The organism is [Acidovorax] ebreus TPSY (assembly GCF_000022305.1).
In the GTDB taxonomy this organism is placed as follows: Bacteria; Pseudomonadota; Gammaproteobacteria; order Burkholderiales; family Burkholderiaceae_C; genus Diaphorobacter; species Diaphorobacter nitroreducens.
This window is the reverse complement of the sequence record NC_011992.1, coordinates 1,938,810-1,995,576: the sequence shown is the minus strand read 5'-3', so window position 1 is coordinate 1,995,576 and position 56,767 is coordinate 1,938,810. Positions and strand designations below refer to the sequence as shown.

Annotated in this window: 48 protein-coding genes and 2 pseudogenes (2 of these 50 only partly in view); 19 read left to right on the top strand and 31 right to left on the bottom strand. The window is 65.9% G+C overall.

What is annotated here, in order from left to right; genetic code table 11:
• From DTPSY_RS09410 to eda, 3 genes are all read left to right on the top strand, one after another.
• A protein-coding gene (locus DTPSY_RS09410) for a TRAP transporter substrate-binding protein (RefSeq protein ID WP_015913395.1) crosses the window boundary here: on the top strand, positions 1-477 show its 3' portion. 534 nt of this gene lie to the left of the window's left edge; the window shows 477 of its 1,011 coding nt (coding positions 535-1,011); its start codon lies off the left edge, out of view; its stop codon occupies positions 475-477.
• 156 nt (positions 478-633) lie between these two features.
• Positions 634-2,451 carry a phosphogluconate dehydratase gene (gene edd, locus DTPSY_RS09405; RefSeq protein ID WP_015913394.1) on the top strand — a complete coding sequence of 606 codons (1,818 nt, stop codon included), beginning with the start codon at positions 634-636 and terminating at the stop codon, positions 2,449-2,451.
• A complete protein-coding gene (eda, locus tag DTPSY_RS09400; protein ID WP_015913393.1) occupies positions 2,442-3,089 on the top strand; it encodes a bifunctional 4-hydroxy-2-oxoglutarate aldolase/2-dehydro-3-deoxy-phosphogluconate aldolase in 648 nt (215 codons plus the stop codon). The genes edd and eda overlap by 10 nt, the downstream gene beginning before the upstream one ends.
• Positions 3,090-3,158: 69 nt before the next feature.
• Here the strand turns inward: eda and gloA are convergent, their stop codons facing one another.
• From gloA to DTPSY_RS09350, 11 genes and pseudogenes are all read right to left on the bottom strand, one after another.
• Positions 3,159-3,575, bottom strand: a complete 417-nt coding sequence (gloA, locus tag DTPSY_RS09395; RefSeq protein WP_011805290.1) for a lactoylglutathione lyase — start codon at positions 3,573-3,575, stop codon at positions 3,159-3,161.
• Between the two features lie 62 nt (positions 3,576-3,637).
• Complete coding sequence (locus tag DTPSY_RS09390) at positions 3,638-4,429, bottom strand: SDR family NAD(P)-dependent oxidoreductase (RefSeq protein ID WP_015913392.1); 792 nt, start codon at positions 4,427-4,429, stop codon at positions 3,638-3,640.
• A 143-nt stretch (positions 4,430-4,572) separates the two neighbouring features.
• Positions 4,573-5,313, bottom strand: a complete 741-nt coding sequence (locus DTPSY_RS18775) for a VC1465 family Xer recombination activation factor (protein ID WP_015913391.1) — start codon at positions 5,311-5,313, stop codon at positions 4,573-4,575.
• A gap of 440 nt (positions 5,314-5,753) precedes the next feature.
• A complete protein-coding gene (locus tag DTPSY_RS09380; protein WP_015913389.1) occupies positions 5,754-6,092 on the bottom strand; it encodes a hypothetical protein in 339 nt (112 codons plus the stop codon).
• Between the two features lie 186 nt (positions 6,093-6,278).
• Positions 6,279-6,782 (bottom strand): hypothetical protein, encoded by a 504-nt coding sequence (locus tag DTPSY_RS09375; RefSeq protein WP_041838843.1) that lies wholly within the window; start codon positions 6,780-6,782, stop codon positions 6,279-6,281.
• 279 nt (positions 6,783-7,061) lie between these two features.
• Positions 7,062-7,184 (bottom strand): annotated as a pseudogene (locus DTPSY_RS18400) (IS3 family transposase); the annotation flags it as partial.
• Positions 7,162-7,371 carry a transcriptional regulator gene (locus tag DTPSY_RS18395; protein WP_015913387.1) on the bottom strand — a complete coding sequence of 70 codons (210 nt, stop codon included), beginning with the start codon at positions 7,369-7,371 and terminating at the stop codon, positions 7,162-7,164. The pseudogene DTPSY_RS18400 and the gene DTPSY_RS18395, both read right to left, overlap by 23 nt.
• Positions 7,372-7,808: 437 nt before the next feature.
• Positions 7,809-10,376 carry a type I restriction endonuclease subunit R gene (locus tag DTPSY_RS09360; RefSeq protein ID WP_015913386.1) on the bottom strand — a complete coding sequence of 856 codons (2,568 nt, stop codon included), beginning with the start codon at positions 10,374-10,376 and terminating at the stop codon, positions 7,809-7,811.
• Positions 10,377-10,430: 54 nt separating this feature from the next.
• Complete coding sequence (locus DTPSY_RS09355; RefSeq protein WP_015913385.1) at positions 10,431-11,726, bottom strand: McrC family protein; 1,296 nt, start codon at positions 11,724-11,726, stop codon at positions 10,431-10,433.
• Between the two features lie 133 nt (positions 11,727-11,859).
• Positions 11,860-12,264 (bottom strand): DUF8426 domain-containing protein, encoded by a 405-nt coding sequence (locus DTPSY_RS18830; RefSeq protein ID WP_491066608.1) that lies wholly within the window; start codon positions 12,262-12,264, stop codon positions 11,860-11,862.
• 126 nt (positions 12,265-12,390) lie between these two features.
• Positions 12,391-12,579, bottom strand: a pseudogene (locus DTPSY_RS09350) (IS3 family transposase); the annotation flags it as partial.
• A 137-nt stretch (positions 12,580-12,716) separates the two neighbouring features.
• Between DTPSY_RS09350 and DTPSY_RS09345 the strand changes: the two are divergent.
• The 5 genes from DTPSY_RS09345 to DTPSY_RS18550 all read left to right on the top strand — a co-directional run bounded on the left by DTPSY_RS09345 (position 12,717) and on the right by DTPSY_RS18550 (position 17,689).
• Positions 12,717-13,292 carry a hypothetical protein gene (locus DTPSY_RS09345; protein ID WP_041838841.1) on the top strand — a complete coding sequence of 192 codons (576 nt, stop codon included), beginning with the start codon at positions 12,717-12,719 and terminating at the stop codon, positions 13,290-13,292.
• A complete protein-coding gene (locus tag DTPSY_RS09340; protein ID WP_015913382.1) occupies positions 13,289-14,596 on the top strand; it encodes a TnsB C-terminal domain-containing protein in 1,308 nt (435 codons plus the stop codon). Before DTPSY_RS09345 ends, DTPSY_RS09340 begins: the two co-directional genes overlap by 4 nt.
• The gene (locus tag DTPSY_RS09335; RefSeq protein ID WP_041838839.1) at positions 14,580-15,578 is read left to right on the top strand and encodes a TniB family NTP-binding protein; all 999 of its coding nucleotides are present in this window, start codon (positions 14,580-14,582) and stop codon (positions 15,576-15,578) included. Before DTPSY_RS09340 ends, DTPSY_RS09335 begins: the two co-directional genes overlap by 17 nt.
• The gene (locus DTPSY_RS18055) at positions 15,575-17,089 is read left to right on the top strand and encodes a TniQ family protein (RefSeq protein ID WP_015913380.1); all 1,515 of its coding nucleotides are present in this window, start codon (positions 15,575-15,577) and stop codon (positions 17,087-17,089) included. The genes DTPSY_RS09335 and DTPSY_RS18055 overlap by 4 nt, the downstream gene beginning before the upstream one ends.
• Positions 17,090-17,329: 240 nt before the next feature.
• Positions 17,330-17,689 carry a hypothetical protein gene (locus DTPSY_RS18550; protein ID WP_238526520.1) on the top strand — a complete coding sequence of 120 codons (360 nt, stop codon included), beginning with the start codon at positions 17,330-17,332 and terminating at the stop codon, positions 17,687-17,689.
• Positions 17,690-18,106: 417 nt separating this feature from the next.
• On the opposite strand, the gene bioB is transcribed toward DTPSY_RS18550, so the two are convergent.
• The 7 genes from bioB to scpA form a co-directional block, all read right to left on the bottom strand.
• Positions 18,107-19,159: a biotin synthase BioB gene (gene bioB / locus DTPSY_RS09315; RefSeq protein WP_015913378.1), complete on the bottom strand. Its 1,053-nt coding sequence runs from the start codon at positions 19,157-19,159 to the stop codon at positions 18,107-18,109.
• A gap of 365 nt (positions 19,160-19,524) precedes the next feature.
• Positions 19,525-19,986 carry a VOC family protein gene (locus tag DTPSY_RS09310; RefSeq protein WP_015913377.1) on the bottom strand — a complete coding sequence of 154 codons (462 nt, stop codon included), beginning with the start codon at positions 19,984-19,986 and terminating at the stop codon, positions 19,525-19,527.
• Positions 19,987-20,045: 59 nt separating this feature from the next.
• Positions 20,046-22,094 (bottom strand): acetyl-CoA carboxylase biotin carboxylase subunit, encoded by a 2,049-nt coding sequence (locus tag DTPSY_RS09305; RefSeq protein ID WP_015913376.1) that lies wholly within the window; start codon positions 22,092-22,094, stop codon positions 20,046-20,048.
• Between the two features lie 22 nt (positions 22,095-22,116).
• Positions 22,117-22,557: a PH domain-containing protein gene (locus DTPSY_RS09300; protein ID WP_015913375.1), complete on the bottom strand. Its 441-nt coding sequence runs from the start codon at positions 22,555-22,557 to the stop codon at positions 22,117-22,119.
• A gap of 16 nt (positions 22,558-22,573) precedes the next feature.
• Entirely contained in the window at positions 22,574-24,106 is a 1,533-nt protein-coding gene (locus tag DTPSY_RS09295; RefSeq protein ID WP_015913374.1) for an acyl-CoA carboxylase subunit beta, read from the bottom strand.
• A gap of 25 nt (positions 24,107-24,131) precedes the next feature.
• A complete protein-coding gene (gene meaB / locus DTPSY_RS09290; RefSeq protein WP_015913373.1) occupies positions 24,132-25,160 on the bottom strand; it encodes a methylmalonyl Co-A mutase-associated GTPase MeaB in 1,029 nt (342 codons plus the stop codon).
• Complete coding sequence (gene scpA / locus DTPSY_RS09285; protein WP_015913372.1) at positions 25,157-27,319, bottom strand: methylmalonyl-CoA mutase; 2,163 nt, start codon at positions 27,317-27,319, stop codon at positions 25,157-25,159. The genes meaB and scpA overlap by 4 nt, the downstream gene beginning before the upstream one ends.
• A gap of 124 nt (positions 27,320-27,443) precedes the next feature.
• Here scpA and DTPSY_RS09280 point away from each other — a divergent pair, with 124 nt between their 5' ends.
• Both DTPSY_RS09280 and DTPSY_RS09275 read left to right on the top strand, forming a co-directional pair.
• The gene (locus DTPSY_RS09280; protein WP_015913371.1) at positions 27,444-28,079 is read left to right on the top strand and encodes a GntR family transcriptional regulator; all 636 of its coding nucleotides are present in this window, start codon (positions 27,444-27,446) and stop codon (positions 28,077-28,079) included.
• A 168-nt stretch (positions 28,080-28,247) separates the two neighbouring features.
• Positions 28,248-30,077: an AMP-dependent synthetase/ligase gene (locus DTPSY_RS09275; protein WP_015913370.1), complete on the top strand. Its 1,830-nt coding sequence runs from the start codon at positions 28,248-28,250 to the stop codon at positions 30,075-30,077.
• Here the strand turns inward: DTPSY_RS09275 and DTPSY_RS09270 are convergent, their stop codons facing one another.
• Positions 30,078-31,247 (bottom strand): saccharopine dehydrogenase family protein, encoded by a 1,170-nt coding sequence (locus DTPSY_RS09270; RefSeq protein WP_015913369.1) that lies wholly within the window; start codon positions 31,245-31,247, stop codon positions 30,078-30,080.
• A gap of 143 nt (positions 31,248-31,390) precedes the next feature.
• On the opposite strand from DTPSY_RS09270, the gene DTPSY_RS09265 reads away from it, so the two are divergent.
• Complete coding sequence (locus tag DTPSY_RS09265; RefSeq protein ID WP_015913368.1) at positions 31,391-31,837, top strand: Lrp/AsnC family transcriptional regulator; 447 nt, start codon at positions 31,391-31,393, stop codon at positions 31,835-31,837.
• 64 nt (positions 31,838-31,901) lie between these two features.
• Here the strand turns inward: DTPSY_RS09265 and chrA are convergent, their stop codons facing one another.
• The 6 genes from chrA to msrA form a co-directional block, all read right to left on the bottom strand.
• Complete coding sequence (chrA, locus tag DTPSY_RS09260; protein ID WP_015913367.1) at positions 31,902-33,125, bottom strand: chromate efflux transporter; 1,224 nt, start codon at positions 33,123-33,125, stop codon at positions 31,902-31,904.
• A 137-nt stretch (positions 33,126-33,262) separates the two neighbouring features.
• Complete coding sequence (locus DTPSY_RS09255) at positions 33,263-34,135, bottom strand: hypothetical protein (protein WP_015913366.1); 873 nt, start codon at positions 34,133-34,135, stop codon at positions 33,263-33,265.
• Between the two features lie 413 nt (positions 34,136-34,548).
• Complete coding sequence (locus DTPSY_RS09250) at positions 34,549-36,630, bottom strand: TonB-dependent receptor domain-containing protein (RefSeq protein WP_015913365.1); 2,082 nt, start codon at positions 36,628-36,630, stop codon at positions 34,549-34,551.
• A 174-nt stretch (positions 36,631-36,804) separates the two neighbouring features.
• Positions 36,805-37,209, bottom strand: coding sequence for a hypothetical protein (locus tag DTPSY_RS09245; protein ID WP_015913364.1), 405 nt, complete (start codon positions 37,207-37,209; stop codon positions 36,805-36,807).
• A 25-nt stretch (positions 37,210-37,234) separates the two neighbouring features.
• A complete protein-coding gene (locus DTPSY_RS09240; protein ID WP_015913363.1) occupies positions 37,235-37,474 on the bottom strand; it encodes a hypothetical protein in 240 nt (79 codons plus the stop codon).
• A gap of 153 nt (positions 37,475-37,627) precedes the next feature.
• The gene (msrA, locus tag DTPSY_RS09235; protein ID WP_015913362.1) at positions 37,628-38,173 is read right to left on the bottom strand and encodes a peptide-methionine (S)-S-oxide reductase MsrA; all 546 of its coding nucleotides are present in this window, start codon (positions 38,171-38,173) and stop codon (positions 37,628-37,630) included.
• 130 nt (positions 38,174-38,303) lie between these two features.
• Between msrA and DTPSY_RS09230 the strand changes: the two genes are divergently transcribed.
• From DTPSY_RS09230 to DTPSY_RS09215, 4 genes are all read left to right on the top strand, one after another.
• Positions 38,304-38,969, top strand: a complete 666-nt coding sequence (locus DTPSY_RS09230; RefSeq protein ID WP_015913361.1) for a TetR/AcrR family transcriptional regulator — start codon at positions 38,304-38,306, stop codon at positions 38,967-38,969.
• 47 nt (positions 38,970-39,016) lie between these two features.
• On the top strand, positions 39,017-39,727 hold the full coding sequence (locus DTPSY_RS09225) for a protein-L-isoaspartate O-methyltransferase family protein (RefSeq protein ID WP_011805271.1): 711 nt from the start codon (positions 39,017-39,019) through the stop codon (positions 39,725-39,727).
• Between the two features lie 31 nt (positions 39,728-39,758).
• The gene (locus DTPSY_RS09220; RefSeq protein WP_011805270.1) at positions 39,759-40,097 is read left to right on the top strand and encodes a rhodanese-like domain-containing protein; all 339 of its coding nucleotides are present in this window, start codon (positions 39,759-39,761) and stop codon (positions 40,095-40,097) included.
• 70 nt (positions 40,098-40,167) lie between these two features.
• Positions 40,168-41,511 carry a TolC family outer membrane protein gene (locus DTPSY_RS09215; protein ID WP_015913360.1) on the top strand — a complete coding sequence of 448 codons (1,344 nt, stop codon included), beginning with the start codon at positions 40,168-40,170 and terminating at the stop codon, positions 41,509-41,511.
• A gap of 83 nt (positions 41,512-41,594) precedes the next feature.
• Here DTPSY_RS09215 and DTPSY_RS09210 read toward each other — a convergent pair whose 3' ends face one another.
• The 5 genes from DTPSY_RS09210 to DTPSY_RS09190 form a co-directional block, all read right to left on the bottom strand.
• Positions 41,595-42,176, bottom strand: coding sequence for a dihydrofolate reductase family protein (locus tag DTPSY_RS09210; RefSeq protein WP_015913359.1), 582 nt, complete (start codon positions 42,174-42,176; stop codon positions 41,595-41,597).
• Between the two features lie 44 nt (positions 42,177-42,220).
• Complete coding sequence (locus DTPSY_RS09205; RefSeq protein ID WP_015913358.1) at positions 42,221-42,574, bottom strand: DUF3147 family protein; 354 nt, start codon at positions 42,572-42,574, stop codon at positions 42,221-42,223.
• Between the two features lie 6 nt (positions 42,575-42,580).
• Complete coding sequence (locus tag DTPSY_RS09200; protein ID WP_015913357.1) at positions 42,581-45,286, bottom strand: bifunctional acetate--CoA ligase family protein/GNAT family N-acetyltransferase; 2,706 nt, start codon at positions 45,284-45,286, stop codon at positions 42,581-42,583.
• Positions 45,287-45,411: 125 nt separating this feature from the next.
• Entirely contained in the window at positions 45,412-46,773 is a 1,362-nt protein-coding gene (locus DTPSY_RS09195) for a 3-deoxy-D-manno-octulosonic acid transferase (RefSeq protein ID WP_015913356.1), read from the bottom strand.
• Between the two features lie 16 nt (positions 46,774-46,789).
• Positions 46,790-48,178, bottom strand: coding sequence for a phosphomannomutase/phosphoglucomutase (locus DTPSY_RS09190; RefSeq protein ID WP_015913355.1), 1,389 nt, complete (start codon positions 48,176-48,178; stop codon positions 46,790-46,792).
• Between the two features lie 196 nt (positions 48,179-48,374).
• Between DTPSY_RS09190 and DTPSY_RS09185 the strand changes: the two genes are divergently transcribed.
• From DTPSY_RS09185 to DTPSY_RS09170, 4 genes are all read left to right on the top strand, one after another.
• A complete protein-coding gene (locus DTPSY_RS09185; RefSeq protein ID WP_015913354.1) occupies positions 48,375-49,928 on the top strand; it encodes a DNA-3-methyladenine glycosylase 2 family protein in 1,554 nt (517 codons plus the stop codon).
• 60 nt (positions 49,929-49,988) lie between these two features.
• Positions 49,989-50,537 carry a methylated-DNA--[protein]-cysteine S-methyltransferase gene (locus DTPSY_RS09180; protein ID WP_015913353.1) on the top strand — a complete coding sequence of 183 codons (549 nt, stop codon included), beginning with the start codon at positions 49,989-49,991 and terminating at the stop codon, positions 50,535-50,537.
• Complete coding sequence (locus DTPSY_RS09175; RefSeq protein ID WP_015913352.1) at positions 50,534-51,472, top strand: DMT family transporter; 939 nt, start codon at positions 50,534-50,536, stop codon at positions 51,470-51,472. The genes DTPSY_RS09180 and DTPSY_RS09175 overlap by 4 nt, the downstream gene beginning before the upstream one ends.
• A gap of 225 nt (positions 51,473-51,697) precedes the next feature.
• Positions 51,698-55,582: a sensor domain-containing protein gene (locus tag DTPSY_RS09170; RefSeq protein WP_015913351.1), complete on the top strand. Its 3,885-nt coding sequence runs from the start codon at positions 51,698-51,700 to the stop codon at positions 55,580-55,582.
• Between the two features lie 88 nt (positions 55,583-55,670).
• On the opposite strand, the gene DTPSY_RS09165 is transcribed toward DTPSY_RS09170, so the two are convergent.
• Positions 55,671-56,767, bottom strand: the 3' portion of a protein-coding gene (locus DTPSY_RS09165; RefSeq protein ID WP_011805259.1) for a propionate--CoA ligase. 799 nt of this gene lie beyond the right edge of the window; only the last 1,097 of its 1,896 coding nucleotides appear in the window; its start codon lies off the right edge, out of view; the stop codon is at positions 55,671-55,673.

Here is a 56,767-nt window from a genome sequence, read left to right as displayed (position 1 = left end):
CTCGACAGCTTCAAGGCCCTGGGCGCCAACGCCGTGCCGCTGCCGTTCTCCGAGCTGTTCACCGCGTTGGAAACGCGCGCCGTGGACGGTCAGGAGAACCCCTACAACACCATCGTCTCCAGCAAGTTCTACGAGGTGCAGAAGTACCTCACGGTGACCAACCATGTGTACAGCCCCTGGATCGTCACGGTGAGCAAGAAATGGTGGGACGGCCTGTCCGCAGCCGAGAAGAAGGTGCTGCAGGACGCCGCCATCAAGAGCCGCGATTTCGAGCGCAAGGACACGCGTGAAGAGGCCGCCAAGGCCCTGGCCGACCTGAAGGGCAAGGGCATGCAGGTTAACGAGCTGTCGGCCGCCGAGGCCAACCGCATGCGCGAGAAGCTGGTCAGCGTGAACGCGGGCATCGCCAAGTCGGTGGGCCAGCAGACCTGGGACGAGGTGAACGCCGCCGTCCAGCAGGCGCGCAACGCCAAGTAAGCGCAGGGTGGGGCAGGCGGCGGCGCCTGCCCTCGGTTCCCTGCCATGTGCCCTCGGCCTACACCTGTGTCGCCCACTGGCGCGTAGGATCCGGGGCAATGCTTGCCCGCAGTCGTTTTCTGCAACCTTCTCACAGCCGCCCTCGCGCCACCCAGCATGCCCCTGCACGACACCGTCCACACCGTCACCGAGCGCATCCGCCAGCGCAGCGCCCCTACGCGCGGCGCCTATCTGCAACAGCTTGAGTTCCACGCGCGCCGCGACCGCGGTGCAGACCGCCTGGGTTGCGCCAATGTGGCCCACGCCTTCGCCGGCATGCCTGCCAACGACAAGCTGCGTGTGGTGGTCCAGAAGGCACCCAACATCGGCATCGTCACGGCGTACAACGACATGCTGTCGGCCCATGCGCCGCTGCAGCATTACCCGGACCTGATCAAGGACGAGGTGCGCAAGCGCGGGGCTACGGCCCAGGTGGCCGGCGGCGTACCCGCCATGTGCGATGGCGTGACGCAGGGCACACCCGGCATGGAGTTGAGCCTGTTCAGCCGCGACGTGATCGCCATGGCCACGGCCGTGGCGCTGAGCCACGACGTGTTCGATGGCGCGCTCATGCTCGGTGTGTGCGACAAGATCGTGCCTGGTCTGCTGGTGGGTGCGCTGCAGTTCGGCCATCTGCCCACGGTGTTCGTGCCGGCGGGGCCGATGACTTCGGGCCTGTCCAACAGCGCCAAGGCCAAGGTGCGAGAGCAGGCCGCGCAAGGTCTGGTGGGCCGCGGTGAACTGCTGGAGGCCGAGATGGCCGCTTACCACTCGCCGGGCACCTGCACCTTCTACGGCACGGCCAACAGCAATCAGATGATGCTGGAGGCCATGGGCTTGCATGTGCCGGGCACGGCCTTCGTGAACCCGGGCCAGGCGCTGCGCCAGGAACTTACGCGCGAGGCCGCACGCACGGTGCTGGGCGACAAGGGGGCGTCATGCCCACCTATCGGGCGCGTGGTAGACGAGCGCGCTATCGTCAACGCCATGGTGACGCTGCTGGCCACGGGAGGATCCACCAACCACCTGATCCACTGGGTGGCTGTGGCGCGCGCGGCGGGCCTCGTGATCGACTGGGACGACTTTTCCGCCCTGTCCGCCGTCGTGCCGTTGCTGGCGCGCGTGTACCCCAACGGCAGCGCGGACGTGAACCAATTCCAGGCCGCCGGCGGCCCCGGCTATGTGATCCGCGAGCTGCTCGATGCCGGGCTGATGCATGAGGACGTGCTCACCGTTCGCCCTGGAGGTATCCGCGAATACACGCGCGAGCCGCAGGGAACCGCTGATCAGCAACTGCACTGGGCCGACATCGGCGCCTCGCGTGACGACAGCGTGCTGCGCCCTGCGGCCGACCCTTTCAGCGCCACGGGCGGCCTCAAGCTGCTGTCGGGCAACCTGGGGCGCAGCGTGATCAAGGTCTCTGCCGTGCCGCCCGACCGGCATGTGGTGCAGGCGCCCGCACGCGTGTTTGCCTCGCAGGGCGAACTGCAGCAGGCCTTCCAGGCCGGCGAACTGGACCGCGACGTGGTCTGCGTGGTGCGCTGGCAGGGGCCCCAGGCCAATGGCATGCCAGAACTGCACAAGCTCACCCCGCCGCTGGCCGTGCTGCAGGGCAAGGGCTACAAGGTGGCGCTGGTCACCGACGGCCGCATGAGCGGCGCCTCGGGCAAGGTGCCTGCGGCCATCCACGCATCGCCCGAGGCGCATGCCGGCGGCCCGCTGGCGCTGGTGCGCGACGGTGACGTCATCCGGCTGGATGCCGTGGCGGGCACGCTCAATGTGCTGGTCGATGCGGCCGAATGGCAGGCGCGCACCCCTGCCACCGTGCCGCCCGGCTTGCTGCAGGACAACGCACGCGGTTGGGGGCGCGAACTGTTCGCCGGCATGCGGCGCAATGCGCTCAGCGCGGAAGAGGGGGCCTGTACATGGCTGTGACGCAACCCACCCTCACGGCGCTCGATGTGATGCGCGATGCGCCCGTGATCCCGGTCATCGTTCTGCACGACGTGCGGCATGCCGTGCCGATGGCGCGCGCGCTGGTCGCCGGTGGTATCCGCATGCTGGAGGTGACGTTGCGCACGCCGCAAGCCCTCGAATGCATGCGGGCCATCGCCGCGGAAGTGCCCGATGCCGTGGTCGGCGCAGGCACCGTACGCACCAGTGCTGATGCGGTTGCTGCCGCGCGCGCCGGGGCGCGGTTTGCCGTCAGTCCGGGTTTTACGCCCGCCGTAGGCCGCGCCTGCCGCGATGCGGGCTTGCCGCTGCTGCCGGGCGTGGCCACGGGCAGCGAGATCATGACGGCGCAGGAAGAGGGCTTCTTTGCGCTCAAGTTCTTCCCTGCGGTGCAGGCGGGCGGTACGGCCATGCTGAAAGCGTGGCAGGGGCCGTTTGGCGACGTGGCGTTCTGTCCGACGGGTGGAATCCAGCCCGGCAATGCGGCGGAGTTTCTGGCGCTCAAGAACGTGGCCTGCGTGGGCGGGTCGTGGCTGGTGCCCGCGGATGCGCTGGAGCAGGGCGACTGGTCCCGCATCACCCGTCTAGCGCGCGAAGCCAGCGCGTTGCAGCGGGTTTGATGAATACAAGTAAAAATGGGCTGTAGCGCTTTGTGGATAAGCGCTAACAGCTATTAAAGAAAGAGCAAACTAGCGCAGACCGGTGCCTGCGCCGGCATCGCTCTTGCGCTCGATCAATTCAATCTTGTAACCGTCAGGGTCGGTCACAAAGGCGATCACCGTGGTGCCGCCCTTGACCGGCCCGGCCTCGCGCGTCACGGTGCCGCCGGCTGCCTTGATCTTCTCGCAGGCGGCGTAGGCGTCGGGCACGCCCAGGGCAATGTGGCCGTAGGCTGTGCCCATCTCATAGCTTTCCACCCCCCAGTTGTACGTCAGCTCGATCTCGGCCTGGCCGGGGTTGCCGCCCTCGAAGCCCAGGAAGGCCAGAGAGTATTTGTATTCAGGGTTTTCGGAGGTGCGCAGCAACTGCATGCCCAGCACCTGGGTGTAGAAATCGATGGAGCGCTGGAGATTGCCAACGCGCAGCATGGTGTGCAGAAGTCTCATGGCATGGATTGTGCCGTCAACCCAAAGACCCTGCGGCCTGTTGCGCAGAGTGATGGGCTGGGCTAGACCGGCACGGTGTAGTTGAGCGTCATGCGGCCGCCGTCCACGGTGACGATCTCGCCGGTCACATAACTGGCGGCGTCGCTGGCGAGCCATGCCACCACATCAGCGACCTCCGAAGGCTCACCCAGGCGCTTCATCGGCGTGCGGCTCAGGATCTTGAGCCGGGCCTCGTCGCTCGTCAGCACGGCCTTCGCGGCGAGTTCCGTGGCGATGGTGCCGGGCGCCACCGCGTTCACGCGGATGCCACGGTCCGCCAGCGCCAGCGCCATCACGCGGGTGAGCTGATTGATGCCACCCTTGCTCACGTTGTAGCTGGCGATGTTCGGAATGGCCAAAACGCCGTTGACGGAACTCATGTTCACGATGCTGCCGCCGCCCGAGCGCACCATTTCGCGTGCCACAGCCTGGCCCATGAGAAAGGCACCCTTGAGGTTCACGCGCAGTACCGCGTCGAAGTCTTCCTCGGTCACCTCCAGAAAATCCGCAGCGCGGAAGATGCCCGCGTTGTTGACCAATACATCGATGCGCCCGTGCAGCGCCATGGTTTGACCTACCAGGGCATCCACTTCGGACTTGTTGCCCACATCGCAATGAATGTAGGCGGCTTGCGGCACCGCATCGGCAAGAGCACGTCCGCGGGCATCATCCATGTCTGCGATCACCACCTTGGCACCGTCGCGCGCCAGCCTGCGCACGCAGGCCTCGCCAATGCCCTGGGCACCGCCCGTGACAATACACACGCGACCTTGGTGGCCGAAGGAGATAGTTGACGTGGAGAGTGTTTGGGACATGCCAGCCATCGTAGTCAATTGAAAAGGGCCGGTCACTGAATGTTTACGCGGAGGGGATCGTTCCCTGAGCTGGGCGCGGATGTCGGGGTTGTGGCGACGGATACTCAGCTGCCAGTTTGGTAGATACGATGTATAGGTCATTTTCACCGCCCGCCTGAGTTAATAGTTTCACACAGGTTGTCCACATAATCCCGTCTTTGTTTTCCAGGGCGCGGAATGGCCATTGGAGTTAAGCCAGGCTGGGTGCCTCGCGGCGGGCCGTAGCCGGGCCATGGAGCGTCCGAGGCGGCAGGGGCAGGGGGGACTAGCTGGAGTAGGACTCGCAGGCGCGCTGGGGGCGTTGCGCCCTCAGTAGGAGGCACGCTGCGCTGCGGGATGAGGACATGGGGCGCTGCCCCATACCCCATAGTCATCAAATTTGATAGCGGCAGCGCCTGAGTTACCGCCGTTTTTTCCTTCCGTGTTCTAAAGTGTTTATGGGATAAATCTAGGGCCGGCGCTTCGCGCCGCCCCCCGGCTGGCGCCGTGGGGCCCGGCGCTGCGCCCCCGGCCGGGGAGACGCTACGCATCCCCCCAGCCGCTGTCGCACCGCCTCGCCCTCGCACCATCTCATCAAACATGGCTGCCCGGCGGACCAGAAGTGACCACCAGGACCCATCCTTGCCCGTCAGCGGGTAGCCCTCGGGCGTGTACAGCGTGCCCCCGGCGAAGTACCAACCAGCCCAGGACTCGCCGGGCAGCTCCATGCCATTGAGCAGCCGCAGCAGCCGGTAGGCCGTGTACGGGATGTCGTTCTTACCGGTTTCCCAGTTATGTAAAGTCCGCTCGGTGACGTGAAAGTTTTTCGCGCAGGTGGCCCGGTCCCATCCCAGGTTCAGGCGCATCGCCTTGAAGCGCTCCCCAAGCTGGGCGCGGGTTTCGGGATCGTGGTGCCTCAGGCCCAGCCGCTGGCGTACTAGATACGATGTATATGCTCATAATCGCCACGCCCTAGATAATAATCTTCATCTGATATTAAAAAAATAGGGGACGGGTCAATTTTTAGACTTGTCCACATAATCTAGCTTTTGTTTATCAGGGCGCGCAAGCACGGTCGGCTGTGTCTTTACTGCCGCGCTCCGCGGCGGCAGATAAGGGGAATGCACAGGTCCCGACAGGGCAGGGGATTGCAGGGCGCCCGCGCCTAACGGCTGCGGGCGCCCTGGTGACGTTGCGCCCTGTGCCGTGGGGCACGTCGGGCGACCGAACGTGGACATGGGGCTTCGCCCCATCGCATAGCCCTGCTGGCGCAGCCACTGGCGATACAGGTCATCAGTGAAGCGCGTCATGAGGAAGCCTCATCCTGCTTGACCGTACGAGAGCTGCCCAACTGACGCCACAGATTCAGGCGCTCCACCTCGGGCAAGAAGTCCCCGAAGCCATAGCCATAAGCCATGGCCTTGATGCGCATAGAGAAGCAATCGGCCAGCCAATCAGCAAAGGTTTCCCTGCTGGACCATGCGCACAAATCGGCGTCCAAGAAACGTTCACCTTCGGGCGGGAAGCATTCCCGGCGTGCCATCTCGAAGGCACCCAGAGCGTGGCGCGTGACGTCCTCGCGGGTGATCCAGTCCCAGCAATCGGACGGGATTTTTTCGGGGGGGAACTCATGAGGGGCGTTCATCGGACACCCCCAGCCGTGGCAATTGCAGCCACGCAAAGCATAGAATTCAATTCAGCCATTTCGATTACCTCAGCGGGTTTTTCAATTGGTCAGCACGGCCCGGGTGTTCCACCACCTGGGCTGTGCGCTTTTATGAAGGCGCGTCCTGCGCCTCAACGCCCTCCATCAATTTGTTGATACTGCGCGTCAGCCTCCACGCTTGCCGCGCCGCTTGCCTTTCGCCAGCTCGCGTCCTGGCTCTGCATAGGCGGGACGCTCCCGCGTGGCCCAGTATTCGGCCTCAAGCTGGCGCGTATGGCGTTCGATCTGTTCGAAGCTGGGGTCGTGCCCGTCTTGGCCGAGGATTTCATCTCGGCGACTGTCCCATGCGGGCTCCGGGTCATGCCAGGGCCACATCTCGGGGTCTGGATAGATGAGCTTCCACTTCTCGTCATATCCGATCGGTTGCCCGTTGTCGTCAAAGGCTTGATCTGCAACGGCCTGGAACTCGGCTTCATCGAGCCTTGCGCGTCGTCGCTCGCTTTGAGTGGGCGCCCGGGGAGCGCTGGCTTCCGGGGCGGGCTTGCCTGCGCCGTTGACGTAGGCATCGACACAAACGCAGAGGAAGGCATTGAAGCTGATGCCGATGGCTGCGGCCCGCTCGCGGGCTGCTGCTTCAAGGTTGGGCCGGAGCCGGAGGGGGTAGGACATGATATCAATCTGTAATCAAACTGGTATGACGCAGAAATCATAGGAGCCATCAAATCTGATGTCAACTTGCGATCACCAGTGATATCAAATCTGTTGATATCACCGCTCCTGCAAGTTGTTGATACTGAGACAAGCCCAGGCGCTTCGCGCCCCTGGCCGTGGCGCTGCGCGTCCCGACCAGTGACGCACAGCGCCTGCCGAGCCCCAGCCATCAACTGACCGAACATCGCCGCTTGACGCACCAGCAGATGGGCTGCTGCCGGAATTCTGGACACCGACCTAAGCTCCTTGAGCTTGTTCGAACTGTACTGGGCTGACGTAGCCGATCGTCGAGTGCCGCCGAGTCGGGTTGTAGAACCGCTCGATGTAGTCGAACACATCAGCCCGCGCCTCCTCTCGGGTTCCCGCCATGAAAGCACCAGCCACGCCAGGACTCGCCGGGCAGCTCCATGCCGTTGAGCAGGCGCAGCAGCTTGAAGGTGGCATAGGGAATGTCGTGTTTGCCGCACTCCCAGTTATGTAAAGTCCGCTCGGTCACATGAAGAAGCTTCGCGCAGCCGGACAGGTCCAAGCCCAGGTTGCGGTACATGGCCCGGAACTTCTGCGCCTGTTGTAGACGGGTGTCACGGTCATTGCGCCGCAGCCTCAGTCCCAGGCTACTAGATACGATGTATATTATGTTAAATAATTGAACTGACTAATCCTGCCGCTTACTCGATGGTGTCGGGCCAACGGAATTTTGGTAACCGGACCAAAAATTTTGGTAACCCTCTACTGAGTAGCTCCACGGTCAAACGAGAGCCCGCTCGACTGCCTCAATGACAAGCTGGCGCCCAGCATCCGAAGTACGAGCAGCAACAGCTGCCAAGTACGTTGAAGCGATGGGCTCAGCCAACCGACACGCCTGACTCAGCTCGTAGGGTATGGCGTGCGGGTCAGAGAGGCCGCAACCGGCAAGAACCGCTTCGGCCTTCTGCATCGACTCCAGACCGAACATAGAGCACACGGCTTCGACTCCATGAGTTCTCACAGTTTCAAGCGCCCACAGTTCAGGACAGCTTGCACCTGGAAGCACGCCTTTGAAGAGTCGCGTGCTGGCACCTCCTCGCGTAGGGCCTTGGCTTCGTCCAGGGTGCAGCACAGGCTGAAGGCCTTGCTCATGGCCAGCGCACTGTCAGCAAAGCGCTTTTTGCCGTCACGCTTGCTGTCCTTGCCCTCGGACTTGATGCCCAGAACGTGGTTGGCTGCACCCGCCAGGGTCTTGTGGCCACCTGTGAGGAAGCCTGAGTAGTCATACCCGTGCAGCATGGCGCGCAGCACGTCCATCTTCTCCAGTAGCACCGACAGGGCCTCGTGGGCATCCACGGTAGGCTTGCCGCGGCCTTGGCTGGCGGTGTACTCCTTCATGGCGGCCTTCAGTTCATTGCCGATGCCGATATAGTCCACGACCAGGCCGCCCTGCTTGTCCTTGAAAACACGGTTGACGCGGGCAATCGCCTGCATCAGGTTGTGCCCCTTCATGGGCTTGTCCACATACATGGTGTGAACGCAAGGGGCATCGAAGCCGGTGAGCCACATATCGCGCACGATGACCAGGCGCAACGGGTCCGTGGGGTCTTTGAAACGTTTTTCCAGGCGTTTCTTGACCTGGGCGCTGTAGATGTGGGGGCGCAGCAAGGCTTTGTCGCTGGCGCTACCAGTCATCACAATCTTGATGGCACCTTTTTCTGGGTCGCTGTCGTGCCAGTCGGGACGTAGCTTCACGATTTCGTTGTACAGGTGCACGCAGATGTCCCGGCTCATGGCGACCACCATGGCCTTGCCGTCCTGGGTCTTGTTGCGCTCCTCGAAGTGCGCCACCAGGTCAGCGGCCACGCTGGCCACGCGGGGCGTGGCGCCCACCACCTTTTCCAGCGCAGCCCAGCGGCTTTTGAGTTGCGCCTGGGTACTTTCTTCTTCGTCCTCGGCCAACTCGTCAACTTCATCATCAAGAAAGGACAGGTCCTCTTCCTTGAGTCGAAGCTTGGCCAGCCGGCTTTCGTAATAGATGGCGACCGTGGCCCCGTCTTCTTTGGCCTGCTGCATGTCGTAGACCGAGATGTAGTCACCAAAAACAGCACGGGTGTCGCGGTCGGTACTGCTGACGGGCGTGCCGGTAAAGGCCACGAAGGTGGCGTGTGGCAAGGCATCGCGCAGGTGCTGGGCATAGCCAACCTGGTACTTCGTCAGGTACTCCGGCTCCGCAAAGTCGGCGGTAACGGCTGCTCCCGAGGTCTCGCCGTCGGCCAGGACCAGCGCCTTGGCGGCACTGGCACCCTTGTTCTTGATGGTCTTGAGTTTGGCCTCGAAGCCGTACTGGGTGCGGTGGGCTTCGTCAGCAATCACCACGATGTTGTGGCGCTCTGAGAGCACAGGGAACATGTCCTCATCCTCGCCCGGCATGAACTTCTGGATGGTGGCAAACACAATGCCGCCCGAGGGCCGGTTGCTAAGCAGTTGCCGCAATTGCTGCCGGGTGCTGGCCTGGGCGGGCTGCTCGCGCAGCAGGTCTTGCGCCAGGCTGAACACTCCAAACAGTTGCCCGTCCAGGTCGTTGCGGTCGGTGATGACGACGATGGTGGGATTGGCCATCGCGGGCTCCTGCATCACCCGGGCGGCAAAGCATGTCATGGTGATGCTCTTGCCGCTGCCTTGGGTGTGCCACACCACCCCGCCCTTCCCTCGCTGGTTGGCAGCACTGTCGGGCCGGGAGGCGGCCACCACATGCGCGATGGCAGAGCGCACAGCATGAAACTGGTGGTAGCCAGCAATTTTCTTAACAAGGCTGCCGTCGTCTTCGAACAGGACGAAGTAGCGCAGGTAGTCCAGCAGGTACTGGGGTGCCAGGGCACCGCGCACCAGCGTTTCCAGCTCGTTGAACTCCCCCAGCGGGTCCAGGTTCACGCCGTCGATGGTGCGCCATTGCATGAAGCGCTCGGCATTGGCTGACAGGGAACCGAGCCGCGCCTCGGTGCCATCCGAGATGACTAGCACCTCGTTGTACTGGAATACGTCCGGTATGTGCTCCTTGTAGGTCTGAATCTGGTCATAGGCTTTCCAGATGTCGGCGGCCTGGTCAGCAGGGTTCTTTAGCTCCAGCAGGACCAGCGGCAGGCCGTTGACGAACAGGATGATGTCGGGGCGGCGCGTGTGGTGCGGCCCCTTGATGGTGAACTGATTGACCGCCCAGAACTCGTTGCGCGACGCCTCCGACCAATCAACCAAGCGAACAAAGTCACCACGGGTTTCGCCTTCCTTCTGGTACTGCACCGGCACTCCACCGACCAGCAGCTTGTGGAAGGCCCGGTTGGCCGACAGCAGGGACGGGATACCCAAATCCAGCACCCGGTGCAGGGCGTCTTCACGGGCTGCCGTCGGGATGTGCGGATTCAGGCGCTGGATGGCTTCACGCAGTCGAAACGATAGGACGACTTGGCGGTAATCGGCACGCTGGGGGTTGATGCCGTCTTGGGCGATATCCAGCCCATTGTGGAGTGAGTAGCCAACATCAGCCAGCCAGCCCAGGGTTTCCTTTTCCAGTTGGTCTTCAGTCATGTCTCACTTTTAGCTTGATTCAGTACCGTGACGGGTGCAACTTTGATGTGAAGTTCAGGCCAGACGTTGACTTACCACCTCAATGACGGGGGATTGATGCCAAAAGCTGTCGGAGACACAGAGCTTGTCATTCTCCACGTCAAATCGAAGAACTTCCATCCGTAACCCAGGCCCCATTTCAAACATCGGCAGCGGAACATCAAACCCCGTCCAGGCTGGATAAATCAGCGCCAGCTTGCCCTGCCCCGTCAGATAGCGCTGACCATAGGCCAGCATCTGATAGAAATCTCCCTGGGCCAGTCCATAGTTGTTGGCGCGGTTGTCTGCCTCCAGTCGCTTCCATTTGGTGTCCAAAACCATCACAGCGGCACCGTTGTGGTTGCGCAGCAGCAGGTCAGGGCGCAACTGGAACATCCGGCGCCCGTCATGCCAGCAAAGGTACTCGCTGGCAGCCTGCGCAGTCAGGCATAGATGCTGCGGCAGGTGCTTAAGTAGCCAGCGGGCCACGTAGGATTCGAAGAGCTTTTCCATCGGAAACAACAGGCTTAGCCCCTGTTGGTCACCGGCAAGCGCAACGGGCATGCCTTGCCCCAGCACCAGTTGGCACCATGGATAGATAGGCTGGTAGTGCGACATCAAGCGTGTGCGGGACCACGCCCGCCAGTCCTGTTGTGGCTGTGTGCTGGCTGGCACCTCGTGAAGGCGGGCACTCAGCTCCTGGGCCAATCGCCAGTTGTCGGCCTGGTTGGTTGCGTGGCGCACACGCTCCAGAGCCAGCTTGAGGAGACGGTTCTCCGCCCGGTCTGGCACGAAAACATCATGGCGCACATGGAAGTGATGGGCGCGTCCAGGAAGCTGACGCATTTGGGCGGTCGTGTGAAGTTGGCCCCGCAGGTAGGGCAGCTCTTCCTCCACGCGCACATAGTCTTGTCGCAGGCCTTGCTGCACCAATCTCTGCAAGCTCAGCAGAAATTGGCGCATGACCCATTCGGTCAGCGGTACATCAAAATGCTCAAGTGCAGCCTCCCCCGCTTCTTTTGCGGGGAGGTCCAACAGCGACGCAACCATCTTACGGAGCATGGCCCGGCTACAAGAGGCATCGTCTTCATGGTCATGCGTTTTCGGCAGGATTTCCAGCGTAGTGCCGCATGGCGTCTGAATCACGCCCACCAGACTGTCCAAGCGCAACCACTGCCGACCCTCCACCTCCAGAAGGCTTGCGCCTCCCGGGCGCAAGCGTGACTGCAAAGCGCAGAGCCAATCAAATGCTGTGGGGCTGACATGGTGGGTATCGAGGGTGTTAATGCAGCTACCAGTGGTCAGGCGTGCATGCTCTCGGACGGTGACCATGTCTGTTTTCACTGCGCCAGCACGCTTTCCTCGTCGTCCTCTTTGAGCAGAACGTTTGCATGTGACACCGCAGGGGCGCCTACCGCATTCAAAATTGCCGCGTAGCTGTCCAAGCGGTCAAACGCTTCTGCATTCACAGCCCAGCTTTGGCGGTGCCGAGGCACTTGCACAACTGCTTGCCACCATTGAGCGCAGTGATATCCAGGTCGATGCCAGTGGCAAGCCAGTGGATGGGCAGCTTGTGCACATAGTCTGTCCTAACCCCTGGGGGTACGTCTGACTCATATTGGTACGAGCCCGTGACTACGCCGACAGCCTGAATGGTCTTGACCGTCTTGAGGCAAACCACCACATCCCCTGGCTGCACGTTGAATCCAAAGTGGCGCAGCGAGCTTTTTTCCTTGCCGCCCAGTTCAGCCATCTTCTCAAAATTCTGCGTCAGCAAGTCACCGGCGTTCTCCCACCCAATGCGCGCTTCGCCGTGGTTAAAGCAGTAATTTCGCGTGACCCCGTCGCTTGCCGCTTCTTCGATGGACATCTTCCACACCGTTGCATCGGGGCGAATGCCGACCTGTGCCTCAGATACCTTATCGCGCTTTGCATCGTCGCAAATGCGCTTGAAGACGCCCGCCTCTACGCGGTAAGCCAGCCCACCAGGTGACTCGCCGTCCTCTTGCACGTCATCGGTTACAGCGCGGATGACCCACTCGTTCAGGGTCTGCGGTACACAGCCAATCTTGGGGGCGATGGATTCAATGGCGGCCCACAGCGATGGGTAATCCCCGCGCTGCTCCTGCACCATTCTCACTGCGCGCTCACGCACCTCGGGCGAGAACTTGTTCGTCTTCTTCATGGCTCAATCCTCTCAGAGTGTTGAGCCTCCTCAAAAACCGGGGCGATTCAGTGTCGAGACTGACGCCATTTTCCCTTCGGGTCGGCACGCGGCTGGAAATCGGGGGGTCGCGATTCTTGGTGTCCAAGTGCGAGCGGATGGCCTCTACCGTTGAACTGCAACTTGAAGGTTATGCAGGGCCCGCTTCGACTGTGAGCAGAAACGAGCTCGCGACCTTGGTGGCCAGCGAACAAGCTCGGATGTTGGACGACCTGGAAGAGCCGGAGCCTTTGGGGGTGCGTCGTCGACAGTGGACTGACATTTCGCACCTCTCCATCCCGCGAATGTTCGACTGGCACAGCAAGGTCTATTTACTGAAGGCGTTGTTACCGTTGGAGGGGCGCTCACCCAAATCAAAAGTTTTCAGGGAGACCCTCGCCCAGGCCAGCGCCGAATTGTCGGTTTGGCATGCCGAAATGGGGACTGGATACGCCCCTGACTGGTCGGCTTGGACGCTGTATCACGACATCTTGCGATGGCGCTATGCGGGTCACGACATGGCGGCCTTGCAGAAAAAAGGCGTTGAGTACAGCCCATGGTCCAAGAGTCGTGAGTTGTATGACCTTGCACGAGAAATTGCCGCCGAGGTACTAAATAAAGAACCTGCTGTTTCAGCGGCGGGGCTGCACCGGCAAGTCAACAAGGGGTTGGACAACCTGGAGATGCGGCCATGACCGAATTTTCTGTCTCCATGGAGTTCGTTCGTCAGCTCCTTAAGGCCCACGACAAGTTTGAACAGAAGAACCGCCTGCTTGGTCACCTGTTTGCGGTTCAAGACGTTCGTGCGATTGGGAAGCTGCACACATGGTATCCCGGCCAACGGACGGAATTTGATTTCACAAAGTACGGCGTATTTCTGTATCCCAACAGCAATTGGAATCAGCCGGAGCTGTACTTTGATGGCTTAGGTGTCGACCACACGTCCGGAGTAATTGGCAGTTTTGTCACGACAACCAGTCCGACGTCGCGCGATATTGTCCGGTTGTATAAGCGCTACGTCATGCCAAAAAGCACATGGCTGCCATCGAGTCTTTCAGACGTTGCGCAACTGTGGGATGTGTTTGGCCTTCCCCATTTGGTGGCCATGGACAACGGTGCAGAGTTCATCTCGAACGCTACGACCATCATGCTGTTGATGTCAGGCGTCGTGATTTTGCGTATTCCGCCGCGGCGCGGGGACTTAAAAGGCACCGTGGAACGATGCATTAACACCGTGGAGTCTCGGTACATCCATCACATGCCGGGCTACATTCCCAAAGTCGCCGTGGGGCTCAACCCTAAATACAGCAAAGTCCGTGAAAGGGCCAAGAGCGCTGCACGCTTGACAGTACAGGAATACGAACACCAGTTGGCGCAGCACATTATTGAATACAACCACGAAAAACACCCGCACCTGAAGATTCCTCGCATTCATGTATATCGAAATGGTCTGGAAATGGCTCCGCCGCTCCTTTTGACTGGCCAGATTCAGCAACGACTGACCTTTGCCCTCACTTATGAGGTGAAATTAACGCGGGAAGGGGTGGAGGTGGAGACCCTGCGATTCAACAGTGAAGACCTTCACGCCGCATACCGAAGCTACAGCGGAACAGTGGTGGTCAAGTTAGACCCAGACGATGTTCGGTCGGTGCTGGTCATCGTGCCGCAATATGCCGAGCCGATTGAGGCATTTCTGACCACATATTCACTGTCAGAACGGTCCGGTCTTGAACTGCTTCAGATGGCAATCAAGGCCAATAGCAACGCGAGTGCGGCGGCGCAAACCGGTAAGCCCGTCGCTGCTCCGATGCATTTTGGGTCGGTTCTGGCGGACCTGCAAGAAGCCACCGAGCTGCGGATTGCTGGAACCACAGCACGTAAAGAAATCCAGGCCGTGACCCAGGCCGCTGCCATGCCGCCAGCGGCCCGCCCGCCTGCCGCCCCGTCGCTTTCGTTGGACGAACTCTTGAAGGGGTCAGAGCTTGACGACGAAGCCTGAATATTTACTCACGTTCCAGCGCGACCTGCTCGACAGCGTTTTGATGTCGTACGAAGAGCTGCTGCGCGGCCGGAACTCCCAAGGTCTGATTCTCATGGGCAGTTCAGGCGTTGGCAAAACCCATGGTCTGGATGTGTTGGCTTCCAACTTCCTTGATTGGGTCCAGCGCGAGCCGTGGGCTGCCACAGCCGGGATACAGCCAATAACCCCTGTGTTGCGCTATGCGGCCGATGCCAAAGCGGATGCGAATTCAATGTTGACGCATCTGCTCGCGCGCCTGGGCAAAGTGGTGCTGAAAGAAAAACGGCCAGGGCTTGGCAAACTGGAAGCGGATTTCCTGCAGGCCATGCATGCCCGCCGTGTTCGGCTGTTAATTTTGGAAGAGTTCCACAACGCCATTTTGAAAGGCACCCCGCAGCTGCGCGGCCAAGCCGCACGCCTGCTGAAAAACATCTGGAACATGGCGCCCGAGGATTCCAGCCTGGGATGGTCGAAACCAGCTCCAGGCCGCGACGACTGGCGGGTCATCATCGTCGTGTCGGGCACCGAGGAGCTGTTGCCAGTTTTTGATAAAGATGCCGAGCTTAGCTCCCGCTTCAGCACCATCGTCCGTGCCCCACAACTCGGATTCACGCCTCCAGCGGCCTTCAAGGAGTTCAGGGGCGTGCTCAAGCAAATGGTTGCGCACGAGGAGTTGACTGGCTGGCTGGTCGCCAACGACAACGACTTGGCGGCCCGAATCATGTTGGCCTGCAACGGCCACTTGCGTCTGCTTGAAAAGTTACTCCAGCGAACAGCCACTTTATGGAACAAGGCCGGCAAAAACCGTGACCTTCCACCCCTGGCCTTGTTGGCCCAGGCTTTTCCGGCCATCAACAGCAGTGGCGCGACGAATCCATTTGAATTGGCGCCGGAGGAACTTCAGAACCGCGTGGCATCGGCCTTGCGTCAATCTAACAATCAACACAAGGACTGGTCATGACTGCAGGATTTTTGCCTGGCTGCTACAAAAACTTCCCGCAGGAGACGGGTGAGTCACTGCCAGGCTACTTGTTGCGACTGTCTCACGCGAACGGGTACGACGGCATTGCCGACCTCTTGCGGGCATGCACTGGGGTACGAAAAGCAAGTGCAGCCCAAATGGTTCACGCCTTGCGGCTGTCAGAAAACGACCTCAAAACGATGTCCCGGGTGGCCGTGGGCGACGACCGCCACCTCGTGCACCACCTTGGTTTCGCCATCATCGACGGGGCCATCGGCTTGCACAACACACGAGTGGATGACGACGCCTGGCTGGCAGGTCGTGCCCAAGTTTGCCCTCGTTGTCTGGCGGCGCGAGGCGTCCTCTTGGAAGAATGGGATTTCGCCCTGGTGACGGTATGCACGGAGCACGGCAGTCTGCTGCTTGACGAGTGTCAAGAGTGCGGCGGCGCCATCACTTGGAATCGGTCCCACCCCAGCCATTGCGAGCATTGCGGCGCCGACTTCAGGCACGCCAACGCCAATGCCGCACAGAGCGCAGAGGTCGACGTCGCGGGCGACTTTGCTGCCGTGGCACCGTTTCGTTTTCTGGGACATGGCGCTGAAGGCCTGACGCAGCAGTGGGACGCAGGATTTCGGATATTCAAAGGACTGGCACTGAATCGCCGGCACTGGGCTGCGGTCGAAGTCCCACCAAAGTACTTGCGGGACATGAGTTTGTCCGAGCGCCACCAAGTCACTCAACTGCTGGCCCGGGTTCGTCACGACGGCAGCTACCATCTGCCTGCACTTGCTGGGCACACAGAAACCATCCTTGAGCCGTTGCGTTCCATCCCCAAACCAACCGCCATCCGAAAACACGCGATGCGCATATGGCAGGGTGAATTGGGTATTCCGCGGCCGTTGGCCGAGGCGTTGTCGTACTCAATGCCGTTCAGCGATGAGCCACCGGGGCATGAGGTTTTCCAAGGACGTCCACCGTCGTTCTATTCAAACGAAGCCGTTGCGGATTTTCTGGGCGTCAGTGGGCCCACCGTCCACGCACTCATCAAAGCCAGAAAAATTGCCATTCCAGCTATGGGTGAGGCCTTCGACATTGATGAACTACTCGGGGCCCAGCGGTTTTTGAGCGACGGTCTGCTGACTCCCGCTGAACTGGCTATGTTGCTCGGCATCCCCCTGTTCGGTGCTGATGATGCTGGCGAGACCGGTTTGCCATCGTGGAATCCCAGAAACAACTCGGACAGGCGCATCGAGCTGGGGGTTGTCATGGAATACCACTTACAGCTGCTCGCCAAGTTCGATGAACATGTGCCTTTGGCCGGGATGGTCTCGCTTGGAAAGCTGGCGACTCGGACGACAAAACCGCTCGACACATTGATTCGCGGCGTGAAGGTGCTGCTGAGCGGGGCTGTTGGCTCGTTTGCCTGGAGCCGACCATTTAGGTGGGCTGACCTGCTTGTTCCAGAGGATGAAGCAAATTTGATATTGGCTGGCGCACAGCAGGCCTGAAATACCGCGATTGGTCAGCAGGAGTAGGCCTGGTAAGCGGCATCAAAAAAATTCCTAAGAACCCAGGAATTCAGTCGCTGCCCAATATTTCGTGGACACAATTCCTGCTATCGAAGGAATATTTTGATAATTCCTCTTACTTCCGTCCAGTCCGTCGGTGTTGCGATTCGCACGATGCGTAAGCGTGCCAGAATCCGCATCGACGATTTTGCTCTCACTGCAAGTGTGAGCAAGCAGTTCATGACAGACCTCGAAAATGGCAAAGACACTGTACAAATGGGTATGGTGCTCAGTTTGCTGCAGCGCATGGGCGTTCGCGTCAGCTTGGAACTGCCGGACGAGGTTGCCAACGTTTTTCACGCCGAGTTCGACAAAGTGACTCGCCGACGTTCACTTAAAAGCGCATCAAGGTCCAAGCCTGCTCAAGTCAGTTCAAAGTTTCCCTCTGCTCTGGATAGTGATATTCCCACTATGAGCGAACCAACTCACACAGAGCTACCCGACGTTTGGGACAGTTTCTTCTTGGGGCCCCCTGGGGTCAGTGAGGACTATTTGCCCGAGCGCGCCACGCAGAATCAGCCGGAGCGGGATGCCCTCTGATGCTGGGCTACCAGCTGGACACAACCGTCATCTATGTCCTGAAGTGGCGCCCGGGTGACGTTTCCAACAGTGAAACGAGGGGGGGTTTGACTGGCCCTGTTGGACCAATCGCCTGCTACGGTGACACGGCACCAATTAAAGCGGGGTGACGTTGGGGTGTTGGTTACCAAAAATTTGGCCCCGTCTGACGGTCGTCACACGGGGCCAAACGCAAGCTATTGATTTTTAAAGACTTTTGAAAAAGCGCTTCGCCAGGCGAAGAAACACGCGAAGTTTCGTAAGTCGTTGATTTTCTGGCCAACGGGTTACCGAAACTTTGTGGCCCCTACAGATGGCGTACCGAAAAACCGCACGCAGCTCTGGTGGCACCCTGATTCTTCAAAGCGCGCATCCTCTGCACAAAACAGCGCATGCAGATTAAGCACCGCAAGCAGTTTCTGTGGTGGTTTGGTTGGGCGTACCCTTCAACCCCAGTTTGGCCAGCAGTTGGGTGTCGGCCTCTACATCCGGGTTGCTCGTCACGAGCAGCTTGTCGCCATAGAAGATGGAATTGGCACCCGCCAAGAAGCACAAAGCCTGCACCGCGTCGCCAAGCTGCTGGCGGCCGGCGGACAAGCGTACGCGAGCCTTGGGCATGGTGATGCGGGCCACCGCGATCACGCGCACGAAGTCCAGCGGGTCCACCGGCTCGCTGTTGGCCAACGGTGTTCCGGCAACACGCACCAGGCTGTTGATGGGCACCGACTCCGGATACGGGTTTAGGTTGGCCAACTGCGCGATGAGACCCGCGCGGTGCACCGGCGCTTCGCCCATGCCAACGATGCCGCCGCAGCACACGTTGATGCCTGCGTCGCGCACATGGCGCAGCGTATCCAGCCGGTCCTGGTACTGGCGCGTGCTGACCACGTCGCTGTAGTACTCGGGGGCCGTGTCCAGGTTGTGGTTGTAGTAGTCCAGTCCGGCATCCTTCAGCGCCAGGGCCTGGTGCGACTGCAACATGCCCAGCGTGGCGCAGGTCTGCAGGCCGAGGTCCTTCACGGCGGTGATCAGCTCGCTCATCTTCTCGATGTCGCGGTCCTTCGGTGCTCGCCAGGCGGCGCCCATGCAAAAGCGCGTCGCGCCGGCGTCCTTGGCGGCTTGCGCTGCCTGGGTTACCTCCTGCACGCTCATGAGTTTTTCGGCCTTCACGCCGGTATCGAACTCCGCCGACTGGGGGCAGTAGCCGCAGTTTTCCGGACAGCCGCCTGTTTTCACGGACAGCAGCGTGGCCAATTCGATGTCGCCCTGGGGCCAATGTGCGCGGTGCGTGGCCTGCGCGCGCCAGAGCAGTTCCATGAATGGAAGATCGAGGAGCTCCTGTACCGCTTGAATGCTCCAGCCCTCCCCTCGCTGCGTCGCAACACTCTCGGCAACGCGAGGATGAAACTGCAGGGTCTGGGTTGTATGCGGGGCTGTCGTGGCTGAGGTCATCAAATTTCTCCGGTTCTGCGGTCGCCACTGCTGGGCGCTGCTCCTGATTGTGTAAAGGCTTGAGTGGTCTGTGAAGGTTTAGCGTTCAAAAAGCAGGATGAAAAAAGATGTGCCTAAAAGAAGCGTATTTGCGTTATTTTTAATGTATCTTGAAAGCATATAAGTGAAAAAGCGGGAATGAAGATGGAGGAAGCAAGTCATGTTGTTCATCTGCCATCAACTCCCATTTAACTCCCCTTAATTACCAGAAACACCCTGCTGTTCTTGCTGAAGATGCGGCATGACCATAAAAAAAGCCCTGGTCGCATGGACCAGGGCTCTCTTGTTTTTCAGCAGTCAGGCGGTTGCGTCGAAGTTTGTCTTTTTCAACCCAACGCCGCGATCACCTCGGGCGGCGCCTGCACCAGTTCGATCAGGACACCCTCCCCGGCGATCGGGAATTCGTCATTGCTCTTGGGATGCAGGAAGGTGATGTCGTAGCCCGCCGCGCCTTTGCGGATGCCCCCGGGCGCAAAGCGCACACCCTGTGCGGTCAGCCATTCCACCGCCTTGGGCAGGTCATCGATCCACAGGCCGATGTGGTTCAGCGGCGTGGCGTGCACGGCAGGCTTTTTCTCGATGTCCAGGGGCTGCATGATGTCCACCTCCACCTTGAAGGCGCCCTGCCCCATGGCAAGGATGTCCTCGTCCACGTTCTCTCGCTCGCTCTGGAAGGTACCCGTCTGCGTGAGGCCGAGCATGTCCACCCACAAGGTCTTCATGCGCTGCTTGTCGGTGCCGCCGATGGCCACCTGCTGGATGCCCAGCACTTTGAAGGGGCGTGTCATCCATTTACTCCTTTATTGATAGCTGCTAGCGCTTGCAGGGCAAGCGTTAGATGCTGTTTTCATTGAAATTCCAGGATGACCTGATCCACCGCCAGCGATTCGCCCTTGCCCGCGACGATCTTGCCCACCACGCCGTCCTGCGCCGCGAAGAGGATGTTCTCCATCTTCATGGCCTCAATCACGGCCAGCTTCTCGCCGGCCTGCACCTTCTGGCCCGGCTGCACCGCGACGTCCACCAGCAGGCCCGGCATGGGCGACAGCAGGAACTTGGACAGGTCCGGTGGCGCCTTGAAGGGCATGAGCTGGTGCAACCTTGCGCCCAGCGGCGACAGCACCAGCGCGTCGATCTGCGTACCGTTGTGGCTGATGCGCAGCGCCAGCGGGTTCTTGGCCGTACCGCGCTCCACCTGCGCCGTGAAGCCCTTGCCGTTGCACTGCCCCTGCACGCGGATGTCGCCCAGGCCGGCCGTACTGCTGATGCGGTAGGTGGTGTTGCCGATGGTCACGGCGCTGGAGCGGCTCTCTGGCTCATAGTCGGTGACCGTCACTTCATGGTGGATGTTGTTGCCCTGCGCGCCCAGCACCACCACGGTGAACTGCGCGCCCACCTGCACCTCATGACCCGTGAGCTGGCCGCTGATGCCCGATGCACGCGCGCGGTAGCGGCGGTTCATGTACGCCGCCAGTGCCACCAGGAACAGCGGATCGTCGTGCGGCACGTCTTCGGCGGCGAAGCCCTTGCTGTAGTGCTCGGCAATGAAGCCGGTGTTGAACTGGCCGGCCACGAATTTCGGGTGCGCCAGCAGCGCCGCCTGGAAAGGGATGTTGCTGCTGATGCCGCGGATCACGAAGCCGTTGAGCGCGGCGCGCATCTTCTCGATGGCGTCGTTGCGGTCCTGGCCGTGCACGATGAGCTTGGCGATCATCGAGTCGTAGTACATCGGGATCTCACCGCCTTCGAACACACCCGTGTCCACGCGCACGCCATACTTCTTGGTCGTGTCGCCCTGGAACATGGACTCCTCCGGCGCCTGGAAACGCACCAGCCGTCCGGTGGAGGGCAGGAAGTTGCGGAACGGGTCCTCGGCGTTGATGCGACACTCGATGGCCCAGCCGTCGCGCTTCACGTCTTCCTGGCGGATGGCGAGCTTTTCGCCGGCGGCCACGCGGATCATGAGTTCCACCAGATCCAGGCCGGTGATGCACTCGGTCACCGGGTGCTCCACCTGCAGGCGGGTGTTCATCTCCAGGAAGTAGAAGTCCTGGTCCTTGCCGACCACGAACTCCACCGTGCCGGCGCTTTGGTAGCCCACGGCCTTGGCCAGGGCCACGGCCTGCTCGCCCATGGCCTTGCGGGTGGCGTCGCTGATGAAGGGGGATGGCGCTTCCTCGATCACCTTTTGGTGGCGACGCTGGATGGAGCATTCGCGCTCGTTCAGGTAGATCACGTTGCCGTGGGCGTCGCCCAGCACCTGGATCTCGATGTGGCGCGGCTCCTGCACGAACTTCTCGATGAAGATGCGGTCGTCGCCAAAGCTGTTGCGCGCCTCGTTCTGGCAACTGGCAAAGCCTTCAAAGGCTTCCTTGTCATTGAACGCCACGCGCAGGCCCTTGCCGCCGCCACCGGCCGAGGCCTTGATCATCACCGGGTAGCCGATGCCCTTGGCGATCTCCACCGCGGCCTCGGGCCCGGCGATGGGGTCGTTGTATCCGGGGATGGTGTTCACGCCCGCCTGGTTGGCCAGCTTCTTGGAAGCGATCTTGTCGCCCATGGCGGCGATCGCCGCATGCTTGGGGCCAATGAAGACGATGCCCTCCTCCTCCACCCGCTTGGCGAAGGCTTCGTTCTCGGACAGGAAGCCGTAGCCTGGGTGCACGGCCTGCGCGCCGGTCTGCTTGCAGGCGGCAATGATCTTGTCGGCCAGCAGATACGACTCGCGGCTGGGCGCAGCGCCGATGTGCACGGCCTCGTCGGCCAGCTTGACATGGCGCGCGTCCTTGTCGGCGTCGGAGTAGACGGCCACGGTGGCAATGCCCATCTTCTTGGCCGTGGCTATCACGCGGCAGGCGATTTCGCCTCGGTTGGCAATCAGAATTTTGGTGAACATGACGAGTTCCTCAGGAGGGAATTCAAAAACCGGTTACTAAAACGTGGGGGCACTGCGGACGCAACTGCTCCACAAACCGCTGCTTCTCGCGCGGCGATAGCAAAATGCTGCGCCCTCTTCCATAGCGGATGCGCAGGCGGTCCAGCGAAAGCGCGGGCGAAGACACCCAGCTGCGCGAGGGCGACACCTCGGTCACCTCGGCCAGCGCGATGCGCCAACAAAATGGGCCGCAATGCACGCGCAGCGTGTCCGCCGTGAACGTGTAGTGGGTATCGAGCAGCAGCCAGATCGGCAGAATCAGCGTGGACGCGAGCACGATCCCGAGCACGGCCACCTCGGCCGTTGCGCCCGAGCGCAGGGCCGGCGGCAGCGCCATGCCGACCGCGGCAAGGCCGGTCACGGGGCCGATGGCCAGGATCCAGGCATCGACCCGGGAGAAAAATACGGGGCGGGTGTGCGTCATTGCCGGCCTGGCCTGCTTACAGCGGAATGTTCCCGTGCTTGCGCCACGGGTTATCAAGCTGCTTGTTCTTGAGCATGGCCAGGCTGCGGCAGATGCGCTTGCGTGTCTCATGCGGCAGGATCACGTCGTCGATGAAGCCGCGTGCGCCGGCGACGAACGGGTTGGCAAAGCGCGCCTTGTACTCAGCCTCGCGGGCGGCCAGCTTGGCGGGGTCGTTCTTGTCCTCGCGGAAGATGATCTCCACCGCGCCCTTGGCGCCCATCACGGCGATCTCGGCGTTCGGCCAGGCCAGGTTCACGTCGCCGCGCAGATGCTTGGAGCTCATCACGTCGTACGCGCCGCCGTAGGCCTTGCGCGTGATGACGGTGATCTTCGGCACCGTGCATTCGGCGTATGCGTAGAGCAGCTTGGCGCCGTGCTTGATGATGCCGCCGTATTCCTGGCTGGTGCCTGGCATGAAACCGGGCACGTCCACGAAGGTGATGACGGGGATGTTGAACGCATCGCAGAAGCGCACGAAGCGTGCGGCCTTGATAGAGCTCTTGATGTCCAGGCAACCCGCCAGTACCAGCGGCTGGTTGGCCACGATGCCCACGGTCTGCCCTTCCATGCGCGCGAAGCCAATGAGAATGTTCTTGGCGTAGTCGGGCTGCAGCTCAAAGAAGTCACCGTCGTCCACCGTCTTGACGATCAGCTCCTTCATGTCATACGGCTTGTTGGGGTTGTCGGGCACCAGCGTGTCCAGCGACAGGTCGGCGCGGTCGGCCGGGTCGTTGCTCGGGCGCACGGGCGCCTTTTCCTTGTTGTTGAGCGGCAGGTAGTTGTACAGGCGGCGCAGCATCATCAGCGCCTCCACGTCGTTCTCGAAGGCCATGTCGGCCACGCCGCTCTTGGTGGTGTGCGTGATGGCGCCGCCCAGTTCTTCGGCCGTGACTTCTTCGTGCGTCACGGTCTTCACCACTTCGGGGCCGGTCACGAACATGTACGAGCTGTCCTTGACCATGAAGATGAAGTCGGTCATGGCCGGGCTGTACACCGCACCGCCCGCGCAGGGGCCCATGATCATGCTGATCTGCGGGATCACGCCGGACGCCAGCACATTCTTCTGGAACACGTCGGCATAGCCACCCAGGGAAGCCACACCCTCCTGGATGCGCGCGCCGCCCGAGTCGTTCAGGCCGATCACCGGCGCACCGACCTTCATGGCCTGGTCCATGACCTTGCAGATCTTCTCGGCGTGGGTCTCGGAGAGCGCGCCGCCGAACACCGTGAAGTCCTGGCTGAACACGAACACCAGGCGGCCGTTGATCATGCCGTAGCCGGTGACCACGCCGTCACCGGGGATCTTGGTGTTCTCCATGCCGAAGTCCGTGCAGCGGTGCTCCACGAACATGTCCCATTCCTCGAACGTGCCGTCGTCCAGCAGCAGTTCGATGCGCTCGCGCGCGGTGAGCTTGCCCTTCTTGTGCTGGGCGTCGATGCGCTTCTGGCCACCGCCCAGGCGGGCGAGTTCGCGCTTTTTCTCCAGTTGATCCAGGATGTCTTGCATGGTCGCTCTTTCAGTGAAGTGCTATTTAAATAGTAGCTTGCAGCGCTTGTCCAGATTGCGCCGCAAGCAAATTTCGTGCTGCAGTGGAAGCCGCTACGCGCCCCGCGGCCACGTCCTGCTGCAGGCGGGGCAGCAGCTCGCGCACCTGCGGGTGCTGGCGGAAGGCCTGCTTCAGGCCTGCGTCGATGCGCTCCCACATCCACGCCAGTGATTGCCGCTCGCGCCGCGCGGCCAGGCGGCCGTTGGCCGTCTGCAGGCGGCGGAACTCCTGCACCGCGGCCCAGAAGCCATCCACCCCCTCGCCTTTCAGCGCGCTGAGCGTGATGACCTTCGGCGTCCACAGGGATTCGTCGTGGTGCGCATGCTCGGGGTTGCCATGCATGGACAGCAGGCGCAGGCTGGAAGTGATCTGCGCCTGCGCGCGTGTGGCGGCGTGCGGGTCGATGTCGGCCTTGTTGATGACCACCAGGTCGGCCAGCTCCATCACACCCTTCTTGATGGCCTGCAGGTCGTCGCCCGCGTTGGGCAACTGCAGCACGCAGAACATGTCGGTCATGCCCTGCACGGCGATCTCGCTCTGGCCCACGCCCACGGTCTCGATGATGACCACGTCATAGCCCGCAGCCTCGCACACCAGCATGGCCTCGCGCGTCTTCTCGGCCACGCCGCCCAGCGTGCCGCTGGACGGGCTGGGGCGGATGTAGGCATCGGGGTGGACCGACAGGTGCTCCATGCGCGTCTTGTCACCGAGGATGGAGCCGCCCGAGACGGTGGATGACGGGTCGATGGCCAGCACCGCCACCTTCAGGCCTTGTGCGATCAGGTGCAGGCCCAAGGCTTCGATGAAGGTGCTCTTGCCCACGCCAGGCACGCCGCTGATGCCGAGGCGAAACGCCCGGCCCGTGTGCGGCAGCAGCGCGGTGAGCAGTTCGTCGCCCTGCGTGCGATGGTCGGCCCGCGTGGATTCCAGCAGCGTGATGGCCTTGGCCATGGCGCGGCGCCGCACGGCGGGCGCGCCGTGCAGGATGCCTTCTTGCAGCTGCTGGGGGGTCACTGCGCCTGCGCCTTCTTGATTTGCTCCAGCACATCCTTGGCGCTGGCCGGGATCGGCGTGCCGGGACCATAGACGCCCTTGACGCCTGCACCGTAGAGGAAGTCGTAGTCCTGCGCGGGCACCACGCCGCCCACGAAGACGATGATGTCGTCGGCGCCCTGCTTTTTCAGTTCTTCGATGATGGCGGGCACCAGCGTCTTGTGGCCCGCGGCCAGGGTGGAGACGCCCACGGCGTGCACGTCGTTCTCGATGGCCTGGCGCGCGCACTCCTCGGGGGTCTGGAACAGCGGGCCCATGTCGACATCGAACCCCAGGTCGGCAAAGGCTGTGGCCACCACCTTGGCGCCACGGTCGTGGCCGTCTTGGCCGAGCTTCGCGATCATCACGCGCGGGCGGCGACCGAGCTGTTCGGCGGCCTGATCGATTTCACCCTTGAGCTTTTCCCAGCCTTCGGCCGAGTCGTAGGCAGCAGCGTACACACCGGTCACCTTTTGCGTATCGGCGCGGTGGCGCCCGAAGATTTTTTCCAGTGCGTCGGACACCTCGCCCACCGTGGCGCGTGCGCGAATCGCCTGGATCGACAGATCCAGCAGGTTGCCCTGGCCGCTCTCTGCTGCAGAAGTAAGAGCAGCCAGCGCTTGATCCACGGCGCTTTGATCGCGTTTTGCCTTGATGGCGTTGAGGCGCGCGATCTGGTTCTCGCGCACCTTGACGTTGTCCACCTCCAGGATGTCCACCGGGTCTTCCTTGGCAAGCTTGTACTTGTTCACGCCGACGATGACCTCCTTGCCCGAATCGATGCGCGCCTGCTTCTCCGCAGCCGCGGCCTCGATCTTGAGCTTGGCCCAGCCCGAGTCCACGGCGGCGGTCATGCCGCCCATCGCCTCGACCTCTTCGATGATCTTCCAGGCGGCGTCGGCCATGTCCTGGGTGAGCTTTTCCATCATGTAGGAGCCGGCCCAGGGGTCGATCACGTTGGTGATGTGGGTCTCTTCCTGGATGATGAGCTGCGTGTTGCGCGCGATGCGTGCGCTGAATTCGGTGGGCAGCGCGATGGCTTCGTCCAGCGCGTTGGTGTGCAGGCTTTGCGTGCCGCCGAACACGGCCGCCATGGCCTCGATGGTGGTGCGCACCACGTTGTTGTACGGGTCCTGCTCGGTGAGCGACCAGCCCGAGGTCTGGCAGTGCGTGCGCAGCATCAGGCTCTTGGGGTTTTTGGCGTTGAAGCCCTTCATGATGCGGCACCACAGCAGGCGCGCGGCGCGCATCTTGGCGATCTCCAGGTAGAAGTTCATGCCGATCGCCCAGAAGAACGACAGGCGCCCGGCGAAATCGTCCACGTCCATGCCCTTGGCGATGGCCGTCTTCACGTATTCCTTGCCGTCGGCCAGGGTGAAGGCCAGTTCCAGCGCCTGGTTGGCGCCGGCTTCCTGCATGTGGTAGCCCGAGATCGAGATCGAGTTGAACTTGGGCATGTTCTTGCTCGTGTACTCGATGATGTCGCCGATGATGCGCATCGACGGCTTGGGCGGATAGATGTAGGTGTTGCGGACCATGAACTCCTTGAGGATGTCGTTCTGGATGGTCCCGGCCAGCTTGTCCTGGCTCACGCCCTGCTCCTCGGCTGCCACCACGTAGCCGGCCAGCACGGGCAGCACGGCGCCGTTCATGGTCATGGAAACAGACACCTTGTCCAGCGGAATGCCGTCGAACAGGATCTTCATGTCCTCCACGCTGTCGATGGCGACGCCCGCCTTGCCCACGTCGCCCGTCACGCGCGGGTGGTCGGAGTCGTAGCCGCGGTGCGTGGCCAGGTCAAAGGCCACCGACACACCCTGCCCGCCCGCGGCCAGCGCTTTGCGGTAGAAGGCGTTGGATTCTTCGGCCGTGGAAAAGCCCGCGTACTGGCGGATGGTCCAGGGGCGCACGGCGTACATGGTGGCCTGCGGGCCGCGCAGGTAGGGCTCGAAGCCCGGCAGCGTGTTGGCGTAGGGCAGGTCCTGCGTGTCTTGCGCCGTGTACAGGGGCTTCACGCTGATGCCGTCGGGCGTCACCCAGTTCAGGGCATTCACGTCGCCGCCGGGCGCGGACTTGGCCGCGGCCTTGGCCCAGGCGGCAAGGTCGGCGGACTGGAAGATGGGATCAGGATGGCTGCTCATGGCGGGGGCGCTTTCGCAAAGATGGCAAAGAGATGTGGTTATGCGTGCTGCGTTTTCGCAATTTTGCGGAGTTTACCTGATCTGTAATTATTAATTCTTAGTTTTTTTCAGGTACAGTCCGCCCATGTCAGCCGTCACCCTCACTCCCCGCGCACTCTATGAACAAGTGGCGGAGCAACTGCGCCAGCGCATCTTCCGGCGCGAGCTGGAGCCTGGCAGCTGGATCGACGAACTGAAGATCGCCGAGGAGTTCGGCATCAGCCGCACGCCTTTGCGCGAAGCACTCAAAGTGCTGGCGGCGGAAGGCCTGGTCACCATGAAGGTGCGCCGCGGCGCCTACGTGACCGAGATGTCCGACAAGGACCTGCACGATGTCTACCACCTGCTCAGCCTGCTGGAGAGCGACGCCGCAGGCGTGGTGGCCGCCCGCGCCACGCCGGAGCAACTGCGCGAACTGGAGCAGCTGCATGCCGACCTGGCCGCCGCCGTGCAGGACCGCGACCGCTTCTTCACCATCAATGAGCGCATCCACATGCGCCTGCTGGAGATGGCCGACAACCGCTGGCGCAGCCAGATGGTGGCCGACCTGCGCAAGGTCATGAAGCTCAACCGTCACAACTCGCTGCTCAAGCAGGGACGCATCGAGGATTCGCTGGCCGAGCACGAAACCATCCTGGCCGCGCTGCGCGCGCGCGACCCGCAGGCCACCGTGGCCGCCATGTCCGCGCATTTCGCGCATGGGCTGGAGGCAGCGGGCTGACCGGGCCCGCCCCTCATCCGCCGTTCTTTTTTCCGTCGCGCGAGCGACAAGTTTGCGAACGATCGTGCGAAAACGCGCGTGCCCGGCCTATGATTCCGCTTTTTGCCCGGCGGCTTGGCTCCGCAATGGCGCCCCGCCCTGCCGGCACGCACTGCACGTATTGCACGCATGAATTCCTCCACCCCCGACCTGCGCGGCGTGCAGACGCTGCCCGAACTGCTGGCGTTCCGCGCCGCCCTCACTCCCCACAGCGAGGCCTACCGTGCCTGCGACCCCGGCACCGGCCAGTGGATCAGCCTGACCTGGGCTCAGACCCAGGAGCGCGTGCAGCAGTGGGGCCGCGCCATTGCCGCATCGGGCCTGCCACAGGGGGCGCGCATCGCCATCCTGCTGCCCAACGGGCTGGATGCCATGAGCATCGACCAGGCCGTGATGGCCACGGGCTGTGTGCCCGTGCCCCTGCATGCCATCGACAATCCGGGCAGCATCGCCTACATCCTGGCGGATGCCGAGGTGTCGCTGCTCGTCGTGGAAGAACCCGAGCAATGGCGGCGCATCCGCGACGTGGGCATGCCGCTTCCGCACCTGATGGGCGTGGTGACGACCAACGCCAGCACCGGGCTGCCCACCGCCGCCGAGCAGGACGTACCGGTCGCACCACTGGCTGCATGGCTGCAGCATGCCGCGGCAGATACGCCGCTGCCCCCGCCGCCCGGCCCTGAGGATCTGGCGGCGATCGTCTACACCAGCGGCACCACCGGCAAGCCCAAGGGGGTGATGCTCAGCCATGCCAACGTGGTGGCCGACGTGAAGGCGGTGCTGGAGCGCATCGCCCCCACGCCACAGGATGTGTTCCTGTCCTTCCTGCCGCTGTCGCACACCTTCGAGCGCACGGGCGGCTACTACCTGCCCATGGCCTCGGGCAGTTGCGTGGTCTATGCGCGCTCGGTGGCGCAACTGGCGGAGGACTTGAAGAATGTGCGCCCCACGGTGCTGGTGTCGGTGCCGCGCATTTATGAACGCGTGCATGCCAAGCTCATCGAGACGCTGTCGCCCTCGCCCTTGAAGATGCAGCTGTTCCAGGCCGCGCAGGCCGTGGGCTGGAAGCGGTTTTGCGCCGCGCAGCGCCTGCCAGCACCCCAGGACGACGGCGCGGGCGGCTGGATGCGCGCCCTGCCCTGGCCGCTGCTGCGTGCGCTGGTGGCCAAGCCGCTGCTGGCGCAGTTCGGTGGCCGCGTGCGCGTGGCCGTGAGCGGGGGCGCGCCGCTGTCGCCCACCATCGCGCACTGCTTCCTGGGCCTGGGCCTGCAACTGGTGCAGGGCTACGGCATGACCGAAACCACGCCCGTGGTCAGCGTGAACACGCTGGAGGATAACGACCCGTCTACCGTCGGCCGCGCCTTGCCGGGCGTGGAGGTGCGCATCGGCGAGAACCGCGAACTGCAGGTGCGCGGCCCCATCGTCATGAAGGGCTACTGGAAGCGCCCCGAGGATACGGCCCGCACCGTCTCCGCCGACGGCTGGCTGGGCACGGGCGACCAGGCCGAGATCGTCGACGGCCGCATCCGCATCCTGGGACGCATCAAGGAAATCATCGTCACCTCCACGGGCGAGAAGGTGCCGCCGGCCGACCTGGAGCTGGCCATCACCGCCGATGCACTGTTCGAGCAGGCCTTTGTGGTGGGCGAGCAGCGCCCCTTCATCGCCTGCGTGGCCGTGGTGCATGCCGAAGAGTGGCGCCAACTGGCCGGGCAACTGGGACTGGACGCCAACGACCCTGCCAGCCTTGCGCACCCCAGCGCCCAACGGGCGGCACTGGCGCGCATCGAGAAGCTGGCGGCCGGCTTCCCGCGCTATGCGGTGCCGCGCGCCGTGCATCTGGTGCGCGAGCCATGGACGATCGAGAACGCGTTCATGACACCCACGCTCAAGCTCAAGCGCACCAACCTCATGGCGCACTACGCGGCCGCCATCGAGGCCATGTACCAAAAGCGCTGATCAGGCCCCCACCGCTTGCAATGACCGCGCAAGCGGGGCCTGGGCCGACCCCGCGTCCCCCTCGCTTCCCGGCACGCGGTAGACGCGCCCGAACCGATTGGCCAGGAAGTCCTCCAGCGCGATCTGCTCTTGCCCGATGAAACCGGCCTGCGGAAGCTGGCCCGCGATGACCAGGTCCAGCGCCGCGCAGATGCCCGCGGCCGTGGTGCGTTGGATGGCGCTGAGCATCTGCCCGCGCACCGATGCGCCCAGGATGTGGGCGGCATAGCTTTCCTGCACCAACCGGCCGTCCCGCTGGCCGCGCGCGCTGGCGAGGATCACGATCACGTCTTGCTGCGTGGTCGGGACGGCGCCGTCCAGCAACTCCTTGAGCAGGTCGCGCCGGTCGCGCAGGCGCAGCTCGTGCAGCAGCAGCTGCAGGATGGCATGGTGGCCGGGGTAGCGCACCGACTTGTAGTCGAGCTGCCGCACGCGCCCCTCCCAGGTCTGGGGCAACGTGCCCAGGCCGCCCGAGGTATTGAAGGCCTCGTATTCCACGCCGTCGATCAGCAGCGTTTCCAACCCGTCGAGCGCAGGCACGCTGGTGCGCCGGCCCTGCACGATGGCGTCGCACGGGTTGCAGTATTCGTTGATCAGGCCCTCGGTGCTCCAGGTCATGGCGTAACGCAGGGCGCCCTGCGGGTAGCGCGGCAGCGCTCCCACGCGCAGTTGCAGCGCTTCCACGCGGTCCAGGCGCTGCGCCAGGGCGTTGCCCACCACGCCGATGAAGCCGGGCGCCAGCCCGCACTGCGGCATGAACGCGCTGCGCGCGCCTTCGGCCAGCGCCTGGATGGCACGGGTGCTGGCCACGTCCTCCGTCAGGTCGAAGTAGTGCACGCCATGGCGTGCACACAGCGTGGCCACCGGCACGGCTTGGTGGAACGGCAGTGCGTTCAGCACCGCATGGTGCCCGGCAATGGCAGCCTCCAGCATGGCGTCGTCCGTCACCTGCAAGGTGGCGGCGCTGTGGACCTGCAGGCGCTTCAGTGCGGCGGCGTCGCGGTCGGCCACGGTGAGCGTGTAGCTGCCCGCGTCCTCCAATAGCAGCGCAATGGCACGGCCGATATGGCCCGCGCCCAGGATCAGTACGCGGTGCGGGTGGGAAGCATTGACGGGATGCAGGCGGGTCATGGCGGTCTCCTTGCGTTGTCGTTCGGTAGAGCCATACTAGGCCGGATCGTTGTCAGTGTGTAGCATCACAACTGTCGATAAAAGCATCAACGATCGTCATATCGACGGCATTGCACGACGTATCGGCAGCATTGGAGACACCCGTGGAACTGGACGCACTGGACCAACAACTGCTCAGCCTGCTGCAGGCCAACGCGCGCGAGGGCACGGCCGAGCTGGCGCGCCGCCTGGGCCTGGCACGCACCACGGTGGTGGCGCGCATTGCGCGGCTGGAGCGTGAAGGGGTGGTCGCCGGCTACGGCGTGCGCCTGGGCCAGCGGCTGGCAGGCAGCGCCGTGCGCGCGTGGTGCGCACTGCGCGTGTTGCCCAAGGCCGGGCCGGCGGTGCTGCAAACGTTGCAGGCCCTGCCCCAGGTGGAAGAGGTTTCGGCGGTGAGCGGGCCGTTCGACTACCTGGTGTTTCTGCGCTGCACCAGCCACGAGCAGCTCGACGGCCTGCTGGACCGCATCGGCCAGCTGGACGGCGTGCAGAACACGCAGACCAGCATCGTGCTCAGCCGCAAGATCGACCGTCGCAGCGTGGGCGGTTGATGCTCTATTAATGAGAGCTGCTAGCGCTTGATGGATAAGCGCTGAGGCCGTTTTCCTTCTGTAATCAGCCCAGCAGCCAACCTGCTGCGCCGCACAACGGCACCACCAGCCACGGCGGCACGCGCGCCCATACCAGCGCGGCAAAGGCCGCCAGTGCCAACGCCAGGTCGGCTGGCGCATGGATGGCGCTGGTCCACACCGGGTGGTAGAGCGCCGCCAGCAGCAGGCCCACCACGGCGGCATTCACGCCCGCCAAGGCCGCCCGGGCACGTGCGTTGTGCCGCAGCCGATCCCAGAACGGTAGCGCGCCCGCCACCAGCAGGAATGCTGGCACGAAGATCGCCACCAGGCATACGGCCGCGCCCAGCCAGCCGCCCGCGCCGTGGCCTGCCGCTGCGCCCAGAAAGGCCGCAAAGGTGAACAGCGGCCCCGGCACCGCCTGCGCCAATCCATAGCCTGCCAGGAAATCGTCGGCCGCCACCCAGCCGGTGGCCACCACCTCGGCCTGCAGCAGCGGCAGCACGACGTGGCCGCCGCCGAACACCAGGGCGCCGGCGCGGTAGAACGCATCGGCCAGCACCAGCCATCCTTGAGGCCAAGCGCGCGCAGCCAGCGGCAGCAGCACCAGCAGCGCCGCAAATGCGGCCAGCAGCAGCGCTCCGGTACGCGGTCGCACCCCGGCCGCCAGCCCGCCCTGCGATGGTGGAGCCGGCATGGCGCCCGCGCGCCCCCACAGCCCCAGGCCGGCCAGCCCCGCGACCAGCATGGCGCCCACCTGCCCCACCACGCCCGGCCACAGCAGCGCAAGCGCACAGGCCAGCACCATCAGCAGCAGCCGTGCGGGCCCGCGGCACAGGCTGCGCGCCATGCCCCACACGGCTTGCGCCACCACGGCCACGGCCGCCACCTTCAGGCCGTGCAGCATGCCCGCGGGTACGAGGCCCTGCCCCGCCACCAGGCCCAGGCCCAGCAGCGCCATCACCAGCGCGGAGGGCAGCGTGAAACCCAGCCAGGCCGCCAGTGCGCCGCCCCACCCCGCTTGGCGCAGGCCCAGCGCCAGACCCACCTGGCTGCTGGCGGGGCCGGGCAGGAACTGGCACAGCGCCACCAGGTCGGCATAGGCGTCTTCCGTCAGCCAACCGCGGCGCGCGACGAATTCCTCGCGGAAGTAGCCCAGATGGGCCACTGGCCCGCCGAACGACGTCAGACCCAGGCGCAGGAAGATGAGGAACACCCGCCAGGCGCTGGCGTGGTGGCGGGTGGCGGCGAAAGGAGAAATGGGTGGCATGCAGCGGGCGAGAAACCCCGAGTATCGCTATTGCGCGTGGCGCGCGGATGACTGGCGCCGCGTGCCAGCAGCGGGGCGCGACGCGTGCGCGCGCAAGCAGACCTCCTGATTTTTGCAGCCGCAGCCGCTGTGGGGCATCAGATAGCGCAGGGCCCCATCCACACCCCGCTGCGCAGGCCGGCCGGCGGCTGCTGCGCCCAGACCTGGGCACACACCTCCCAGGCGGGCTCCTGCACGTTCAGGCCCGCGAAAATGCCGTAGCCTTCGCCCGCGCGGATGTCCTCACCCGCGCTCAGGCTCTCGCCGGCCTTGATGGCGCCCTGCGTGTGGATGCACTCGCCCGCCTTGATGCCCCAGCCGGCCTCCAGGTGCGTCAGGCCGCTGATGGCTCCGCCGACCACGATGCCCTGCCCCGCGCGCAGGCTGCCTTCGCCGCTCACATGCCCGCCCACGCGCAGGCTTTTGCCGCAGTCGATGCCGCCGTGCACCAGCAGGTCCTGCCCCACGAAGGCGCTGGCGCCCACGCTGAGCGCGCCGTGGCAGACCACGTCCCACGCCGCGCGCAGGTCGCCGCCGCAGTGCAGCGATTCCTGCACCTGCACGCCCCAGTCGGTGCGCAGGTGGCCGCCGCAGTGCAGCCGCCCATCGCTGTGGATGTGCGCGCCGGCGCGGATGTCCTCGCCCGCCACGATGGCCCTGCCGGCGCGGATGCCGCCCCCTGAATGGAGGGAGCGGCCGACGTGGATCACGCCGTCCACCTCGATGCCTCCGCGCACCTGCACGGTGCCCGCGAACACCAGGGACTCCGCCTCCAGGCTGTCCAGGTGCAGCACTGCGTTCGAGGGGCCGAACTGGCCCAGCAGCCACAGTGCGTCGTCCACGCGGCCGGCGGCCACCAGCTGGTCCAGCGCCTGCTGGTAGCCCACACCGTCCTCGACATGGCGCACGAACCAGCGAAAGCCGTTGGCGCAGGGGCTCTTGGCCCGGAGAAACTGCTTGGTGAATTCCATGCGACGCTCCAATCCTTGCAAGGCGCCCGTGCGGTGCTGCTGCGGGGGCCTGGGGTGACCCGGCGGACGAAGGGCCCGCGCGAGCGGGCGTGGGAAGGCGTCGTCCGCCGTTGCGCAGGGCGGGTGCCCGGCGATGGTGGTTCTGCGCGTTGGAAAGAGGAAGGGTGCTTTATCGCCGGGCGGAGGAATGTGCGACCGGCTGGTATGGCCAGAGCACACGCGCCACGACGCCCACGCGGTTGCGCGCAAGGGTGCGGCGGACGGGTGTGGTCGGGAACATGGGCGCGCATGCTAGCAGTGCGCAGTTCGCGGGACAACCTTGTCGCACGGCGGCGCGCGGTCTTTTGCGCACCGCCGTGCGTGCTGCGCGGCGGATGTGCATGCGCACCCGCCGCGGGCCGGGGATGACGGTGTCAGAACGACACGCGCACGCCCACCGTCACGTTGCGCCCTGCCAGCGGGGCCGCGTCCTTGATGAACGAGGTGTGGGCGTAGGCCAGGCGGTCCGTGAGGTTGCGCGCCTTCAGGTACACCTGCCACGGCGTGCCACTGCCCGTGCGGCTGTTGTAGGCCAGGCCCAGGTTCAGCATGCCGTAGCCAGGCGTGGCGGTCTCGAACGCGGCCACGCGGTTTTGCCGCGCCACCTGCACCCATTCCACCGCGCCGTCCCAGTCGCGCCAGTTGGCATCCAGGCGCAGGCCCACGCGTGCGGGGGCGATGCGCGGCAACCGCGCGCCACCGTCCAGGCGGGCACGCACGCTGTCCCCGAACAGGGTGACCCCCAGGCGCTGCGTGATGCGCTGGCGCACCCGGCCCTCCATGCCGGTAAAGGTGGCGCCCGCCTGGCTGTACTGCAGCAGCTGCAGGCCGTCCAGTTCGTCGAGCGTGCGGCCGTAGATGTAGTTGCGGATGCGGTTATGGAACACGCTCACGTCAAACGTGGTGTCCCCGCTGGTCTTGCGCAGGCTCAGGTCGATGTTGCGCGAGGTTTCCGCACGCAGACTGGCGTCGCCACGCTCGTAGGTGGACGTGGCCATGTGCAGGCCGCGCGCGTACAGTTCCTCGGCGGTGGGCGCACGGTGGGCGCGGGTGATGCTCGCGCCCGCGGCGTAGCCAGGCGCAAAGCGCCACACCGCGCCCAGCGATGCGGAGGTGCCGTGGTGGCGCCGCTCTACACCGCTGTCCTGCGCTTCGGCGCTTTGGCGGTCGTGACGCAGCGCGGTCTCGATGCGCCAGTCGCCATGCCAGTCGCCCAGGCGGTATTCCTCCAGCAGAAACACGCCCCATTGGCGCGTGAGGGTGGGTTGCACGTAGGCCTCTTCTCCCGCGGCGCTGAACTTGCGCTGCCCGGTCTGCAGGCCCAGCACGCCGCGCCAGCCGGCGACGGGCTCGTGCTGCAACTCCACGCGCAGGTCGTGGGCCTTGTTCTTGAAGGTGGTGGCGACGGTGCCCTCCTCCACCTCGTCGTGTACGTAGTCGGTCACGCCCGCGCGCAGGCGCAGCGCGGAGAAGCCGGTGAACGGGTCGCGCAGCTCACCGCGGATGTCCACGCGCTCGCTGCGCAGGTCCACCACAGGAACGGCTTCGTGACCGTGGTCGTGGTCATGCCCGTCGTCCTCGTGGTCGTGCTCGTCATGGCTGCCGCAGTGCAGGTGGTTGCCATGGGTGTGGCAGCCTTCGAAACTGTGGCTGTGGCCCGGCAGGCCGTATTTGGCGTTCTGGCGTGTGAAGGCCAGGCCCAGGTAGCCGCGGCTGCCAACCCAGGACAGCCCCACGCTGCCGGTACCCGTGCGGTTGAAGCTGCCGGGCACGCGGCGCCCCTCGGCCCAGCCGCTGCCCACGCGGTAGTCGTCGGCGTCCCGACCGGCGGCCTCCACGTGCACGGCCAGGTTGCCCGCGCCACCGGTCAGCGCGACAGCGCCGGCCTTTTCGCGTGCCGCACTGCCGGCGCGCAGCTCGGCGCTGCCTTCGTAGCCTTTGTCGGGCACGGCCGTGGGCACCTTGCCGTCCAGCACGTTGACCACGCCGCCCACGGCACCGCCGCCGTAGACCAGCGCCGACGGCCCGCGCAGCACTTCGACCTGCGTGGCCAGCAGCGGCTCGGCCGCCACGGCGTGGTCCGGGCTGACGGTGGAGGCGTCGTGCAGTTCGGACCCGTCAGAGAGCACGCGCACGCGCGGGCCGTCCATGCCGCGGATCACAGGGCGGCTGGCGCCCGCGCCGAAATGGCTGCCGGTGATGCCGGGCTCGCCGTCCAGGGTCTCGCCCAGCGTGGCCTCGCGCTGGCGCACGAGGGCGTCGCCCTCCAGCACAGACACGGGCTGCGTCATTTCGGACACGCCCAGCTGCAAACCGCTGGAGGACACGGTGACCTCGGGCAGGCGGGCATCCGCCTGCGCCCACGCGGGTGCTGCGCTGGTCAGGCACAGCAGCGCGGCCCAGGCCAGCGGGTGCATTGCGCCCGGCATGCGGGCGAAAGGGGTGAAGGAGTTCATACAACGATTTCCGTCAAAAGGCGGCAGGCGCGCGCGAGCGCTTGGGCCGCACGCGGCCGCGCTTGAAAATTGATTCAAAACTGCCTCTAACGCTTATGTATCAAGCGCGAGCAGCTATAAAAAGAGGAGTTTTTTGGCGCCGGCACGCAAAGGGGCGGCGCGAGGCGGGGAGCCTCAGGCGCTCAGGGGCGGAGCGCGGGCATGGAAAGGCGCCGCCCGGCCTGCACGCGGCACGGGTGCTGGGGTTCTGGCAGGGGGCAGCTGCGGCTGTGCCTGGACCTGCGCGGGGGCCTGGCCCAGCGCGGCGCCCACCAGCGTCTGCTCGTCCAGCACCTGGCAGTCCGCGGCGCCGTGCCCGGCAAACAGCGCATGCAGGGTGTCCAGGGCCTGTTGCCCGGCGCTTGCCGCATCCCGTGCATGCCCGTCGTCGTGCAAGGCATGCGCCAGCCCTTGCCCCGCGGGCAGGTGCAACACCTGGTGCATGCGCCCGAGTGCGGGCGCGAGCACCAGCGCCAGCAGCAGCCAGGTCAGGGCCAGGCGGCGGCGCAGTTGCGGCAAGAGCGCGGGTGTCAGGGACATGCGGGCTGGGTGAAAGGTGCAGTCGTCAGTGGGCGTGCTTCATGCCGCAGTACTTGCCGATCGCCAGGTTCTTGCAGGCGGCCTGCAATTCCTTGCGGCAGGTTTCTTCGCCCTTGCCGGATTCCAGGCACTTGGCAGCGGCCTCGTGCGCTGCTGCCATGGCGCGGTGGCGCTCGATGTCGACCTTGGTCTGCTGCGCGGTGTGCTCCTGCGCGTGCGCGACGGCGGCGCAGCCCAGCAGCAGGGTGGCGAGCCAGGGTTTCATGGGTTGCTTCCTCCAAAGTAACACCGCGCCGCTGTTGCGGCGCGGGCCCGGGAGGATAGCGCAGGAACCCGCAGGGATTCCCAAAAGGCTGCGCGGATGCGCCGCTGTGGGAAGGCGGTGGACCCGCTGGCGGCGACCTGGGCCGCACAGCGGTCAGGCGCCGGGTTTGAGGTGCCGTGCGAAGGTCTTGCGGAACTTCTCCACCTTTGGCCCCACGACGAAGGCGCAATAGCCCTGGTTGGGGTGGTTGCGGTAGTAGTCCTGGTGGTAGTCCTCCGCGGGCCAGTAGTTCACCAGGGGTGCCACCTCGGTCACCACGGGCGCGCCAAAGAGCTTGTCCTGCCCCATCTGGCGCAACAGCTCTTCGGCCACGTCCTGGTGTGCGGGGTCGGCGAAGTAGATGGCGCTGCGGTACTGCGTGCCCACGTCGTTGCCCTGGCGGTTGAGGGTGGTGGGGTCGTGCGTGGCGAAGAAGATCTCCAAGATCTCGCGCACGCCGATCTGCGCGGGGTCGAAGGTCACGCGCACCACCTCGGCGTGGCCGGTCGTGCCGCTGCACACCTGCTCGTAGGTGGGCTCGGCTACGTCGCCATTGGCATAGCCGCTTTGCACGTCGGTCACGCCGCGCACGCGGTCGAACACGGCTTCGGTGCACCAGAAGCACCCGCCGCCGAGGGTGATGGACTGCAGATCGGACATGGGATTGCGCCTCGTGAAGGGATGAAAGCCTCATCATAGAAATGAAGCGAAGGCGCCGTCCCGAAGTCTGCCCTTGCGTTGACGGGGGCAAGGCGGGTTGTTATATTACTAACCAGTCAGTCAGTAATTTATGGCCGCCGCCCTCCCCCCAGTCCCCGAATCGTCCGAACCCCCGCGCCGTGGCCGCCGCAAGGAAGCCCGGCCCGGTGAATTGCTGGACGCTGCCCTGGACCTGTTCGTGGAAAAAGGGTTTGCCGCCACCCGGGTGGACGAGGTCGCCGCGCGCGCGGGCGTGTCCAAGGGCACGCTGTTCCTCTACTTCCCCAGCAAGGAAGACCTTTTCAAGGCCGTGGTGCGCAAGAACATTGCGGGCCGCTTCCCTGAATGGGACCTGGAGATGGAAACCTTCGAGGGCACGAGCAGCGAACTGGTGCAGTACTGCTTTCAGACGTGGTGGGAGCGCGTGGGCTCCACCAAGGCATCGGGCCTGGGCAAGCTCATGCTGAGCGAGGCCAACAACTTCCCGGAGATCGCTGAGTTCTACCGCCGGGAGGTCGTGGAACCCGGCCACCGCCTGATCCGCCGCATCCTGCAGCGCGGCATGGACCGTGGCGAGTTCCGCACGCTGGATCTGGACCATGCTGTCTATCTGGTACTGGCGCCCTTGATGTTCCTGATGTTCTCGCAGCCTTCGCTGTCGCTGTGCATCCCGAACCCTGACACGTTCTCCGCGCAGGAATACATCCGCCTGCAGGCCGAGAACGTCTTGCAGGGGCTGTGCGTGCGGCCGACCTAGAATCAGGAGTTTGTCTGAACCACAGTGACCCGCCTCCGGAGTACCCCATGAACATGCCTCTGAACACGTCCGCTGACATTTGCGATCCTACCGAGCAGGCCCGCTACAACATGGTCGAGCAGCAGATCCGCCCGTGGAACGTGCTGGACGAGGCGGTGCTGGAGTTGCTGTTCACCGTGCGCCGCGAGGAGTTCGTGCCTCCGGCCTACCAGGGGGCCGCCTTCATCGACACGCAGATCCCGCTGAACCCCTCGGTGGAAGAAGCCGAGCGCCTGGGCCAGGTGATGCTGGCGCCGCGCGTGGATGCGCGCATGTTGCAGGATCTGCAGGTGCAATCCACCGACCGCGTGCTGGAGATCGGCGCGGGCTCGGGCTACATGGCCGCGCTGCTGGCCGCGCGCGCCGAGCGCGTGGTGTCGCTGGAGATCGTCCCGGAGCTGGCCGAGTTCGCCCGCGAGAACCTGCGCAGTGCCGGCGTGGACAACGCCGAGGTGCGCCAGTCCGACGGCGCGCTGGACCCCATCCCCGATGGTCCGTTCGATGTGATCGTGCTCAGCGGCTCGGTGGCCGAGATTCCCCAGCGCCTGCTGGGCCTGCTGCGCGACGGCGGCCGCCTGGGCGCCTTCGTGGGCCACATGCCGATGATGCGCGCCACGTTCGTGCGCCGCCAAGGTGACCGGTACGAGACCACTCAACCCTGGGATGTGGTGGTGCCGCGCCTGCGCCACTTCCCGGAGCCGACCCGCTTCAAGTTCTGACACCCCTTCAGCGTCCTTCAGGAACCTTTGCATGATCGACCACGTGCGCCCTGCCCAACTGGCCGACTGGCTGACCGCTAACGCCGGCAGCCGCCCGCTGGTGCTGGACGTGCGTGAGCCATGGGAGCTGCAGACCGCCAGCGTGACGCCCCAGGGGTTTGAGCTCGTGGCCATCCCCATGGGGGAGCTGGCCGCACGGCTGGATGAACTGGACCCCGCCCGCCCTGTGGCCTGCTTGTGCCACCACGGCATGCGCAGCCTGCGGGTGGCGGGCTTCCTGGCGCACCAGGGCTTCGACCAGGTGGCCAATATCACGGGCGGCATCGAGGCCTGGTCGCATGAGCGCGACCCGGCGGTGCCCCGGTATTGAGCCACCACGGACGTCGCCCGGCGTGCTGCAGCCTTCCCATTGATCACCGCAGACCTTCCTGAAGAACGCCATGACATCACTGCAACGGTTGCTCTCCGTTTCCCTGGCCGTGGGCGTCTGCGCGCTGGGCGCCCTGCCCGCGCAGGCGCAGAGCCTGTCCACGCTGGTGGAATGGGCGCGCAGCTATGACGCCCCGTGGCAGGCCGCGCAGGCACAGTTGCAGGCCGCCGACAGCCGTGCCGAGCAGGCGCGCGCAGGACTGTTGCCCAGCGCCGCGCTGAATGGGGGCGTGACCTACGCCCGCACCGACCTGACCCGTGGCCCCCTGCCCCCGCTGGACCTGCACGCCCCTACCCAGACCGTGGGCGTGGTGGCCTCGCAGCCGCTGTACCGGCCGGCCAACCGCATCGGCTTCGAGCAGGGGCAGCGCGGGATCGACATTGCCCGCGCGCAGCGTGACGGGGCCGAGCAGGACCTGCTGGTGCGCGTGAGCCAGGCGTATTTCGATGTGCTGGCCGCCCAGGACACCCTGACCTTCATGCAGGCCCAAAAGGCTGCCGTGGCCGAACAACTGGCCGCGGCCAAGCGCAATTTCGAGGTCGGCACCGCCACGGTGACCGACGAGCGCGAGGCCCACGCGCGGCACGACCTGGTGTCGGCCCAGGAGATCGCGGCCGAGAACGACCTGCACGTCAAGCGCCTGGCACTGGAGCAGACCGTGGGCCGCTCGGGCCTGACCCCGCTGCCCCTGGCCCAGCCGGTGCAGCTGCCCGCGGTGCAGCCGGCCGATGTGAACAGCTGGGTGCACGTCGCGGAAGATCAGCAACCCCAGGTGCGCCAGGCAGCCATCGCGCTGGACGTGGCGCGCCTGGAGACCGCCAAGGCCGAGACCGGCCACCTGCCCACGGTGGATCTGCAGGCGGGCTACAGCGTGCAGCGCACGCCCAACGGCACCGTCACCATGCCGGGCGTGCACTCCCGTGCCAACGTCGCCAGCGTGGGCGTGGCGCTCAACCTGCCGCTGTTCGCGGGCTTCGCGGTGCAAAACCGGGTGAAGGAAACCCTGTCGCTGGAAGACAAGGCGCGCGCCGACTTGGACCATGCGCGCCGCAGCGTGGCCCAGGCCACGCGCGCCGCGTTCTTCGGCGTGCAGTCGGGCCAGAGCCAGGTGCGGGCGCTGCAGGCGGCCGAGGCGTCCACCCAGAGCGCGCTGGAAGCCAACCAGCTGGGCTACGAGGTGGGCGTGCGCATCAACATCGACGTGCTCAACGCCCAGAGCCAGCTCTACCAGACCAAGCGCGACCTGGCCGTGGCACGCTACAACGTGCTCATGGGCACGCTGCGCCTCAAGCAGGCCGCCGGCACCTTGTCCATGGACGACGTGGTGGCGGTGGACAGCCTGCTGAGTCGCTGACACCCTGCGATACCCACCGCTATTGCTATATAAACAGTAGCTGCTAGCGCTTGATGGATAAGCGCTAGAGGCTTAAAAGACCATCATTCCCGGTCAAAGTCCGCCGGGTCACCCGTCCGGTTCACGGCATAACGCAGCTCCACCATGCCCGTCCCCAGGGGCTGTGCGTCAAGCAGGCGCAACGCGGTGCTGGGCAGCCGGCGCGGAAACAGCGGCTTGCCTCGTCCCAGCGTGACCGAGCCCACCTGCAGGATCAGCTCGTCCAGCAAGCCAGCGTCGTAGAACTGGCCGGCAAGGTCCCCGCCGCCTACTACCCAGAGGTTCTTCGTCCCCGCCGCCAAGCGCATGGCCGCGTGCACCGGCCGCACGTCGCCCTGCACGAAGCGGATGTCCGCCCCGTCGATGCCCGGCAGGCGGCGCGAGGAGAAAACCCAGGCGGGCTGCGTGTAGGGCCAGGCGGAGCCCGTTTCGGCGCGCACGGCGTCCGCGTTGCGCAGCATCCATTCGTAGGTGGATGACCCCATGGCCAGGGCACCCACCTGCGCGATGAAGGCGGGATAGCTGGATTCCTCCAGGCTGCCCAGGGTGAAAAGCCAATCCAGCGAGTCGTCTTCCGTGGCGAGGAAGCCGTCCAGGCTGGTGGCGGTGAAATACTGGGTTTTCATGGACGGTTTATAGCGCGTGGGCCGTCCCGCAAAGCTCTGCAGGGTCAGGGCAGCAACTCGACGCCCAGCGGCCGCACGGCGAGCGCGAACAGGCCGAAGCAGACCACGGTGATGGCGGCGCTGGCCAGCAGGGTCAGGCCGAACCCGATGCGCGGCAGCAGCCAGGGGAAGGCCAAAAACATGGGCAGCGTGGGGACCACGTACCAGAACGTGTACCAAGCGTGGTTGGCGATTTTTTCCTGCGGCTGCTTTTCCACGTACAGCCAGACCAGCGCGAGGAACGTCACCAGCGGCAGCGCCGCCAGCAATGCGCCCAGCCTGTCGCTGCGCTTGGCTGCTTCGGACACGGCGACCACCACCGCCGCGGTGATCAGGTATTTGGTGACGAGCCAGCCCATCGGTTTTTACAGTTGGTGCACCACCAGGCGGAACTCTGGGTCGTCCTCGAAGGTGCGCACCTCGAAGCCCAGGCGCCGCATCAGCTTGAGCATGGTCGGGTTGTTGGCCAGCACCAGGCCCTGGATCTCGGCCAGGCCGCGATCGCGCGCCACGTCCATGATGCTGAGCATCAGGCGCGATCCCAGCCCCTTGCCGGCAAAGTCGTCGGCCACCAGCAACGCGAACTCGCAGCTCGTCTGGTCGGGGTTGGTCACGTAGCGCGACACGCCCACGATGCGCTCCTTGTGGCTCACCTCGCCCTCCTCGTCCACCACGCGCTCGCGGTGCACGGCCACCAGGGCCATTTCGCGGTCGTAGTCGATGAGGGTGAAACGCGCCAGCATGGAAGGCGGCAGCTCGGCCAACTGCGACACGAAGCGGAAGTAGCGGCTCTCGGGCGACAGTTCCTTGACCAGGCGCTGCACCATCTGCGCATCGTCCGGGCGGATCGGTCGCACCAGATACTCACCCCCGCCGCGCAGCGGCCAGACTGCTTCATAGCGCGCCGGATACGGCAGGATGGAGAGGTGGCCGTAGTGCCCGTAGCCGGCCACCTCGCCGCGCGAGCCGCCCTGGGCGGTTTCATGGATGACGATGCGAGCGTCCACGGCCACGGCGCCCTGCTCGTCCACGATCAGGGGGTTGATGTCCATCTCGCGCAGCTGGGGCAGCGCGCAGACCATTTCGGACACGCGCAGCAGCACCTGCTCCAGCCCTTCCAGGTCCACGGCGGTGGCGCCGCGCCATTCGCCCAGCGTCTCGGCCACGCGCGAGCGGTCGATGAGCCGCCGCGCCAGGAATTGGTTGAGCGGCGGCAATTCCATCGCGCGGTCGTTGATGAGCTCGATCATCGTGCCGCCGGCGCCAAAGGTGATCACCGGGCCGAAGGGTTCGTCGCTGACCAGGCCGATGCAGGTCTCGCGCCCGCGGCGCCCGCGTGCCATCTTCTGCACCGTTACGCCGTTGATGCGCGCGCCGGGCTGTACCCGCGCCACACGCTGCACCATGTCGGTGTAGGCATCGCGCGCGGCCGATCCGTTGTGCACATTCAGCGCCACGCCGCCCACGTCGGACTTGTGCGCGATATCGGGCGAATCGATCTTGAGCGCCACGGGGAAGCCGAGCTGCGTGGCGATCATCATCGCCTCGTGGCTGCTGCGCGCCAGCAGCGTCTTGGTCACCGGGATGTGGAAGGCCGCCAGCAGCGTCTTGGACTCCATCTCGGTCAGCACGTTGCGCCGCTCGGCCAGCACGCTCTCGATCACCAGGCGCGCGCCCTCGATGTCGGGCTTGGACAGCGTCGTGAGCGGCGGCGGTGTCTGCTGCAAAAGCTGCTGGTTCTGGTAGAACGAGGCGATGTTGCCGAAGGCGCCCACCGCGGCCTCGGGCGTTCGGAAGGTGGGAATCTGCGCGGCCCGCAGGATGCGGCGCGCCGGCACCACCGAGGCGTCGCCCATCCAGCACGACAGCAAGGGCTTGGAGGCCAGGCGCTTGGCATCGGCCAGCACGGTGGCCACGGCTTCGGCGTCGGCGCCGGCCTTGGGCGAGAAGATGGCCAGCAGGCCATCGATCTGCTTGTCACGGAACGCTGCCTCCAGCGCCAGGCGATAGTGCTCCGGCCCCGCTTCTTCCGACAGATCGATCAGGTCGGCCAGCGAGGCCAGCGGCGGCAGCTTGGGTGCCAACGCAGCGCAGGTCTCGGGCGAAAAGCGGCCCAGGTCCAGTCCGATCTCGTTCTCCCAGTCGGCCGCCAGCACGCCGGGGCCGCCGCCGTTGGTGATGATGGCCAGGCGCTTGCCCACGGGGCGGTAGCGCGAGGCCAGGCATTTGGCGGCCGAGAACAGCTCCACGAACGAGCGCACGCGCACGGCGCCCGCGCGGCGCAGCGCGGCGTCGAACACATCGTCGCTGCCCACGATGGCGGCGCTGTGCGTCTGCGCCGCCTCGTTGCCTGCAGGCTTGCGCCCCGCCTTGAGCACCACCACCGGCTTGGCATACGCCGCCGATCGCAGGGCGCTCATGAAGCGGCGCGCATTCTGGATGCCCTCCATGTAGACCACGATGCTCTGCGTGCGCGCATCGTTGGCCAGGAAGTCCAGCGCCTCGCTCAGCCCCACGTCGGTGTGCGGGCCCAGCGAAATCACGCTGGAAAAGCCCACCGCGTTGTTGCTGGCCCAGTCCAGGATGGACGAGGTGAGCGCGCCCGACTGGCACACCAGGGCCAGCGACCCCTCGCGCGCCAGCGGCCCCGCGGCGCTGGCGTTCAATTGCAGCGACGGCCGCTGCATGCCCAGCGAATTGGGCCCTAGCAGGTGGATGCCCTCGCGACGCGCGATCTTGCGCAGCTGCTCGGCCAGTTGCGCATCCACGCCGTTGGACAGCACCAGTGCCGAGCGGCAGTTGATGCGCCCCGCCACCTCCAGCGCGGCGGGCAGGTCCTGCGGCGGCTGGGCGATGATGGCCAGGTCCGCACGCGTCTGCGCCAGGTCGGCCAGGGTGCCGCTGGTATGGATGTCCAGGTAGGTGAGCGTGCCCGTGAAGCGCTGGGCGGCCAGCGCCTCGCGCAGCACCTTGGCCTGGGGCGTGTGCGTATCGGGCGCATCGGCGTTGCCGGCCAGCACGACGATGGAGCTGGGCGTGAACAGGGGCGTGAGGTAGTGCTTGTCCATCATGATGGAGCGATTCTCTGCCATCCCGGCGTTGCTTGGCGAGACAGGCAACGCCGGCGGCTTGCGCTGTGTCAGCGCCCTCGCAGTCGTGGTTGCAGTCGTGATCGCAGGAAACGCGGGCGGACCGCTCAGTCGGGACGGTCGTCCACGGCCTCGCGCAGGCGCTGCAGGACGGCCAGGGCCGTGTCCAGGGCCGCGCCGCGGTGCTCCTCGGTGAACGCCACGCAGCGCTCGGACAGCGCCCTCCGCCGCTGCGGGTCCTGCGCCAGGGCGGCCGCGGCGGCCACGCCCTCGGCCATGTCGGCCACGCGCAGGGCGGCGCCGGCGTCGATGGCCAGGCGCGCGGCCTCGGCAAAGTTGAAGGTGTGCGGGCCCATGACCACGGGGCAGCCGCCCGCCGCGGCCTCGATGAGGTTCTGCCCGCCCAGCGGCGCAAAGCTGCCTCCCAGCAGCGCCACGTGGGCCAGACCGTAATACAGCGCCATCTCGCCCAGCGAGTCGCCCAGCCACACATCGGCGCTGTCCGGCTGAGCGGTCCACTGGCTGCGCCGCGACACGCGCAGGCCGGCGGCCTCGCACAGGCGCTGCACCTCGTCAAAACGCTGGGGGTGGCGCGGGACCACCAACCACTGCACGGATTGGCTCACTCCTGAATTAATAGCTGTTGGCGATTGACTGGCGGGCGCTAGAGGCGTTTTTTGCTTCAAAACCTCCAGCCACATGGCCTCTTCGCCCTCGCGGCTGCTGGCCAGCAGCACCACCGGTCGGGCGCTGGCGGCGCGCCACGCACGGCCCTGCGCCTGCAGGGCGGGTGACGGCACCACGTCGAACTTCAGGTTGCCGAAGACCCCCGCCACATGCGCGCCCACGTCGCGTAGGCGGGCGGCGTCGTCTTCGGTCTGCGCCCACACGGCCGACAGGCCGGCGTAGGCCGGGCGCGACAGCCAGCCCAGCCGGCGCGCGCCGGCGCGCGACTTTTCGTTGAGCCGCGCATTGGCCAGCACCAGCGGGATGCGCCGCCGGCGGCAGGCCGCGACGAGGTTGGGCCAGATCTCCGTCTCCATGAGGATGCCGATAGACGGGCGGAACTGCCGCAGAAAGCGCCGCACGGCCCCGGGCGTGTCCCAGGGCTGCCACACCTGCACGTCGCCGGGCAGCAGCAGCTTTTCGCCCTCGGCCCGGCCCGTGGCCGTGCCGTGGGTGAGCAGCAGGCGCATGCCGGGCAGCAGCGGGCGCAGTTCCTTCAGCAGGATGGCCGCCGCGCGTGTCTCCCCCAGGGAGACGGCGTGGATCCAGATGAACTGCTCGTCGGCTTCGGTCTCCGATGACGGCGAGAGGCTGTCCATGGGCGGCGGGTAGTGGCCGAAGCGCTCGGGCACGGCCACGGCGTAGCCGGGCTCGGTGAGCGCGCGGCGGCGCAGCTTGCGCAGCAGCAGCGGCGTGGCCAGCCACACGGCCAGGCTGTAGAGCCACAGGATGAGCTGGTGCATGCCGCCCGCGCTGCCCTCAGTGCGCGGCGCCGCCCACCTGGGCGCCGGGCTTCACGCGTTCCAGCAGCGCCAGCATGGCGGCTTCGATGCGCTGCAGCGCGGCGTCGGTGTGGCCCTCGAAGCGCAGCACCAGCACAGGCGTGGTGTTGCTGGCGCGGATCAGGCCAAAGCCATCGGGCCAGTCCACGCGCAGGCCGTCGATGGTGCTGATGCGGGCCGGCGCCGCAAACGCGTCGGCCGCCAGCGCCTGCAACTCGGCCGTCAGGCGATGGGGCTCGCCCTCCTCGCAATGCACGTTGAGTTCGGGCGTGGAATGGCTCGTGGGCAGGGCGTTCAGCACGGCGCTGGGGTCGGCATGGTGGCTCAGGATCTCCAGCAGGCGGCAGCCTGCATACGTGCCGTCGTCAAAACCGAACCAGCGTTCCTTGAAGAAGATGTGGCCGCTCATCTCGCCGCCCAGGGGTGCGTCCAGTTCTTTCATGCGTGCCTTGATGAGCGAATGGCCGGTCTTGTACATCTGCGGCTGGCCGCCCGCGGCCTCGATGGCGGGCGCCAGGCGCTGCGTGCACTTCACGTCGAACAGGATGGGTGCGCCCGGCACGCGCGAGAGCACATCCTGGGCGAACAGCATCATCTGCCGGTCGGGGAAGATGTTCTGACCGTCCTTGGTCACGATGCCCAGGCGGTCGCCGTCGCCGTCGAAGGCCAGGCCCAGTTCGGCGTCGCTGGTCTTCAAGGCCTCGATCACGTCGCGCAGGTTGTCGGGCTTGCTGGGGTCGGGGTGGTGGTTGGGGAAGTTGCCGTCCACCTCGGAGAACAGCTCAATCACCTCGCAGCCCAGTGCACGGAAGATGCCGGGCGCCGACGCGCCGGCGATGCCGTTGCCGCTGTCCACCACGATTTTCATGGGCCGCGCGAGCTTCACGTCGCCCACGATGCGTTGCACGTAGGCGGGCAGCACGTCCTCATGGCGCACGTGGCCCCCTTCGCGCAGTTGCCAGCTCTGCTGCTCCATGGTGCGGCGTAGCTGCTGGATTTCCTCTCCGTAGATCGCGCGGCCGGCCAGCACCATCTTGAAGCCGTTGTAGTCCTTGGGGTTGTGGCTGCCCGTGACCTGGATGCCGCTGGCGCACAGCGTGCTGGCCGCGAAGTACAGCAGGGGCGTGGTGCTCATGCCGATGTCGATGACCTCGACGCCCGCGTCCACCAGGCCCTGGATCAGCGCGGCCGAGAGCGCGGGGCCCGACAGGCGCCCGTCGCGTCCCACAGCCACCGTACGCTCGCCTTGCGCGAGTGCGGCGGTGCCAAAGGCCCGGCCGAGGGCGCGGGCCACGTCGTCGTTGAGCGTGCTGGGCACGATGCCGCGGATGTCGTAGGCCTTGAAGATCGCGGGAGAAAGCTGCACAGGGGATTCCTTGGAGATAAGGGGCTGGACCGGGAGGTCCGCCGTCCAGGCAAGGCCGGCAGGAAGGCCGGCAGAAAGGTCGGAATTGTAGGCCCGGTCCAGGCGCGCACCTGTCAGCCGGGGACCCAACTGAGGCCGGCTAGGCGCATGTCCGAAAACGGCCAGTAGAACGGCTGCGCGTGCCTATCATGGCCCCATGCCCGACGTTCTTCATTCCCCTGCTCCACCCGCCAGCACCGCCTCTGCGGCCGACGACGACGAGGCCCGCTACCTGGCCCTGCGGGCCCGGGATGCGCGTTTTGACGGACGGTTCTTCACCGGCGTGACCTCCACCGGAATCTACTGCCGTCCCGTCTGTGCCGTACGCACGCCCCGGCGCGAAAACTGCCGTTTTTTCACGCTGGCGGCGCAGGCCGAGAGTGCCGGCTTTCGCCCCTGCCTGCGCTGCCGGCCCGAGCTGGCGCCGCAGGCGCTGGCCTGGTCGGTGCAGGACGCATCGGGCATCCTCGTGCGCCAGGCGCTGCGGATGCTGGATGCGCCGCAGTCCTGGGGCGCGTGCGAAAGCGGCGCCGTGGTGGCGCAGCTGGCCGCGCGCCTGGGCGTGAGCGACCGGCACCTGCGCCGCATCTTCGAGGCCGCGCTGGGCATCTCGCCGTTGCAGTACCTGCAGACGCGCCGGCTGCTGGCGGCCAAGCAGTTGCTGACCGATACCGATCTGCCCGTCACCCAGGTGGCGCTGGCCAGCGGCTTTGCCAGCGTGCGCCGCTTCAACGCGGCTTTCAATACCCACTACGGACTCAATCCCACCCAGTTGCGCCGGCAAGGCGCCGCATCCGATGGGGTACAGGCAGGCGCTCGAGCGGTGCGTCTGGGCCTGCGCCCGCCCTACGACACGGCCGCGCTGATGGGCTTTCTGGCGGCGCGGCAGATCCACGGCATGGAGAGCATCCGCACCGGGCCGGGGGCGCAGGTTCTGCGCAGAACGGTGCGGCTGGCAAGCGCGGGCACCGTTTTCACCGGCTGGCTGGAAGCCGGCTTCGATGACGGGCGCCCCCAGCTGTGGCTGCGCGTCAGCGACGGCCTGCAGCCCGTGCTGCCACAGCTCATCGCGCGGGTGCGCGCATTGTTCGACCTGGACGCGGACCCGCAGGCCATCAACGCGGTGCTGCACCCCTCCTTCCCGGAGGGCGACGGCCTGCGTGTGCCGGGCGCGTTCGACGGCTTCGAGCTGGCGGTGCGCGCCGTTCTGGGCCAGCAGATCACGGTGGCCGCCGCGCGCACGCTGGCGCAGCGGCTGGTGGAGCGCTTTGGCGAGCCCATCGCCACGCCATGGCCGGACCTGCATCGGCTGTTTCCCACACCGGCCGCTCTGGCCGGGGCAGAAGGGGACGCACTGGGCAGCCTGGGCATCGTGCGCCAGCGGCAGGCCGCCATCGTGGCGCTTGCGCAGGCCGTGGACGCGGGCACGCTGCTGCTGGATGCCAGCGCCGACGTACCCGCCACGCTGGACGTGCTGCGTGCGCTGCCCGGTATTGGCGACTGGACGGCGCAGTACATCGCCATGCGCGCCCTGCGCTGGCCCGACGCCTTTCCGGCCGGGGACGTGGCGCTGCACAAGGCACTGGGCGTGCAGGGCCAGCCGCAACCCGCGCGCGCCGCCACTGAAGCAGCGCGCGCCTGGCGCCCCTGGCGCAGCTATGGCGTGCTGCGCGCGTGGAGTGGTTTGGCTCTGGCGCTATCAGACCAATAGCTGCCGGCGCTGGGTACGCCTGCGCAAAAGGCAAATTTCGCGTTTAATGAAGGATTCACCATGCAATACCCCCGCGACACCGTGCAAAGCCGCATCGCAACGGCCCTGGGCGACGTGCGCCTGGCCGCCAGCGCGAAAGGCCTGGTCGGGCTCTGGTTCGACGGCCAGCGCCACCAGCCCGCGCAACTGGATGCCGCACCCGTGTGGCCCACAGACGATGCCCATCCCGTGCTGCGCGCGGCGGCCCAGCAACTGCAGCAGTTTCTGCGGGGCGAACGCACGCGGTTCGATCTGCCGCTGGACCTGTCGGGCGGCACACCCTTCCAGCAGGCCGTGTGGCAGGCGTTGCTGGCCGTTCCGCACGGCGCCACCACCAGCTATGGCGCGCTGGCACGCCAGATCGGCCGGCCTACCGCGGTGCGTGCCGTGGGCGCGGCCGTGGGGCGCAACCCCCTCAGCGTCGTCGTGCCCTGCCACCGCGCCGTCGGCAGTGCGGGCGCCCTCACCGGCTACGCGGGGGGACTGCCGCGCAAGAAGGCGCTGCTGGCGCTGGAGTCGGGCCCGCAAGCCCGCGCCGTTCCCTTCACCCCTCTATTGAATTTCGCATGACAGCACCACACACGAGCGCTGAGGCCCTCTCCCCCCACGCGCCCGCCTGGGTGGGCGAGTTCGTGCTGCTGTCCAGCCTGTGGGGGGCGTCGTTCCTCTTCATGCGCCTGGGCGCGGCCGAGTTCGGCCCGCTGCCCATGGCCGGGCTGCGCGTGCTGATGGCGGCCCTGTTCCTCTGGCCCTTCCTGCTGCACCGGGGCGAATGGCCCGCGCTGCGGCGCCACTGGCGGCCCGTGCTGTTCGCCGGGCTCATCAACTCGGCGATCCCGTTCGCGCTGTTCGCCTGGGCGGTGATGCACATCGCCACCGGGCTGACATCGATTCTTAATGCCACGGTGCCGCTGTTCGGCGCGCTGGTGGCCTGGCTGTGGCTGGGCGACCGCATCAGCCGGCTGCGCTGGGCGGGGCTGGCGCTGGGCTTCGTCGGCGTGGCGCTGCTGGCCTGGCGCGCACCGGCTGGCGTGGGCGCCAGCGGCAGCCAGGTGGGCTGGGCCATTGCGGCGTGCCTGCTGGCGTCCACCTGCTATGCGGTGGCCGCCAGTTACGCACGGCGCTACCTGGTGGGCATTCCGCCACTGGCCACGGCCACGGGCAGCCAGGTGGGCGCGGCGCTCGGGCTGGCCCTGCCCATGTGGTGGGCCTGGCCCGCGCAGACGCCGAGCCTGCGCGCCTGGGCGGCCATCGCCGCCATTGCCGTGCTGTGCACGGGCATTGCGTACATCCTCTACTTCCGCCTGATTGCCAATGCCGGCCCCAGCCGGGCGCTGGCCGTGACTTTCCTGGCGCCCGTGTTCGCAGTGTTCTACGGCGCGGTGTTTCTGGGCGAAGCGGTCACGCCGTGGATGCTGGGCTGCGGCGTGATCATTGCGTGCGGCACGGCGCTCTCCACGGGGTTGGTGGGCGGCGCGGTGCGGCCGGGTACAAAGGCGCCCTGACGCGCCGCGGCAGGGTTTCACCCGACGCCCGCGGGTCCGCTGCGCGACGCGCGGCACGCACATGGACCGCCGGGCGCAATACACTCTGAAACATGTCACCTTGCGCCTTCGCCGTATTCCCTGCCGTTGCACGCATCCCCGGGCCGCGGCCCGCGGGCGCTGCGCCATTGCGCCAGGACGGCGGGGACCGCGGGGGCGACCAGCGCGCGGATGCACAGGAGGGATATGCCCACTGAGGTGTTCCTCTCCGGCATCGTGCACCTGCTGCTGATCGCCGGGGCGACCGCGCTGCCGCAACCCGTCCTGCTGCAACCCTCGCGCGGCGTGCGCATCGCGCTGGGCCTGGTGGCCGGGGCGGCGTCGACGCTGGTGGCCTTGCAGGGCATGCCGCTAGACGCGCCCGGGGTGGCGTACATCCACCCGCCCATCATCGTTTCCGCCGCGTTCCTGTTCGGGCCGTTGTGCGGTGGCGTGGCCGCAGTGGCTGCGCTGGCCAGCGGCTGGCTGGACGCGCCGGCCCACTGGGGCGCCATGATCAGCCTGTCCGCGGCCTGTTGGCTGATGGGCTGCCTGGCGTGGCTGCTGGGGCGCTCGACACGCTTGACGGCGATATCGCTGGTGGTCGCGCTCACCGTGCTGGTGCCGCCCGCGCTGCTGCCCTGGACCGAGACGGCCAGCGCCCTCGCTGCGCAGGAGGGATCGGCCCCGTGGCAGGGCATTCCCTGGCGCTACGCCTTCGGCGTGGTGGCGCTGTGCGGCGCCGTCGAGCTGCTGCGCGCGCGGGCCCGGTCGCTGCAGACGCTGGGACAGCACGAGGACGAGCTGCTGCGCGTGCTCAAGGCCTCGGGCGGCGGGCGCTGGGAATGGGATCTGCGCAACAGCCGCTTCACCTACCACGGGCGCTTTTACCGGGCTTTCGGTCTGGCCAACAGCCCCGACGACGAGGACTTCACACCGCTGCGCGCCTTCGATGTGCGCGAGTCATGGCAGCGCTGGAACGCCCGGCGCCACCCCGACGACCGCGAGCGCCTGGGTGCGTACCTGCAGCGCGTGCAGGACGGGCTGGAAGAGAGCTTCCATGCCGAGTCGCGCATGCGCGATGACGAGGGCCACTGGCGCTGGGTGGTCTCGCGCGGGCACGCGGTGGAGCGCGACTCCGCCGGCCGGGTGCTGCGCATGGCCGGCATTGACCTGGACATCACCGAGCACCACGAGATGCGCGACGCGCTGCGCGTGTCCGAAGCCAAATACACCACCGTCTACCAGACGCTGCCCGACGCCGCGGGCATCACCCGCCTGTCCGACGGGTGCTACCTGGACGTGAACCCTGCGTTCGAGCGGTTGCTGGGCAAGCCGCGCGACCAGATTTTGGGGCGTTCGTCCATGGAATTGGGCGTGTGGGGCGACACGCAGGAGCGCGCCCGCCTCACCGAGGCGCTGCGCAACCAGGGCGAGGTCCGCGGCCTGCCGATGACGGCGCTGCGCGACGGCGCCGAAGTGCCGGGCCTCATGTCGGGACGGGTGTCGCGCATTGAGGGCGAGGACTGCCTGGTCTTCGTGTTCCACGACATGACGCAGGAGCGCCGTGTGCGCGATGAATTGCTCGCCGCCAACCGCCTGCTGCGCCAGGCGGGCTGGATGGCGCGGCTGGGCGTGTGGGAGGAAGAGCCGGGCAAAGGCATCACCTATTGGTCCGACGTGTGCTTCGACATCCACGGGCTGGACCCGGGCACGCCGCTGCCGCGCGACTATGTGCAGCAGTTCGTCGCACCCGTCTGGCGGGAAGCCATGCACGCAGCCCTGCGCGACTGCCTGCGCAAGCGCACTGTGTGGAGCCAGGAAATCGAGATCGTGCGCGCCGATGGGCGCCTGGTCTGGGTGCGCGTGCGCGGGGAGCCCATCATCGAGGGCGACCGCGTGGTGCGCGTGCGCGGCATCCTGCAGGACATCGACGAGCCGCGCCGCGCGGCGCAGCGGCTGCGTTCTTCCGAAGAACGGCTGGCGCGCATCTTCCAGCTGCTGCCCTACCCGCTGGGGTTCTCGCGCCGCGAGGACGGCACCTACCTCGACGTGAATCCGGCGTGGGAGCAGGCCCTGGGCTACACCCGCCAGGAAGCCGTGGGGCGCACGGTGGTGGAACTGGGCATCTACTCCGCCCCCACCCGCGCGGCGCTGCTGGAGGCGGCGACGGCCGAAGGGCAGCTTGTGGGCTACGAGCTGGAACTGACCACGCGCGGCGGCGACAAGCGCACCGTGCTGCAGTCCATGAGCCCCATCGAAGTGAACGGCGAGGCCTGCTGGCTGTTCGGCCTGCACGACATCACCGAGCGCAAGCAGACCGAACAGCGCGTACGCGAACGCGAGGAACTGCTGTCGCTCACCATCGAGGCGGCGGCGCTGGGCCTGTGGGACTGGAACCTGCCCAGCGGCGAAGTCACGGGCGACGCGCGCTGGCGCGCCATGTACGGGCTGGCGCCCGTGGAGCCTGGGGCCAGCGCTGCCGTGCACTGGGCGTCGGGTATCACGCCGGAAGACATCGACGTGGTCACCCAGGAGCTGCAGCGCCACCTGCAGGAGCCGCACAAACCGTTCGACGTGACCTGCGAGGTGCTTGCCCCCCAGGGCGACGGCCGCTGGATCCGCAGCGTGGGCAAGGTGGTGGCGTACGACGCCGCCGGGCAGCCCGCGCGCATGGTGGGCATGTCCATCGACGTGAGCAGCCAACGCGCGCAGGAGCGGCAACTAGAGCGCATGGCCCATTACGACGCACTCACCGGCCTGCCCAACCGGGTGATGCTGGAGCGGCGGCTGCGCGCAGGCATGGAGCACAGCCGTGCGCGCGGCCAGCAATTGGGCGTGGCCTACCTGGACCTGGACGGCTTCAAGCCCGTCAACGACCGCTTGGGCCACGCGGCGGGCGACCGGCTGCTGGTGGTGGTGGCCGAGCGGCTCAAGCGCGCCCTGCGCCTGACCGACTCGGTAGCGCGGCTGGGCGGGGACGAGTTCGTGATCCTGCTGTCGGGCTTGGCCCATGCCGAGGAATGCGAGCGGCGCCTGCATACGGTGATGGAGAGCGTCGCGGCCCCGTACACGCTGGACGGCGAGCGCGTGCTGGTCACCGCCAGCATCGGCTACACCCTCTACCCCGACGATGAGGCCGACGCCGACACCCTGTTGCGCCACGCCGACCAGGCCATGTATGCGGCCAAGCAGGCGGGGCGCAACCGCTTCCATGGCTTTGACGCCGCCGAGGAGCGCGCCCGGCAACTGCGGCGCGAGCAGTGCGGCGAACTGCTGCGCGCGCTGCAGCGTGGCGAACTGACACTGTTCCTGCAGCCCAAAGTGGACATGCGGCTGGGCACCGTGGTGGGGGCCGAGGCCCTGGCCCGCTGGCAGCACCCCGAGCGCGGCCTGCTGTCGCCCGTGCATTTCCTGCACCTCATCGAAGGGCACACCGAGCTGCAGATGCGTTTTGGCGAATGGGTGGTGGACACCGCGCTGCAGCAGATCGCCCGCCTGATGGCACAGGGTCTGGAACTGCCCGTCAGCATCAACATCACGCCCGAGCACCTGCACCGCCGAGGCTTTGCGGACTGGATGGCGTTGCGCCTGGCGCAGCACCCCGCGGTGCCGGCGCGGCTGCTGGCCATCGAGCTCACCGAAAGCGCCGCGCTCTACGACATCGACCACGTGGCGCGGGAGCTGACCAGACTGCGCGCGCTGGGCATGCAGATCTCGTTCGACGACTTCGGCACGGGCTACTCGTCGCTGGCGTACCTGCGCCGCCTGCCCATGGACCACCTCAAGCTGGACCGCAGCTTCGTCGCCGGCATGCTGGGCGATGCGGGCGACCGGGCCATCGTGCAGGGCGTGATCGGGCTGGCGCACTCCTTTGGCTGCGGCATCGTGGCCGAAGGGGTGGAAACGGTGGAGCAAGGCCTGGCGCTGCTGCAGATGGGCTGCCACCACGCGCAGGGCTACTGCATCGCCATGCCCATGCCCGTGGAGCAATTCATGGACTGGGCGAAGGCCTGGCAGGCCCCCGCACCATGGCGCGCCACAAGCCAGGCCGCCGCGCCCGTACCACCGGCGGCGGCGATAGCCGCTTGATGGCGTATCGAATCAAGCAATAAAAAAGCTTCCAGCGCCCGTCCAACAAGCGCTGAAAGCTATTAAATCGATAGCAAATTCCTGCGCGTCAGCCCAGCAGTTCCTTGATTTGCTGCAGTGCCACGGGGTCTTCCATGGTGGTCAGGTCGCCCGTGTCGCGGCGCTCGGCCACGGCCTGCAGGGCGCGGCGCAGCAGCTTGCCGCTGCGGGTCTTGGGCAGCATCGTCACGAACAGCACGCGCGCCGGGCGGGCCACGGCGCCCAGTTGGGTATCGACCTGCTTCATCACCTCGCCTTCCAGCTTCAGGCGCGCGGCCTCGTCGGTGAGGCCCGAGGCATCGCGCGGCACCGCGAAGGCCATCGCGACCTGGCCTTTCAGCGCGTCGGCCACGCCCACCACGGCCACCTCGGCCACATTGGGGTGGCCGGCGATGCATTCCTCGATCTCGCGCGTGCCCAGGCGGTGGCCGGCCACGTTGATCACGTCGTCGGTGCGGCCCAGGATGAAGTAGTAGCCGTCGGCATCGCGGATGCCCCAGTCGAACGTGCTGTAGACCAGCCGGCCGGGAATGCTCTTCCAGTAGGTGTTGACGAAGCGATCATCGTTGCGCCACACGGTCTGCAGGCAGCCAGGGGGCAGCGGCCCCTCGATGGCCACCACTCCCTTCTGGTTGGGCTGGGTCAGCTCCTCGCCCGTGGCCTCGTCGATCAGCTGGACGTTGTAGCCGTACACGGCCTTGCCCGGGCTGCCGAAGCGCGAGGTTTGCTTCTGCACGCCGTTGCACAGCGTGAGGATGGGCCAGCCGGTCTCGGTCTGCCAGTAGTTGTCGATGATGGGCACCTGCAGCGCGTCGCTGATCCACTGCGCCGTGGGCTCGTCCAGGGGCTCGCCCGCCAGCCACAGCGCCTTCAGGCTGCGGATGTCGTATTTCTTCAGGTAGGCCGGGTCTTGCTTCTTGAGCACGCGCACCGCCGTGGGGGCCGAGAACATGTGCGTGACCCGGTATTTCTCGACGATGCTCCACCAGATGCCCGCGTCGGGCCGCACCGGCAGGCCTTCGTACAGGATGGTGGTCATGCCGGCAATCAGCGGGCCGTAGATGATGTAGCTGTGGCCCACCACCCAGCCGATGTCGCTGGTACAGAAATAGGTGTCGCCCGGCTGTGCCTCGAAGATGTGGCGCA

Bases quoted from the DNA above. Each gene is read 5' to 3' on its own strand.
- edd (WP_015913394.1), top strand. From the start codon at position 634: ATGCCCCTGCACGACACCGTCCACACCGTCACCGAGCGCATCCGCCAG.
- eda (WP_015913393.1), top strand. From the start codon at position 2,442: ATGGCTGTGACGCAACCCACCCTCACGGCGCTCGATGTGATGCGCGAT.
- gloA (WP_011805290.1), bottom strand. From the start codon at position 3,575: ATGAGACTTCTGCACACCATGCTGCGCGTTGGCAATCTCCAGCGCTCC.
- DTPSY_RS09390 (WP_015913392.1), bottom strand. From the start codon at position 4,429: ATGTCCCAAACACTCTCCACGTCAACTATCTCCTTCGGCCACCAAGGT.
- DTPSY_RS18775 (WP_015913391.1), bottom strand. From the start codon at position 5,313: ATGCGCCTGAACCTGGGATGGGACCGGGCCACCTGCGCGAAAAACTTT.
- DTPSY_RS09380 (WP_015913389.1), bottom strand. From the start codon at position 6,092: ATGAACGCCCCTCATGAGTTCCCCCCCGAAAAAATCCCGTCCGATTGC.
- DTPSY_RS09375 (WP_041838843.1), bottom strand. From the start codon at position 6,782: ATGTCCTACCCCCTCCGGCTCCGGCCCAACCTTGAAGCAGCAGCCCGC.
- DTPSY_RS18395 (WP_015913387.1), bottom strand. From the start codon at position 7,371: ATGTACCGCAACCTGGGCTTGGACCTGTCCGGCTGCGCGAAGCTTCTT.
- DTPSY_RS09360 (WP_015913386.1), bottom strand. From the start codon at position 10,376: ATGACTGAAGACCAACTGGAAAAGGAAACCCTGGGCTGGCTGGCTGAT.
- DTPSY_RS09355 (WP_015913385.1), bottom strand. From the start codon at position 11,726: ATGGTCACCGTCCGAGAGCATGCACGCCTGACCACTGGTAGCTGCATT.
- DTPSY_RS18830 (WP_491066608.1), bottom strand. From the start codon at position 12,264: ATGTCCATCGAAGAAGCGGCAAGCGACGGGGTCACGCGAAATTACTGC.
- DTPSY_RS09345 (WP_041838841.1), top strand. From the start codon at position 12,717: ATGGCCTCTACCGTTGAACTGCAACTTGAAGGTTATGCAGGGCCCGCT.
- DTPSY_RS09340 (WP_015913382.1), top strand. From the start codon at position 13,289: ATGACCGAATTTTCTGTCTCCATGGAGTTCGTTCGTCAGCTCCTTAAG.
- DTPSY_RS18055 (WP_015913380.1), top strand. From the start codon at position 15,575: ATGACTGCAGGATTTTTGCCTGGCTGCTACAAAAACTTCCCGCAGGAG.
- DTPSY_RS18550 (WP_238526520.1), top strand. From the start codon at position 17,330: ATGACAGACCTCGAAAATGGCAAAGACACTGTACAAATGGGTATGGTG.
- bioB (WP_015913378.1), bottom strand. From the start codon at position 19,159: ATGACCTCAGCCACGACAGCCCCGCATACAACCCAGACCCTGCAGTTT.
- DTPSY_RS09310 (WP_015913377.1), bottom strand. From the start codon at position 19,986: ATGACACGCCCCTTCAAAGTGCTGGGCATCCAGCAGGTGGCCATCGGC.
- DTPSY_RS09305 (WP_015913376.1), bottom strand. From the start codon at position 22,094: ATGTTCACCAAAATTCTGATTGCCAACCGAGGCGAAATCGCCTGCCGC.
- DTPSY_RS09300 (WP_015913375.1), bottom strand. From the start codon at position 22,557: ATGACGCACACCCGCCCCGTATTTTTCTCCCGGGTCGATGCCTGGATC.
- DTPSY_RS09295 (WP_015913374.1), bottom strand. From the start codon at position 24,106: ATGCAAGACATCCTGGATCAACTGGAGAAAAAGCGCGAACTCGCCCGC.
- scpA (WP_015913372.1), bottom strand. From the start codon at position 27,319: ATGAGCAGCCATCCTGATCCCATCTTCCAGTCCGCCGACCTTGCCGCC.
- DTPSY_RS09280 (WP_015913371.1), top strand. From the start codon at position 27,444: ATGTCAGCCGTCACCCTCACTCCCCGCGCACTCTATGAACAAGTGGCG.
- DTPSY_RS09275 (WP_015913370.1), top strand. From the start codon at position 28,248: ATGAATTCCTCCACCCCCGACCTGCGCGGCGTGCAGACGCTGCCCGAA.
- DTPSY_RS09270 (WP_015913369.1), bottom strand. From the start codon at position 31,247: ATGACCCGCCTGCATCCCGTCAATGCTTCCCACCCGCACCGCGTACTG.
- chrA (WP_015913367.1), bottom strand. From the start codon at position 33,125: ATGCCACCCATTTCTCCTTTCGCCGCCACCCGCCACCACGCCAGCGCC.
- DTPSY_RS09255 (WP_015913366.1), bottom strand. From the start codon at position 34,135: ATGGAATTCACCAAGCAGTTTCTCCGGGCCAAGAGCCCCTGCGCCAAC.
- DTPSY_RS09250 (WP_015913365.1), bottom strand. From the start codon at position 36,630: ATGAACTCCTTCACCCCTTTCGCCCGCATGCCGGGCGCAATGCACCCG.
- DTPSY_RS09245 (WP_015913364.1), bottom strand. From the start codon at position 37,209: ATGTCCCTGACACCCGCGCTCTTGCCGCAACTGCGCCGCCGCCTGGCC.
- DTPSY_RS09240 (WP_015913363.1), bottom strand. From the start codon at position 37,474: ATGAAACCCTGGCTCGCCACCCTGCTGCTGGGCTGCGCCGCCGTCGCG.
- msrA (WP_015913362.1), bottom strand. From the start codon at position 38,173: ATGTCCGATCTGCAGTCCATCACCCTCGGCGGCGGGTGCTTCTGGTGC.
- DTPSY_RS09230 (WP_015913361.1), top strand. From the start codon at position 38,304: ATGGCCGCCGCCCTCCCCCCAGTCCCCGAATCGTCCGAACCCCCGCGC.
- DTPSY_RS09225 (WP_011805271.1), top strand. From the start codon at position 39,017: ATGAACATGCCTCTGAACACGTCCGCTGACATTTGCGATCCTACCGAG.
- DTPSY_RS09220 (WP_011805270.1), top strand. From the start codon at position 39,759: ATGATCGACCACGTGCGCCCTGCCCAACTGGCCGACTGGCTGACCGCT.
- DTPSY_RS09215 (WP_015913360.1), top strand. From the start codon at position 40,168: ATGACATCACTGCAACGGTTGCTCTCCGTTTCCCTGGCCGTGGGCGTC.
- DTPSY_RS09210 (WP_015913359.1), bottom strand. From the start codon at position 42,176: ATGAAAACCCAGTATTTCACCGCCACCAGCCTGGACGGCTTCCTCGCC.
- DTPSY_RS09205 (WP_015913358.1), bottom strand. From the start codon at position 42,574: ATGGGCTGGCTCGTCACCAAATACCTGATCACCGCGGCGGTGGTGGTC.
- DTPSY_RS09200 (WP_015913357.1), bottom strand. From the start codon at position 45,286: ATGATGGACAAGCACTACCTCACGCCCCTGTTCACGCCCAGCTCCATC.
- DTPSY_RS09195 (WP_015913356.1), bottom strand. From the start codon at position 46,773: ATGCACCAGCTCATCCTGTGGCTCTACAGCCTGGCCGTGTGGCTGGCC.
- DTPSY_RS09185 (WP_015913354.1), top strand. From the start codon at position 48,375: ATGCCCGACGTTCTTCATTCCCCTGCTCCACCCGCCAGCACCGCCTCT.
- DTPSY_RS09180 (WP_015913353.1), top strand. From the start codon at position 49,989: ATGCAATACCCCCGCGACACCGTGCAAAGCCGCATCGCAACGGCCCTG.
- DTPSY_RS09175 (WP_015913352.1), top strand. From the start codon at position 50,534: ATGACAGCACCACACACGAGCGCTGAGGCCCTCTCCCCCCACGCGCCC.
- DTPSY_RS09170 (WP_015913351.1), top strand. From the start codon at position 51,698: ATGCCCACTGAGGTGTTCCTCTCCGGCATCGTGCACCTGCTGCTGATC.